The sequence below is a fragment of the Enterococcus sp. 7E2_DIV0204 genome, assembly GCF_002140855.1.
Taxonomy (GTDB): Bacteria; Bacillota; Bacilli; order Lactobacillales; family Enterococcaceae; genus Enterococcus_L; species Enterococcus_L lemimoniae.
Map to the genome: position 1 here is coordinate 1 of NZ_NGKY01000002.1, position 57,671 is coordinate 57,671.

The window sequence follows — 57,671 nt, forward strand, 5'->3', positions numbered from 1 at the left end:
GCTTAGAGCCACAAAGGATTGTTCGAGGTTACAAAAAAAGTTACAAAGTGGTTACACAGAGCAATAAATAACCTCGGATTTGAAAAAATTCCTAAAACTTTTGTAACTGTAACCATGTTTGTAACTTTTCTGTAACCACTCTAAATCTTACTCTCCCAATGGATGTAGCGATTTGGTTACAAAGTTACACCTAGTATATTTAAATACTAATAATATATATAAATAGAAAGATATACCCTTTTTTGTAACTTTTCACAAAGTTTAAAGGGTATATCTGATAAATTACTATTCAAATGTTTAACTAAGTCTACCATGAAAGGAGTGATAAAACAAGTGGGAGAAATAATTTTCGACAAATCGAAAAAGAACTTAAAAAAAATATACAACAGAATCAATTCTACTAGTTTGACAAAATATACGAGAATGGACGAGGTTTTATTTGTGGCCATTGGAGGATACAGCAGAACATTTGAATTGCTCCTTAAAATGGGTTTAGACAAAGAGGACATTGCAACATTTTCTAGTTTGAATTTGTCTCAAAACTTTATTACTGAGACACACAGAAAAAAAGTTGTCTATGTAAAAAAAATAAACTATGTGACCAGTGTCATTAAAGGAAGCACGTATTCCAGTAAAAATCTTGATTTAAATATCGCTGATGCTTTTGAAGAAAGCATGATGATCTATAAAAATGCTGAACGCACTCTTGTTGTTGATAAAAGAAGGGTGGTTTGGGAGAAACCTTCTATAGTAGTCTTGGATGATCAATCACTCAATTTGCAATATGACGGGCACCGTTTTCTTTACCAAAATGAAATTGGGTTTGTGCAAATTAGAAATAGAAATGCTGATCCGGTCGTTATTATTAAAGAATTAGAAAACGTGGAAGAAGCAGATAGAATGATGTTTGCATTGTATCAAAAAGGACTTGTAGCAGAAGAAGAAATTTTAAATGCTCTTACCAAATTACAAGCAACAGTTTTTCGTCAAGTTGATCAAGAGTGGTTCATGAAACCTACAGAATATAAAAGTATTATAGGTTCTCATGAATTGGCGAATGCGATGAAGGATATAAAAGAGTTAGGAATCTATCAATTAACTTCTAATAAAAAAATCGGGCGTGAAAATGCTCGATGGATTGTAATTCCAAATGTCGCATTTGAATTTACTGGTTTTGAATACAAAGACGAGTCTGACCTATTCGAAGAGGAATTACGAACAGAAGAGCAACAAGAAGAGGCTTTGGCTTCTCAACAAGAACAATTACTTCAAAGTATTTTATCAATAGAAATCCCTTTAAATATAAAAAAAGGATTTGTTGGAAGTGAGCTGCAATATAGCCCTTCTGAATCGTTGCAATCTTTCCTCGATGATATCGATAATATCGAAGCTGAAAAAGTCGGAGGAATCGAACTCCTTTCAGGCGCGACTACAGAACAAGAATATAAACATATCAAAAAATACCAACTTGCTTATTTTATCGACGGTACATTCAAAGATAACGAGCGATCAGATAAAAATTACGAAGGTGGTCGTCGTTTAATATCAATTGATATCGATGATGCTGAGTATACCAGGGAAGAAATAGAAAAGAAATTAGAGAGTCAAGGACTGTTCGGTTTAGTTTATCCTACTGCGAAGTACTATTTTGATCGGTCGAATCGTTGGAGAATCATATTGATGTCAGATTGCGAAATGAACAAAGAAGAATATAAAAATGTGGTTACTGGCGTAGCGAAAATGTTGGAGTTGGAAATTGATGAAGCAAGCAAAAAAGTAGCACAACTTATGGGCTATCCACTGGCTTCCTCAGACGTTTCAATGACAATTGGAACAATGGTTAATGTAGATCAGTTCAGACCGTCAGAACGCAAAAAAAGCAGTAAGGTTGTTGATTTTTCAACTAGTACAAAGTCTTTACTAAGTTTTAATCATGCACAAGCAAAATTGTTAACCAAAGTTTTGGATCACGGCATTTCAGAAGGAAGCCGGAACGAAACCTATCGACAAATATACATGTATTTAAAAGACACCTTAGACAATCCTGAAATGGCCAAGTGGCATGAAGAAGCTGCTGAACTGATAGAAAGAACAAAAGCGCAAGCAATCCTGGACGGATTACCTGAAAAAGAAGTGGAAGTGATATATAGATGAGGAACTACTCAAAGGCACTAAAAGCGAATATTGAAAGTACGTACACCTATGCTTTTGTCAAAAATACAAAACAATACAAAGGACGAGCTGATCGCTACAATCCAATTGATTTTTTTGATTATCTTTTGGAAATAGAGAATCCGTTTATGGTTTTTATGGAGCTTGACAGGTACGCGTTCAAAAATGCTAAAAATGCAATTGTGAGATACAACATTAATTTTACAGAAGAACAAGAAAGGGCTGCTAAAGTTTTTGTGGATGTTACTACAAAAATGCAACAAACAAGGAGTGACATCGTAGCCCTTCACATTGATGATCTGAAAGGAACGGGTGTTGTCTTGTATGAAGAGCCATATTATTTAACAACGAAAGACACGTTGTATGTGGCTGAATCGATTCAACGTCTTCCTCGAAATAAATTAACATTTAATCAAGTATATGATCAACATCTGAATTTAAGTAAAGAACAACGAGAAGCATTAGAAATATGTGTAAAACATCAATTTTCATGTATGGTCGGTGGTGCTGGAACTGGAAAAAGTTTTGTAACTGCAGAAATAATCAAACAATTGGAATTGAACGGAAAACATGTAGCTGTATTGGCACCTACTCATAAAGCTAGGGAAGCGTTACAGTCAAAAATAAAAGGTAGTACGGTAAAAGTTCAAACGATCCACAGTTTTGTTTATAACCCTACAAACTGTGATGCAATTGTAATTGATGAGAGCGGGATGTTATCAACACCGTTATTCGCTAAAGTAATGCGAATTTATGACCGGCAACAACTAATCTTCGTTGGTGATAAAAACCAACTTGAGCCGATTGAATATGGACGTCCTTTTGAGAGACTGCAAGAAATTTTTAAAACGGCTGAATTGAAAGAAAATTGGCGGTCTGAATCTGCAGATATCATAGCCTTGGGAAGAGAAATATTAGGGATTCCTCAAAATTCTAATATGCCAATGCCGAACATTGAGGTTGTAAGCAATTCTGATGAAGCATTCAAAAGAGGAGCGGAGGTAGCATTATCCTTTACTAATCATAACGTAAAAGTGATCAATGAACAGCAACGAGTAAAAAATGGTTTTGTTACTGTATCGCCTAACTTCAGTGTTGGTGACATGATCGTTGCGAAGACAAATGAAAAAGACCGGTTCTACAATGGTCAAATTTTTCAAATCATTTCTGCGAACAGCGCCAAAAAGAAAGATAGTGAAGAAATAATTACATTTAAAAATCAAAAAGATTTAGAAAACAATTTCGATTTAGCGTATGGATTAACCATCCATAAATCCCAAGGAAGTGAATGGGATGTAGTTGCTTATCAGCCAAGTGAAAATGATTATCAAAATTTGGCGTATGTTGCTGTTACTCGTGCTAGAAAGACATTGATTATCATCGGTGACGCAATAAAAACGAATTATAAGCCTAATCGAGAATGGAGGCACATTGAATGAATCTTATTGCTTTTGATCAATCAACTACAGCAACAGGATGGTGTGTAATGGAAACGAATAACTCTAAAATTGTAGCTTACGGTGTTATTCGTCCGTTAGGACCAACAAATGAACGTATTCGAGAAATTATAAAAAAATGCATGGTTTTGTGCAAGAAATTTGATGTAGCTTTCGTTTTTATCGAGGGCATACAAGTCCAAAGAAACCCTGTAGTCTATGAAGTTTTGGCAAAACTGAAAGGAACACTCGAGATATGCCTGGAAGAAAAAGGGTATATCGTAAATGTTGTCAAAGCAACAGAATGGAGAAAAAGGGTTGGTATTAAGAATAAGAAGAGAGATCTCGTAAAACAGGAGGCTTTAGATATGGTCAAAGGCATCTATAAAATCGAACCCTCAGAAGATGAGTGTGAGGCAATTCTATTTGCGAGAGCATTTTCAGCAAAGGAGACTGAAGAATGAATAAAGAAGAATTAGTCCGGATTATAAATGAAATGGGTAACAAACTAGAAAAATACAAAAAAAGCTTCGATTGGTTCGAAGACAGCGATCAATTACTAGAGGATTACGAAGAGGCAGTGACGATGGCGCGTCTAATTTTTCTAAGCCTAACACGGGAACAAGAAGGTGAGCCGAATGAATAAGCCAAAGTTTAGAGCGTGGGGGGGCAAAGTAGATGAACGCCAGACAAAAGAAAAAGCAATTGAAGAAATGGGCAATCGCTCATAACCAAGAAGAAATGCTATATTGCGAGTATTGCGGAAAGAAATTAGATATCAAACGCAATAAATACGCATTACGATGGGAAACTTGTGATGAGTATTGCTATCGGGAGCTTTTTAGACTTTATCACTAAATGAGGTGGAGTAGATGAATGATTCTATTGAGTTAGCAAAAGAATTGGTTGATTACACAAAACTAGTAGGCGTTCACAATGAGCATATCCAACAAGTGGCGCAAAAGTTATTAATTAATATTTCTGGGGAAACTAAGGAGGACGCGACACATGGGAAAGATTGAGGAATTGATAGATGAGCTAGAAAATGTAAGTAGTAAATCGATAAATAAAGATTTCGAGGATGGGTATAACGGAGGAATAAGGCATGCTTTAGAGTTAGTCAAAGAGTACAAATCATCACTACCAACCCAACAGGACAAGGTTGTGGTGCCTGAGTTGATTCACAAATGGATTAAACATGTAAAAGGATTAACGTGGGGGCTTGCAGATTTGCTTAACCCAAGTGTTTCTAACAGCTATTTAGCTAGAGATGCTAAGGGGTGGTTAGAAAAAGATAAAATCAATGCTGAAATTTTGGCTCGCGCTTGGTTGGAGGATGATTACACTGTGGAGAAAGAGCAGTTGTATTATATTGAGTTGCCGCTTGAAGGGAGAAAAGTTAGATACTGTGATCGGTTTTTAGACGATCCTAAATCAAGTTTTTTCAGTTCAAGGTATACACCTAAGAAACTTACAGAAAAAGAAATCAAAGCAGTAGACGAGCGTTACTGGTCGTTTGCTGTACCAGTAGAGGAGGAAGAATAAATGAAATTGAAAGAATTACTCTCAGTATTAAATGATGATACAACAGCAGATTTTGAGATAGAAGAAGAAATTTATCCGACAAGAATATTTGTTAAAGATATACCAGAAGTTTACTCACATGCTCTTGATTTTACAGTAACGACAGTTGATCCTGCTGTTAGTTATATACACTATAGTGACGGTGAGCCTGTAATATACATTGTAGCAAAAAAATGGTCAGGAGGACTCGCAATGACAGAGAAAACACTCAAACATGAGCTGTATAAACATGGTAGCTACCTTATAAGCCTGAAAGAATCAGGATCAGAATTTGTCAATATCGATGACGAGATTAAAAAAAATGAAGAACTATTTCAACTGGCATCAAAAAAAGATTTACAACCAGATTTAAGTATTGAAAATAATAACAGTAATCCTACACCTTGGTCACAAATTATGACTGACCACCAACCAGCGTTTTCGGTCGGGGAGTATTACTTTTATAAAAGCATGGAGAATGTGCTACACATCTTAAAAATTACTGCTGTTATGGGTAACATCGTAGAAGCGGGGTTTTTAGATACTGAAACAGGAAAATTAAGCAATGCAAGGATTGAACTTGATAAGAAATATGTACAACCAGCCACCGCCGAACAGATAGCAACGTTTAAACGTGCGAAACACTTTGCCAGTAAAGGGCGTAAGTTGGATGAGTTTCGTGATCGAGACATAGTGAAGTATGAAGAAGAGCTATTTTTCGCAAAGACAACTAGCGAATCGAACTTAATTAGCGTGAGTGGATTTGACGGTTATGGCTGGGATGATATGAACGCTGATGAATTTGACCTCATCCAAACAGCCGAAGAACTGCAGGAGGTAGAAAACAATGAATAAACGACAACAAAAGAAACAATTTAAAAAAGCATTAGATGTTTTAAATGACATCGAACTTTATGAAGCCGACTACGAATCAGAAGGAGTTTTATATATTCTGATTGAAGATAATGAAAACAGCCAATTAATGCTACAAGAATTCTGCGGACTATTAGGGATCAACAAAAATAAATTTATCGCTGCATATGGTGAACATGTGGATGATGGGTATTTAGATTTAGTTAACATTTGGCTTTTTATCACAGAACCTAAAGGCTATACGACATATCATAGCCCGTTAAATGGATTTTCGCTAAATCGTTGCGATGAAAGGAATGAGTAGGGATGGAAGAAGCTTATGGTTATACACAAATGCGAATCAATTATATAAAAGATCATGCTAAGACCATATACGAACAGACTGTGCAGTTGGAAAATACTTGGCATAATCGAAAGAATTTTAGTACAGATGATGAAACCATCAATAAATATTTTGAGAATCAGCGTAAACAGATTGAGGAAAATATCAAGTATTTAAACAGTTATTTGGAGCCGAAAGACTAACTAAACGAAGGGAGTAGGAGATTTCCTGCAGGACTAAAAAGCTTTTTACTCCTTTGTGATTATGATACAAACTTTAGAATTATTCGGTGGTGTTGGATCACCATTTAAAGCGTTAAAAAATTTAGGCATCCCAGCAAAGGCAATTGATTATGTTGAGATAGACCAAAAAGCTGTAGATAGCTATAACGCAATTTTTGCAGAGGACCTGCTCTATAAAACTCAATCAGTTGTCGGATGGAACCTCAAACCAGATATTCTTATCCACGGCTCGCCTTGCCAAGATATTAGTATTGCAGGCCAACGATTAGGTGCAGATGCTAACAGCGGTACACGTTCGAGTCTGATGTGGGAAACGATCAACATTATTAGACAGCTGGGCGAGTGGCGACCAAAGATAGTAATTTGGGAAAACGTCAAAGCTGTATTACACAAGAACATGAGATCCAATTTCAATAAATATTTGGAAGAAATGGAGAAGCTAGGATATTCCAATAGTTTCAAGTGTTTAGATGCTAGGGACTTCGGACTACCGCAAGCAAGGCAAAGAGTATTTACTATTTCGACCTTAAACGCCGAACCATTCAATTTTGATTTACTTAGGAAAAGACCTATGCGAAATATCAATGAGTTTCTGCTAGATAGCTCAACTGTTGATGACGTTTACACAGTTACTCAGCCTAGTATACTTTCAGTCATTGGCAAAAAGGGAATCAAGAGAGCGACGGTTATCGAAGATTTTGCCTACACGATCACAACCAGACAGGATCGTAGCCCGGCGCAAGTAGTTGATTGCGGTAATGATCGTTTCCGATATCTCACTGAGTTGGAGTGCTGGCGACTACAAGGGTATAGTGACGAGGATTATTATCGTGCTGCATCCGCTCATAAACGGAATGGCAGATTTACAATGCCATTGTATAAGCAATCTGGTAACAGCATTCCAGTAACGTTTTTTGAAAGTATATTCGAGGTGATTCTATGAAAAACATTGAATTTTGGGCAACGCCTAGCAATGTAAAACGTGACAAAGGCAAGAGGACGGCTGCTGTTAGATTGGATGGTGATAGCTGTGACTAAAAAAATATTAGATGCTTGTTGCGGTAGTCGAATGTTTTGGTACGACAAACAAAATAAAGATGTCCTCTACATGGATAACCGACAACTAGATGATACTCTCTGTGATGGTCGATCGCTAAAGGTTGAACCTGATGTAGAAGCAGACTTTAGAAATATGCCGTTTCCCGACAATACTTTTTATCATGTGGTGTTTGATCCACCTCATTTGTTAAAAGCAGGTGAAAATAGTTGGTTGGCCAAGAAATACGGAAAGCTAAACGAGAGGACTTGGAAAGCAGATATCAGCCAAGGATTTGACGAATGCATGAGAGTCCTTAAGCCTAACGGCACACTTGTTTTTAAGTGGAATGAGGACCAAATAAAACTAGCTGAGATTTTAAAGGTGATTGATCATGATCCGCTTTACGGCAACAAGAGAGCGAAAACTCATTGGATTGTATTTATGAAAGAGGCGATAGCTGATGATTAAAAAAGGCATGAAAGTAAAATATATCGGAACTGGGGTACGTAAATATACTGGTCAACTACTAGAAGTAAAGTCTGTCGGTAAGAATTGTGTGATCCTGTATTTCCCCAAAGCTGACAGGCATCAAGTGGCGATCGAGCATGGTGGAATTTGGAAAGCAGAAACGCTGCTATGTGGACATAGTGAGGTTGAGGAGGTAGAGAATGTTTAATGTATTTAAGAAGAAACCAGAGGAAGAAACACAACTTACGGATCAAATATCGGTTGATAATTTAAAAGCCTATGTTGTCCAGGGATATGATAAAGAAAAAGAATTACAAAGCAAGTTAGATCGAAAAGAGCAAGAAATTAATGACCTAAAAGTAAAAATTGAAGAATTGGATGCGTTGAAAGTAGTTCTTGAAAATAAAGAGCGGATCATCAGAGAGTTAAACTACAAGTATGAAAAAGTTGGAGCTTTAGAAAAGCAAATAATCGATACAGACAATAAATGGAATGACCAAGTCATAAAGAACAGAGAACTTAGGAATCAGATTTCAAAAATGGAGCAAGAAAGAAGAACGATTGAGCCTATTATTAGAAGTTCTGAAAGAGGAGTGGTTATTTCTCGAATCACAGAACGTATTGAAAACCACAAAGGAAATTTAAGCAAAGCTAAGGCCATTGAGATAATCAAAGCAAAATGAGCAGGCAGCAGGCGTTTGGTGGATTGTTTAAATGATATAGGAGGGAGCAAGTGCTTATGGAGCAAGGTATTTACTTTTTAATGGGATTCATATTGGCTAGTTGGATTACTCTTAACTTAACTAAAAGAATCGAACAAAAAATAGGTTTGCAAATTATCAAGAGCATTCAAGAGTCAGTAAATGATCACATAACTGTACTTGAAGAAGTACAGGATGCTACAGGTAAAACCTGGTATATAGATGGTGGACTTACTACGGCAAAATCAATTGCCAAAATTGTTGATGACTACTTGGAGTTTTACAAAGATAGAGATTGGGAGGGATAGCAGATTGGGCAAATACTACAAAGTGAGCGAAGAAGCCAAGAACTATGCTAGAAAAGTTCTAAGACTTCATAACTACGAAAAGAAGCAGATTAAAAAAATTGAGGAAAGTTTGCGTTATCCTTATCAGGAAACTGATGAAAATATCGGCGGTTCAAGAGTTAGTTCAAATATAGCGCCGCAAGAAGCAGAAGCTGAACGAGTATGGACTAACGAAGAGTTTCTAGCCACCGTTAAGCATGTGAGCGTTGTAGATAATTTCCTTGAAGATATTTCAGATGAAGCAGTTAATCTTATTAGAAACAGATATCTAAGTGATAACGGTAGTAAAGAGCGCAGACCTAAAGAGTTGCCTAACTGGGTCAAAGTATCAAAGCTAGTCCATTTATCAGAAGATGCATGTAAAAAACAAGATTCTTTGCTCGTTAATTCTTTAGCTAAGCGGTTCAATTTGAAGTAATGGCACGAATGGGGGTGTAAATCAGGCACACAACTAGGTAAAAAGACGGCACACAACACCCTTATAATAATGATATATTGATATTATGAAATACTAAGATAAACCATCCAAAGCAAACAATTACACACACAACTCATTTACGATAGTTGCTTAGTTGGTTATCGCCACTCACAGGTAAATACCTAGTTTACAGCCTGTGGGTGGGTACATATAAAAATATTAGGAGTTGATAAAATGAACGATCAAATTGAAAATAACTTTAAATATCATGCACCAAAAGAAGGTCAAACAGAAAAGTACAATGAGTTACGAACGAAAGCGAAGGAACTGGCATATTTGATTGACGAGGTTTGTCCAGACAGTCGTGAAAAATCATTAGCGACAACCAAACTAGAAGAGTCCGTTATGTGGGCTAATGCTAGTGTAGCAAGAAATTAATTTTCGGGTGCTTTGCGCCTGCAGAGCCATTCGCATAAGCGGTGGCTTTTTATACAGAATTGAAGAGGTGTGATTGTAGTGAAGTTGATAAAATTTTTTAAATTAGCTAGCCCTATTTGCTTACATTCGTGGGAAAGTCAACGGTTAGGAATGAATCGAAAATGTAGTAAGTGCAATAAAGAATTATTCGGCAATCTCACGTTACGTCACGGTGACTGGATAATAAATTTAAATAAAGATAAGTAGATCACTCATTGAGTGGTCTTTTTGTTTGGAGGAGAATATGAGTAAAGCTAAAAAATATAGAGACGATGAATACTACACTACAAAAGAAGCCGCTATGAAGTTCTTTGATTTGGTGGTTGTTCCGAGTGGAATTTTAAAACATAAAACCATTGTTATGCCGTTTTCTAGTGAAGAAAGCGAACTGTATATTGTGGCCAAAGAGTATCATCAAAATGTGGTGCCTTTTACAGGTGATACTGATTTATGGCAACAGATAGATAAATATAACGACGTTGCAGTTGTGGATAATCCACCGTTCTCATTATCTGTTTTGATTGAAAAAGAATATATTGAAAGTAACATCCCTTTTATTTTATTCAGAAGTGCAGTAACGTATCCAATATTTCTTTTTCAATCAGAAAATGCTGGAATTATCTATCATAACGGAGAAGATGAAATTCAGTTTGAATGGGGATTTGCTAAATATATTATCGGAGACAAATATATAGCAGAACAGTATCCTAATTTGTTAGACAACCTAAAACATCACGGTATTTTACAAAAGAAAGTACCGGTCGGTTTCTCGTTTTTCAAAACAGATTATGACTTTAAAATAAATACTATCACATTCAACAAACTAAAATATCCTAATAAAAAAGACAAGTACATGTTTATGACTCAAGGCGTTTATGATGATAAAACAAAGCTTGAAATTAAGGATGACGGAAGGGTTCATTGTACGTCGTATTAATAACTAACCGTCATTCGTGGCGGTTGTTTTAGTTTAAGAGAAGGAGGTGAGATTACATGACAAAAAATGACAAATACAAGCCTACAGTGGCAGAGAAAAAGCTCCTTGAAGTATTGATAAACCCTGAACATGTAGGGAAATCCGTCCAAGAGTTGTGTAATCTCGCCGAAGTAAGTAGAAATAAATATTACGATGCAATGAAGAAAGAGTCTTTTGTGGCTTTAGTTAATAATATTACAATGGATTTGATCAAAGGGAAAGCAGCCGATGTATTGAATGCTACTTACAAATATGCTCTGACAGAAAAAGGACATCAAGACCGTAAAATGATTCTAACGATTGCAGGAGTTTATGCTGAAAAGACAGAAACCAAGGTGACTGGCGAGATGAATGTTAAGAGTAATCCATTATCAGAATTAACTACGGATGAGCTTAGAAAGGCGTTGAGTAAGCTTGATGATGGATAAGACGGTGTTAAAGTTCGAGCTTCAGAAAGAACTGGCTCGTCGTGATTTCTTTGAGTATTGCCATTTAATGGCGCCTAAGTTTTATAAGCGTGATCGTAAATATCTAGTTGATTTGTGTAACGACCTTCAAGAGTTCCTTACAAGTGATGATGATGTATTGGTTATCAATGAACCGCCTCGTCATGGCAAATCGAGAACTGGCGGAATGTTTGTTCAGTGGGTATTCGGAAATGATCAGAATAAGAAAATCATGACCGGCTCATATAACGAAACTCTTTCAACAACATTCTCAAAATCAGTAAGGAACACAATTCAAGAGATTAAGGCTAACGATGATATCATCGTTTACAGCGATATTTTCCCCGGTGTTTCAATAAAGGCTGGTGATGGTGCTATGAACTTGTGGAGTTTAAATGGTGGTTTCAACAATTATTTAGCTACCAGCCCGACAGGTACAGCTACTGGATTTGGTGCTGACTTGATATTCGTTGATGACTTAATTAAGAGTGCTGAGGAAGCCAATAACGCTATGGTACTGGAAAAACACTGGACGTGGTTTACCGATACGATGCTTTCAAGGCTGGAAACAGGCGGTAAAATCATTATTATTATGACTCGTTGGCACTCTAACGATCTAGCAGGGAAAGCTTTGAAGGAAATGCCTGCTGCTGGATATAAAGTGAAACATGTCAGTGTTAAGGCGTACGATTCAGAAAAAGACGAAATGCTTTGTGAAGAAGTGCTATCAAAAAAAGAGTATCAACGTAAAACGAAAACAATGGGCGCAGATATAGCGTCTGCCAACTATCAGCAAGAACCTATTGATTTGAAAGGTCGCCTTTATCAGAAGTTTCAAACGTATACCAGCAGATCAGAATACATCAAAATATGGAACTATACCGACACTGCAGATCGTGGTGCCGATTATTTGTGTTCAATTGTGTTTGGAGAGACATCTGATCACAAAGCTGAGGTGCTAGATGTTCTATATACGAAGGCGCCTATGGAAGAAACAGAATCAGCACATGCCAATCAAATGATTGAGAGCAAAGTAAATCATGCTCGTATAGAGGGAAATAACGGTGGTATCGGATTTAAGCGATCAAGCGAGAGGATCACAAAAGAACGAGGGTTCTATAAGACCTATTTTGAAGACTTCCACCAATCGGCAAATAAAAATTCACGTATATTGTCTAATTCATCTTGGATTGAAAACAATGTATTTTTCCCAGATGATTGGAAACTAAAATGGCCTGAGTATCACGAGGCAATGACAACGTACCAACGAGAAGGAAAAAATGCCCATGATGATGCACCAGATGCAACTACAGGAATAGCAGAAACATTATCTGGAGGAAGTACAGTTGAATTTATTGAATATTAGGAGGTGGAACAGTGCTTTATTACAAATTATCATTAAAAAACTATAAAAGAGTACGAACGAAATACGCAACACAATTGGCTGAAGGTCTATTTGATCCTAATGGATTTATGGAAGACATGCAGCCGTTCTTTGATGATAGAGAACGCAAGTATTTAGCCTACACAAGCGAGAAAAATGAAATTGATGATAGACAAAAACCTAATACCAAAATTATCAAGGTTAATAATAAACTACATGCTGGTATGTACAACATCGTTGTAGATCAGGCTGTTAATCATTTTACAGGTATTCCAATCAAATGGGATTATGATGTATCAGAGCAAAAAAGAACAATTATTCAGCGGATGAAAGATCGTTTTTTGGGCAATGATCCAAATCAATCAAAGACACCAGAAGAATTCGATATGCTCTCGGATATGGTCGATAGTATGCGCTTTGCAATGTTGGATTCTGAATCTGCCACCTATCAAGGAGCAACTGGGGTGGCGTACCGATTGCTTGAACCAATAAAAGTTGGTGAGGAATGGGAACTATGGGCATCCAACATTGAACCTTGGTTAGCTGAAAGGTATCAGAACGGCGCTGTTTTTATACGTGAAAAATATGATACGATGCAACGAAAGTTCTATCAAGAAATGAAAGTGGTCACTCAAGAAACGATATTGACTTATGATCGTTATGTAGATAGCAGTCTTACCGGTGTTTCTGGTAAGTTTAAATTGATAGATGAAGTAAAAAATCCACTTGAAAATATTTATTTATCAGAATTCAAAAATAATACAAATCGCTATTGTGATTTTGAGGTAGCAGAAGAAATCTCTGACGCTATTGATCGTAGTTTATCGGATCAACAAAATGAAGTTGAACAATTTAAGTTAGCCTATATGATGGTCACTGGTTCTCGTTTGCAAGAAGATGAAGCAAGACGAATGATGGAGCAACTAGGAATCATAAACATGTCTGATCCTAATTCTAAAGTTGAGTACGTGACGAAAGATATCAATAAGGATTTTAACGAATATCACTTAGACTTGCTTAAACGTCAATTTTACACGATTACAAAGGCGATTGACTTCAATGATGAGGTATTCAAGTCAAATTCTTCTGGCGAGGCTCGAAAGTGGCAGATCATCGCTTTAGAGGCTAAAACGAACACGAAAGAGCAGTTTTTCCGTGAAGGATTGAAAGAGGTTGCGGAAACATTAGCTGCGTTTATCCATGTGAAAGATAAAAAAGAAATCGATTCTAAAAAGATTATTTTTACTTTCTCACGTTCGTTGCCTACAGATATTGGATATCTTGCTGAAGCATTGCCTAAATTAGCGCCATACGTTTCTAGGAGAACAATCATGAATCAGGTACCATTTGTTGAAGACGTTGATTATGAGTTACAGATGATGGACATTGAACAAGGTCGAAGCTATCCTGATGGCGAATACAACAATCTAGGCGGTGATGCTAATGGCAAAGACACCAAAGTTGAGTAAGTCAGCATTAAAATATTGGGAGAAGCGTCGGGAGCTAGAAGATAAAGCTCGTCTTAAATTAGAAAACGAAACGCTAAAGATGATTACAGATATCTTTCCCGAAGCTTTAAAACGGATTCAAGAGAAATTACTGTCTCAATCTGATTTGCATAAGATTAACCAGCAAAAACTTCTTGAAGATGTGAAACAGCTTGATCAGCAGAGGTATAGAAAGTACATTGAGGACAATTACAAGTCTTTGATGAATTCTGACGAGAAATATCAAGCATTTATTGATGAATTCTTTCCAGCTTATGATTACGCTAAGGTAAATCGTTTACTGCAAATTCGTTCTGATATATTCTCTATTTTAGCAGAAGAAATGATCAACAAAGGTGCAGACACAAAATTTAATGATCGATTGGATGATTTCATCAATAGAATTTACAACTCCAATTCCAATGCATTAGGTCATATATTAGGTACAGGGGATTTTTCGCCTCTTCCAAAAAAGGAAATCGAGCGAATGTTGAACTACCCCTGGAGCGGAAAAACATTTTCTTCTCGTCTGTGGGGAAATGTGTCTAAGTTAGAGCAAAACCTAAGTCAGGCAATAGTTAACGCTGTTGCAAGTGGCGGAGGGGTTGTTGATGCGTTGAAAACGATGCGACAAGATCCGTCAATTTCAGACATGTTCAAGCTTGAGAAAGATAAGTTTAATCGGGCCATTGAAAATCTCGTGAGAACTGAATATGCTCATTTTGCTGTAGACGGTATCAATGCATCATTTGAAGAAGCTGGCGTTAGAAGATCAATCAGCTGGTCGGCAAAAGATGAGCGAGTTTGTTCAATCTGTGGTGGGTATCATGGCAAGGAGATAAAGAAAGGCGGCATTGATCCACCATATCATACTCGTTGCCGCTGTACTAAGATACCAGATATTGCAGATTTAGGAGAAGATATCGACACTCTTTATGAGTCAATGTTCGGGGATTTATTGGATGAGTTCGCAAATAATCAATTTAATATAAAATTAGAGAGGTAAAAAACATGGATAAAATCACTTTGAAAGTAAGGCTTAGGCGTAGATTTTATGTATTACTGGCAGTTATCACAGCGGTTTCTGTAGTTAACACTAAGCGAGGAACTAAAATGCTGGATAGACTGTCAACCAAAATGGATAAATATATTAAAGTCACTAAATAGTGGCTTTTTGTTTTGTCCGAAATGACGTAAAACTAACGAATAGTGGGCGGTTATCCGAATGCTGGGCGTAAAAAATAATATCAATGCAATGCGGGGCGCAAGGCGAATCGTGGGGCAGAGGAGGAAGAACAATGAAAAAATTATTGCCAATGAACTTACAATTTTTTGCTGATGGTGGTGAAGATACACCAGAATTTTCTTTTGATGATTTTAAAGCATTTGCTGAATCCAACGAAGATGCGCAGAAGTTTCTTGAATCGCAAAGCCAATCTGTAGCAGACAAACAGTTGGAATCATGGCAAAAGAATAACCTTGATAAAATCAAACAGGATACTATCAAGAGTTATGAAGAATCTAAAAAGAATAAGACACCTGAACAAATTCAACTTGAAAAACTACAAACTGAAATGGCAGCGGAAAAAGCGCTACGTATTACAAGTGAAAACAAAGCTTTTGTGGCTGAACAAATTTCAGGTTTAGAACTTGATGGAGATTTAAAAGAGTCTGTTTCAAAATTTATGTTGAATAATTTAGTCAGCGATAACGCAGATTTTACTAAGAATGCAGTAGAAGCATTTACTGGTGTTTTAGAAACGATTAAGGAACAACATGCTGCATCTATTAAAGAATTAGAAATGAATTCAGCATTTGGCAACAAGCAACAACAGAACAACCCTGGATCACAGAATGAACAATCTGCTGGTGATCCAATGGCAGCGCTAGGAAAAGCGTTAGAACAATTCAAACAATAGGAGGCAACACACATGAAAAAAACATCAACAAATAATTTGGAGTATCTAGATATTTCTCCAATGATCAATATGCTACAAATCCCAAGTACACCTTTCTTATCATGGCTATTGGGAGCTGGTAAAACTGAACCTGCTAAATCTACTGAGATTAAATGGCGTGAATCAGAATTAAACGGTGATGATTCATCCGGTCAATTAGAGGGTGGAGAATACCCAGAAGCTGAATCAGGTCGAGTTTGGTTCAACAACTTTACAGAGATCTTCCGTAAATCAACATCAGTATCAGGCACTTTAGATGCTATTAATGTCAATGGTGTAGGGAATGAATTGACAAACCAAGTATCACAACGTGCATTGGAAATGAAACTTGACTTGAACCGTCAGCTAATAACTGGTGTTAAAGCTGATGAAAACGGCACGAAAGGGCGTCGCACAAATGGAGTTATGAATTTAATCAATCCAGCTAACGTCATTAACACGGCGTCTGCAACTGCTGTTACACGCAAAGATGTAGATAAAATGTTTAAGATTATGTATGACAAAGGCTATATGGGGGAGAAACTTTGCTTGGTTTCATCAGATATGCTTGATTTAATGACTGATGAAGTTGATGGGAAATCAAGTAAATCAGCTAAATTTGGTGATACTGTCCAATTCGGGTTACGCTTAGGCAGTATCACATCAAACTACGGGTCAGGTATTGCGTTATTAGAGCCTGCGTTACCAAACGGAACAATGATTGCCTTAGACACAAATTACGTCAAACTACGTCCGTTACGTGAATGGTCAGCCGAAGAGTTAGCGAAAACGACCGATTCAAAACGTATTGGGATTGTTGGTGAATATACAATTGAATATACTGCATCAAATTCAGGCGCTATTTTGAAATTAGCTGCTGGCTCAGAGGGATAGTGTAAAAACTATCTCTTTTATTTTTAATTAGGAGGAATTTAAATGGCTACAAAAAAAGAAACTGAAAAAATTATTGAAGAAGTAACAACGGAACAAGAAGAAGTGAAAACTGAAAATACAGTGACTTATAAAGTGCTAAAAAATAAAAACTTTGTTGGATTCGTTCATCCTGATACACGTCGATTAGTAACAGCTAACGACAAGGGAGAATTTATCGTTAAAAAATCGGATACCAAAGCAATTGCTATTCTGGATAACGCCGTTGATCTTCAAGAAATTTAGGATGTGCTCATATGACTGATGAAGAAAAGAAAAAAATAATTGATCAGATCAAAAAGCAATTTCCAGCAGCAGAAGAACAGCGGATTGAATCATTGTTAAATCTTATTTTATTAGAAATTGAATCATATAATACTTGTGGCAAGAAAATCGACTGGAAAAAGCTCTCTGATCTTGTTTCTGAGGTTTTGTATCAAGCAATGAAGAATGAATCAGAAAAAACTATCACGGCTGTAAAACGCGGCGACACGTCAATAAGCTATGCTAATACCTCACAAGCTGTACGCCAACTTTTAGATGGCTATGCTGCAATGGTCAAGCGTCTTATAGGTTGCGATAATGGGGTGAGTTTCTTTTGAACGAAGCTGAGATTTTAGCAATGACTTATACAGATACTTGCACAATCGAACGCTATGGCGATCACGAAGATCCTGAAACAGGAGTAACAGAGCAAACTTATCAAGCTGTCAGCGAGAATCTCCCTTGTGCTTTATCTCAGAGTGGGCTAGGTAGTTCAGGCAATTTGGCTGTAGTAGAAAATACAGGAATGGTCAATGTTACCTACGAGGAACAAAAGCTATTTCTTATGCCTACAGTAGATATCCGAAAAGGTGATCGAATTCAAATTACTCAATCCACAGGACAGCAGCACACATCGTTTGCAAAGAAGCCTTTTTCATATCCTAGTCATTTGGAAGTGAACTTGTCAGGAAGTGAAATTGATGGCTAAAAAAGGATACAGCATGCAATCGAATGCTAAAAAGGTGATTGAAAACTTTAAAAAAATGACTCCTTTAGCCGAAGCACAAGGAATTATGTTAGTAAATGATTCTTTAGCAAAAATTTATCAATTGATCGTCCCGATCACACCGATTAAAACAGGTGATTTGCGTAGGGGTTATCGGATTGTTAAAGCTAGAAAGCTTTCGAGCGGTCGCATTGTGGGTGCTTTAATAAACAACGAAAAATACTTTAAATATATAAATGATGGCCATCGTACAAAGAATGGTGGTTTTGTTAAAGGTCGATTCATGCTTCAGAAGGCGCAAAATTTAGCACACATGACGTACATTCCACGCCGATTCAAACAAATGGCCATTGTTATTGCTAAGAAAGGGTAGTTGCTTATGTACAATGAAGTTTTGTCTGCAGTGACAGGAATTCTAAAGCAGATTAAACCTGATGCCACTGTCTATTTAGATTCTGTGATGCAATCTGATAAGCCGTTGTACTTCATTCTGAGTATTGAAGAAGGCGGAACTGAGAATGTGGGTATCACGATTCAAAATGCTTCGTTTTTAGTAGACATTGCGATTGTAGACAACAAAGAAAAAAAAAACTAGTAAAGGACCTCACGGCTCAGTGCGGTTCTTTTTTTAATGTAATTGAAATGGATGGAAATCAACTCTTTCCAGAAAATTATTTACCTTATAAATCTGATGGGGTGCAACACATTAGTTTTACGGTTGCATTTCCACAACAAATTGAATGGAGTGAAACATAAATGAAAAAAAGTAAAGTAGGAATTATTTCGGTTGAAAAGCCTACATGGTTTCCCATGGATGATGAATCGGCTGATTTTCCGACATATAAAGAACCAATAACGATTGGAACGGCAGTTAGTATCAACCCTACACTAAATTACGAAACATCACCTGATTATGGAGATGGAGTAGTTCAGGATCAATTTACCGCTTTCGGTGGCGCAGAGGTAGCGTTAACTACTAACGGGTATATCAACAGTGTATTAGCTGCATTAACGGGAGCTAAGATGGTTGGGGGCGGCGTGTTACGTTCGGCAGACGATATTACACCAGATGGAGCTTTTGCATATCGTCGCAAAAAATCGAATGGCCATTTTAGATATACGATTTTCTACAAAGGGCAGTTTTTGTTGTCATCTGATGAATCAACAACTCAAGAGGGCAGCACCATTTCATACACGCATCCAGAATGGACCGGAAATTTTGTGGATGTTCCTGGTGTCGGGTATATGTGGTCTGTCGATTCTGACGATGAAAAAGTTGATCCTGACGTTATTAAAAATTGGTTTACTAAGGTAACTAAACCTATTGATTTTGCAGCAAGTAAAAATGGTGGAGGAGAAAAATAATGACTAGTAAATTACAAACAACGATCAAATTGAACTTTAAAAAAGCTAAAGGTGGATACGAAAAGAAACAATTCAAATCTGCTGAGATTTTACCTGGTTCAGTTATGGAAGATGCGACCGCTTTACAAGTAGAACTTGAAGAGTCAACTCAAACCAATGACATGGAAGAAATTCGACCAGTCTTGCGAAAATGTTATGACTTTATCGCAGAAGTGATTTTCGAAGGACAATTCACAGGTCAAGAATATTTAGACGGTATGGATGCCAGAGAAATTTTAAAAATGACCGGACAACTTTTAGCTTCAGTATCAGTTGGCTACGATGCCGCTTATGCAGAAACGAAAAAAAAGTAACCGACCTTTTGCAGCATCCTGATTTTTCTCGTACACCACAATATCATGAAATGTCTTTAAAAGTTGAATTGTTTGAGATGGGTTGGACCTTTAACGAAATAGAAAATACTGATTTCAACGAACTAATGAAACTGATTGCTTTTAGAGATGGTGTCAAAGAGTATCAAGATATTAAGTACCTTGATGAAAATACGATGTTCTAGGGGGTGACACTTTTTTGAATAATGAAGATTTAGTATTAAAAATGATCCTAGATGAATCTGGATTTGCATCTGGATTGAACTCAGCAGTAAAAAAACTTGGTGATTTTGATGGTAAAGTGGACAACACAAGTCAAAAAGGCGGTCGCTCTCTAGGCAGTATTTGGACGTCATTTGCTGGCAACTTTTTAGCTAGTGGAGCAACTAAAATCATTTCCAAAGGAATTGGAATGATCACAAGTAATATAGACGGCGCTATTAATCGAGTTGATACCTTAAATAATGCTAACCGTGTATTTGAAAACATGGGTTTTTCTGCTGGGGAAACATCAAGAACAATGGATAGCTTAAAGAAAAGTATTCAAGGTCTACCCACCCCTTTGGATGGTGCGATTAAAGGTGTTCAACTTATTGCTTCGTCTACGAACGATCTAGGCAAGTCAGAGCAAATATTCGCTGCTCTAAATAATGGGATTCTTGGTTTTGGTGGATCTGCTGAAATGGTAGATAACGCCATTGTCCAGTTATCACAATCATTTTCTAATGGTAAGGTCGATGCGCAGACATGGAACAGTATGATCAATAGTGGTCTAGGTCCCGCGCTAAATGCCTTAGCGAAGCAAATGGGACTTACTGCTGGCGAACTTAAAGAAGGTTTATCTAGCGGATCAATTTCTGTATCAGAATTTCAAGATTCTTTGATTAAACTGAACAAAGAAGGCGGTGGAGGTCTTAAATCATTAGAACAAATTGCAAAAGATTCAACAGCAGGTATCAAAACAGGTCTTGCTAACATGAAAACAGCGATTGTTCGTGGTGTAGCTAATGTAGTCACCAAGTTTGATGAAGGACTTAAAAATGCTGGATTTGGTACTATAAGCGAAATTATCGCAAAACAAGGTGAAAAATTTGAAAAGATTCTCACTAATTTTGCTAATGCTTTACCTGGAATAATTAAAACGGTTAAGCAGCTATATGATACTTTAAAACCTTATGAGCCAGTACTTGTAGGATTAGCAGCGAGCATCGGAACGCTTATGGTCATCAATAAAGTTAAAAATGCTATGGACGCATGGAAGGAAGCAACAGAAGCAGTAACTATCGTTCAAGCAATACTAAATTCTACAATGCTTGCCAATCCAATTGTCGCAATTACTGTTTTAATTGCGGGATTAGTTGCAGGTCTTATTTATTTTTGGAAAACGAATGAAGGTTTCCGAAAATTTATGAAAGATACATGGGAAGGTATCAAAGAAGTTGTCAGCAATGCTGCAGATTCTGTCGTAAAAGCTTGGAACAGCACAATGAAGTGGTTCTCTGATATGTGGAAAGCTATGAAGGATGCCGGAAAAAATGCCGCTGAAGGTGTAAAAGGGGCTTGGGATAACACAAAGGAATGGTTTTCTAATCAATTCAAAGAAATCCAAGATCTCGGAAAAAACATATGGAACAGCACTGTAGATGGTGCCAAGTCTGCTGTTGACAGTGTGAAAGAAACGTGGACCGGGGTGAAACAATGGTTTGCTGATCTATGGGATGGCGCAACATCAACAGCAAGCGGGTTAGTAGATGGCATTATGCAATATATTGGGCCACTTGTCTATGGCGTTAGAAATGCATTCATGCATATGGGATTGTTTCTTAGTAACTTATGGGGAAACCTTGTAAATATCGCTAAAAATATTTTTACTATCCTTAAAAATGTCATTATGGCACCAGTGTTGTTTGTCACTTCTTTAATCTCAGATGGCTGGGATGAAGCGAAGAACAACATGATTGCTGTTTGGGATAACATTGCAGAAGCAGCGGGGAATATCTGGGGATCAATCACAGATATTATTTCAAATTTATTCTTAAATACAAAAATGGCTGGGTTAAACGTTTGGCTTGGATTGAAGAATTCGTTTATCAAGATATGGACGGATGTATCAGACGGCGCTGTTGAAATATGGGAAGGCGTAAAAACATATTTTGCTAATTTGTGGACAGGTATTAAAGAGAATGCAGCTCAAATGTGGACAGATACGAAAACCAGTGTTGTGCAAACATGGAATGATATGAAGCAAAGTGCTTCAGATATCTGGGAGTCGGTAAAGTTATTCTTCGCCAACACTTGGCAATCCATTTTAGATGGCGCTGTATCAGCTTGGGACAATACGAAACAAGCAACTGTTGACGCTTGGGAAAGCATTAAACAATTCTTTAAAGATACAGTAGACAATATTGTAGCAACTGCACAAGGAGCATGGGAAGGCTTAAAACAAGGTGTTCGTGATGCGATAGATGCAGTTAAAAATATTTTTAATGAAATGAAAAATATCGATCTATTTGAAATTGGTAAAAATATAATCCAAGGGTTAATAGATGGTGTTAATGAGATGATTGGTAAAGTAGGAAAAGCTGTCAAAGGTGTAGCTGGATCAATCAAAGATACTATCAAGAAAAATTTAGGCATTCACTCACCATCACGTTGGATGCGAGACATGATTGGTAAAAATATCGTGTTAGGTGTTGTTAAAGGTGTAGAGCAAGAACAAAGCACTTTAGATGGCGCTGTAAGAAAGATGACTGATTTACCAGTTGACTTACCAACGGTATCAACTAAATCAGATAGTCCAATGATAAAAAACGAAAAGGCACAACTTCAACAAAATGATCGTTTATCACAAGTAAATGATGGAGATACATTCAATATTAACTTACAAGCTTTCGGAGATCTCTCAGAATCACAAATGATGCAGATTGCTCGTAAATTAGTTAAATCTATTGAAGAAGTTAGGAAAAATGATATAGCGCCACAAGGAGGGATGTTCAATGGAGTATAAAAGAGGTCAATTCAAAATTAATGGTAAACACAGTGAAGAATTTACTGTTTTTATGAGAGATCGCCCAGAACGTCCTTCTGCTGGTCGTGTCATTGAACTAAGAGAAAGACCAGGTAACGATTCGATTGTAATGGATTTTAAATACTATAAAAATGTCGAGCGTGTTATTTCTTGTTATGCAAAAGCAAGTGATTTTGAGAGTGTTCCTTTCTTAGAAAATGACATCTCTAATTGGTTAGATACTGGTTCTTATAGCGATTTTATCGTCTATTATGATCCTCATTACATTTATCAAGCAGTTGTGACTTCTCCACCAAATTTTACAGGACAGCGTAAGAATGGACTACAAATTCCATTTGACTTTACGGTAAGCATGAGGCCATTTAAGCAGTCTCGGACAGGTTCCGTTTGGAGATCAAATGAAAAACTATTAAGCAATACGGAGAATTATCCCTCAAAACCAAAGATTCATATTATTGGTTCGGGGGATATTTCTTTTTGGATTAATGATCACAAATATGATTTGAAAAAAGTTGAAGATGAGATATTTATCGATTCGTTTATTGAAGAATCATATAGATATCTAGGAAATCAATTGCAAATGTTAGACCATAAAACCTTGTTTAAAGACTATCCTATTTTAGATAAAGGCGAAAACAAAATTAAGTGGACTGGCAACGTGAAGGAATTAAGAATACAACCAAGGTGGTGGACAAAGGTATGACGCCAGTTATTTACGAACCAAGAGAGACAGATTTTACGCACAATGGATTAGGTCGGTTATCCGAAGCAATTCGTTGTGATGTAACTGAAGAAGCAAACGGTAAATATGAATTAGAGCTTGAATACCCAGCGATAAGTCGTTTTTCCGAATACTTTGAGAACGGGTATCAAATTAAAGCTAAACCGAACGATTTAGAAGAGTATCACGTATTTGAAATTAAACAAACTTATAAAGACACTTTTTCCAATACAGTAGTTGTTTATGCCCAATCAAGAACCTATAAATTAGGGAACCGTCAAGTGCAATACGTGGAAATAAAGTCCGCTAACGGTAGAGAAGCAATGAAAGCTATTGAAGATGGAATGGATGCCCCGTGTGATGTGAAATTGTATTCAGATATTCCAACAATATCAAGCACTATATTTGAGGTCCGCAACGCTTTAAACTGTATCGCAGGAGAGCAAGGTTCCTTACTGCAATATTGGGGTGGGGAAATGAAACGTGAGCCGTTCAAGTTCTCACTATTGCAGCGTAGAGGAAGAGATAATGTTGGGACTGTACGCTATGGTAAAGATGTAAATGGATTGAAAATTAAATTTGACTGGACAGCTATTGTTACTAAAGTTTTGCCCTATGCTGATTTGCAGGACGGAAACGATGGAAAAACAAAACGAATATACGGGAATCCTGTTATTAGTGAGTATATGAATAACTATCCAGATATTTATGCGAGATACATTCAATTTACTGAAGAACAAGGTGTAACAGATGTGGCTAGTTTGAATAAAGTAGCGAAGAATTATTTTTCTACTCTGAATCCTGGATCAGATAAGCCTAAAGTAAATATTGAACTTGAAATCGAAAAATTATCTGATTCCGAAGAGGCAAAAGAATTCGCTAAGATTAGAAACTATGGACTGTTTGACACATTTAAGTTGTACCACAAACTTTATGACATTGATATTGATACTAAAGTGAACGGGATTGTTTATGATAGTTTACTGGAAAAAAATAAAGGAGTTATAGCAGGTGATATCGCAGTTGCGTTTTACAAACAGCAAAACTACGATTTCCAAGAGACCATTAAAACTTTAACCAAGAAAGGATACATGAGTGAATTTGTGGACTACATCACGGATTTAATCAACGGTGTAAAAGGCGGATCGATTCTCCAATATCCTAAGAATAAGCCAAACTCAATTTACTTTATGGACACAGATTCTACAGACACGGCCAAAGATGTGATCGTTATCAACAATCAAGGTATTGGCTTTTCTCGTACTGGTTGGAAAGGACCATTCAAGAATGCTTGGACTATTGACGGTATATTGAATGCTGACTTTATCCGGACTGGTAAAATCATTTCAGATGTATTTGAATCTTCATTCAACGCTTATGGTGATCAATTACGTTTAGAAGGTGGAGCGCTACAGGCAATCAACAATAAACGTAAAATAATGGAATTGGCCAAACAAGGACTTGAATTCTGGAACGGCAATAGTCATGTTGGAACGATGGGAACGAAAGGGAATCCATTCCCGAATTTGACAGGTATTGATGGACCAGTTATTACTGACGGGAACTCTTTATTATTAGTTGGAGACGATGCTAAAAAGATTGTTGGCCTATCTAATCAAACAAATAAAGGGATTGTGATAAATGGTGGTCAGTTAATGTTTTTAGGTGATTCACTTTCGTTCTCTAGTGGGGAAGTTGGTAAAAAGTCTAAAGCAATCTTTCAAGATGTCGAAATCGTAGGTAAGCTCCTTGTTAACGGTAAAGAAGTTGTGCCTGGACAACAAGGCGGTGGCGATGGTGGAGGAACTGGCACAGGCGGTTATCCACCAGAAGTAACAAGCAAAGCTGATAAATTCGCTTGGGATTTATGGGCTTATCTGTTAGCGAATGGCTACAGCAAAGCTGCTGCGGCTGGAATCTTAGGAAATGTCCAACAAGAAACAGGTCATACTATGGACCCAGATACCCTTCAAGGTGGCGTAGGCCCTGGTTATGGGTTAGTTCAATGGGATGGTTCCGCTTATCCACTGGTAGGAAGTCCGACTTTTGACGGTATCCAATACGTAAAAAACTTAATGAAAGCAGCCAACATCAATGATGGACATTCTTCTATTCTCGGACAATCAAAACTTATTGATTGGTGTATGTATAACGGTCAGTGGTTGGGGATTGTAGCACCGACTAATGTTGATGGGTTTAAGCAGATGAGCGATCCGAAAGCTGCAGCGAATACATTTGAACGAAACTTTGAACGTCCCGCAGCAGCTCATCCAGAGAGACAAGGATACGCTCAAGAATGGTACAACAAATTTAAAGATTTGAAACCATCAACTGAAACAGGAAAAGAAGGACTCAGACATTTAGATTCTTTAGTTGGTAAATGGCTTGGTAATGGTCAATGTTATGCTGTTCCGGCTGAATATTCAGGTGTTTTAGGTGGTTGCGGATTGGGAGCTGGTACAAAATATGCTCTTAGTCATGTTATAGGCGATACTTCGGGTGCGGCTGACATAGGTAGCTCTTATGATTGGTCGGCGGTTGGATGGAAAGTTATTTATCAACCATCATATAAACAGTTAGTTTCAGGATCCATAATAAATTGGAAGCGCGGAGGTAATATTGGTGGTTTTACTGTAGACGGAACATATGGACATACTGGAGTTATACGTGGCTTGAAAGATGGTGGATTCTTAACATATGAACAAAACATTGGAAAAGGACAAATAGTAGAGAAATATGAGCGTCCATGGGTGGGATCAAGTGAAATTAGTTCCATTGTTATTCCACCAAAATAATAAAGAAAGAGAGGTGATCATATGGCTAAATGGGCAGGTACATTAAGTACCACGGAACCTTATAACCATTTAGGGCTTTTGAAAGTACGGCAAGGAAACAAAAATAGTGAAGTATTTGAATTTAAAATAGTCCAAAATGGAGTACCTTACGACCTTTCAGGTTATAGGGTATTCTTTTGTACACATTTTGAACCATATATCTCCGTAGAAAAAAATGCTGAAATTCTTGATGCCAAGAAAGGTCTTATCCGTTTTACTATGGATGATTACTGTATGCAAAAAGTCGGCAGGCAAGAAGGGTACTTCGAAATCTACAAAGAAGATACTTTTTTAGATGCGACTCAATATTTCACGTACACGGTACAAACATCCATTATTAAACAATTGATGGATGGAGAATCTTATATCCAACGATTAGAAGAATTACTTAAGAAACTGCAAGAAGCAATGGATAAATCGCAAGAAGAAGTTGAGAAATGGTTAGAAGAGAATCGTCAAAAAATAGACGATCTCATGAAAGAAATGGATCAATTCTTTGCTGATAAAAAAAATGAGTTTAACGTATGGTTTGAATCTGTACGTGAAATCTTAGAATCGATTGACCCTGGTGGCGTATTACTTAGTGAAATTATAAGAGCTAGATCCAGCGACCGTTACGGAACGTTTAAGAATGTAGATGAACGGCTTGAATATGCCGAAGCTGTATTTTCAGCAGATACCAACCTAATGACGATTAATCATAATTTTAGAGGTTATCCAAGATTAAGAGTTTTGTATTGGGATTATGGTATGGCAACAAGACCATTAGCTATGGAGCCAACAGGTATCGGTGGCGGCAATGTAAGGACTGTTGAATCGAATGTGGAATACTTGGACCCGTACAGCTTGATTGTTAAAGTGCCAATCAATTATCAATTTATAGATCCCGAATTTGTGTTTATCGATAGTAAAAAATTTCGTTTAATTTCCGACTATAGGGTTATTCAGGTGGAACTATTGGAGGATAGTATCAGCGGATTTGTGGAACAAACTTGTACAATCGATTTTAAAAATAAAATAGTGGGTAGTGTTAAAGAAAATCCGCATATCATACGAAGAACTGCTGACACTGTCTTAATAGATCCGAGTGTAAAAAGAGAGGAACCAACGCAATCCGAAATCGATCGTATAAAAGATTTAGATGGTGCCTTGTATGTAATAACCAATAAAACGAAAGACAATCTAGTGCAAGCAATCGCAAGCTTTGACTTGATAACCGACATTGATCGCCGCTTTACTGGATTATTCGAGTTACACAAAGCAGTCACTCAAGCGCAGAAAACGGAAGTTGTTAAAAGGATAGTTACCGATATAACTTACAATGTACATGGTTTTGCAGCTGGACCATCAAGCAATGCTTTATCAACTGCACCGTCAAGCAATAAAGGATGGGGCGGCATAAAGGTCACTAAATCCGATGTAATCCACAATAATAGTCGGAGTTTTAGCGGCAATCAAATCAATGCGATTGTGCAAGATGACGGTTGTTTCTATGTGACTATTTTTGCGCCAGCCAGTGATGGCACAACCCCGAGCGTGCTCAATTTAGATTACGTGAGTTTAGAATACAAAATAAAAGTAGGAGGTATCTAAATGTATAAATTTAAAAAAGGTGATTCGGATTATCATGATTCATTAAATGCTAACTTTGATGAAACCATGAAAAATACAGGTAATGAAACTATTGCAGGTATTAAAAACTTTAAAGATGGGCTGTTGTTTAATGGTCAACAAGTTCAAGCTGGATTGTTTAAAAGAGCAGTTACAGACTCTGATCGAGCAGACCCGACGAATATTGCAAAAGTTAACGGAACATTTACTAGAATTGGTAACCTCGTACATGTGGCATTTAACTTTACTTGTGATGTTTGGGCAAGTGGAATTGAAACTCGCTGGGTTTTAAAAGTACCGGATGGCTACAAACGTGATTCAAGTGATCCGGAATATATAGCTTTAGCAACCAGTCGAAATGCTAATCAACCAGCAGATGCACGAGCCTTCATCAATAAGTCAAATATAATTGAGGTAAAATCTGGTAATGGTAGCTCGTATGTGAGTGGCACTTGGATCACTAATGACCCGTTTCCAAAATAATATGAGGAGGAATTAGAATGAAAAAAATTTACGAAAGTTTATACCCAGTAGGATATAAAGATACCCTGGTTTCGGATGATTTTAAAACAATGGTCCCGTATACAGAAATCGAGCCATTAGAGTTGGATAATCCTCAATCTCAATATTTTGATTATGAGGAAAATCAGTGGAAGGAAGCTCTTACTCTGGATGTGAGCGCAAAATTGAACCTTTTAGAAAAGTTGAATCAAGCAGCGAATAATGAAATTGAGAAGCTCGTCGATAAAGTTGAAAAACAGACAGAAGAAACATTGAACACACAATTGGCAATTGCGGAAATTTACGAGACAATCAGCGGAGGCGAAAAATAATGATTAAATTATACGCGGATTTGATTGAGAAAAATGTTAAATCTATTGAAGATGTACCAAAGGATTTGCAGAAAAAAGTAAAAGCAGAATTAAAAAAACGAGGGTAGCAATTGCTACTCTCGATCTGCATAAAAAGAAAAGGTGGTAATTATGAAAATGTTTACGTATTTGGATAGTCTCTTGAGTGACGCGGACCATAAAGCGATTTATGTTTTAGCGTTAATTTGTGGTGCAATGATCATTGATTTTTTAAGCGGTACAATCGCAGCAAAGATCAATCCTAGTATCGAGTTTAAAAGTAAAGTAGGAATCAACGGTATTTTAAGAAAGGTAGCAAGCATGGTGTTGTTAATGTTCTTCATTCCAATTGCACCATTAATCCCTGGTGGTGCTGGGGTAGGATTGATTTATGTTTTATATATCGGTTACTTCTTGATGGAATTGAAATCGATTCTTGAGAATTATAAAAAAATGGGTGTAGCTACAGAGTTATTTGAAAATTTTATTAAGAGCATAAAAAGCGGAAAGGATGATGAAAATGAGTAATATTAGCGCAATGATTGGATGGATGTCAGATCGACTTGGAAAAGTAACCTACAGCATGACCAACCGATTGGGTCCTAATAGCTACGATTGTTCTAGTGCCGTTTATAATGCTTTGATTGCCGGCGGATTTTTAAAAGCGGGGTCGATGGGCAACACCGAGACTTTATTTAACGACTTAGAGCGCAATGGCTGGCAACAGGTCCAACCAGATGCAAACGGAAACTATCCAGCAAAAAAAGGAGATATCTTTATCTGGGGTACTCGTGGCCAAACGTTAGGTGCTGCAGGTCACACAGGTATTTTTATTGACGACAGCGATCAAATTATCCATTGTAATTATGGGTTTAATGGTATCACAGTCAATGATCACGATTATATCTGGAATCTTAATGGTCAACCAGCGATTACAATTTATCGCTTCAAAGGTGAACAGACCGAGAAGCCAGCAACTGAACAAAATAAACCAGACTCAAGTAATGGAGGGAATAATATGTATACTTATATTAAAAGATTACCAAATGGTCGCGATGAAATATGGTTTGTAAATGGAACAACTCGTATGTACTTGCCAACAGGCAAACACGTTGAAGAAGCAAACGCGTTGATTAAACGGTACGGTGGAACAACTGATCAAGTGAGATACAATTACGATAATTATGGATTGAAAATGATCGAATCAAGTACGAAAGAAATCAAGTTTTAAAGCATAATTACTAAATTATAAAAAAAGCACCCCATATTAGATTTATGATCTAACTTTTGGGGTGCTTTTTTTATTTGATTCTTAGTGATTGACCGGGTACAATTCCATAATTTTCTTCAAAACCATTTAGTTGCATTAGACTATCTAATGATACTCCATTCCTTTCAGCAAATTGTCGCGGACCTTCTCCATTTAAAACCTCAGCATAAACAGGATCATTGTTTTCTACAGGTTGTTCTCCGCTACTAGGAACAGCTTCTTCAACGGCAACTTCACTTTCAGGTTGCTGAGTTTCTTGAAGAGTTGCAACGCTTTGGCTTGTTTCAGAACTACTTTCCACAATTGAGCTACTTGTGGATGTAGATGATTCTTTCGTGCTTAAGCTAGTTGACTGTTCAACTTTACTACTAGAAGATGTTTCTTTTTTATCATTTCCACACGCTGTAAGTCCAAATACAGCTATTAATATAACTCCATAAACTACTTTTTTCATGTTAATCCTCCTAAGATAATTTTCTAAATAAGTATATCAAACAAAACGTTAAGATTAAACAGATAACTCATAACTATAATAATTTTCCACAAATTTTTCCACAAACCGTGGTGAATATAATGGTATTTTAAGTTTGTTGAAAGCGAAAATGCTGATTTTACGGTATTCTATGCCGATTAAATAACCGATTAAATAACTACCAAGAGTAAATAACAACCTTCATTTCCACCACAGACGACGGTCGTGGTGGTTTTTTTATTTTATTGCACAAAATAAGCGTGAAACAATAATCAGAAAAAATGATTATTGTTTCACGCTTATTTATTTACGAGGCTCACAAGGCTTCAATAAATCGATTTGTCCGAAACAGTCGTGCTTCCAAGTTCGTCCCCAGTTCAATTGCTGCATGCTGTCCTTTACCACCAAATTTATACCGAATAGCATCCGCATTGGTTTTAGCTGCAATATAAGAAACACCAAAATTAGCTTGCATCGTATGAATCAAACGAACATACAGTGCACTTTCAGATATACCAAATTGAGTTGAAAGTTGAGCTAAATTCCAGCCTTCTTTTAAAAAACGAAAGAAAACAACATCTGGTATTAGAATTGCTGAAGCACCAATATTTGCCTGGAATTCATGTAAGACTTCATTGTAAGAATATTGCAGACTACGATCTGTATCAGTAAAAATCGTGTCATTTTCCGTCATGTGAAATAAATAATGAGTAATTTCATGACTGATAGTGAAATTTTTTCTTTTTTCACTCATATTTTGGTTATAGCCAATCGTAGTCTCCAAAGAGTCTTTAACGATCATACCAGAAATCCGATCTCTTGCGACGCCATCAAATGGAAAACTGCGCATTGAAACGCCCTTAGATTTTACGAAATCCCAAAGATAGGAACAGTCATAATTTTCATAACCGATATTATTTGCAACCATCAAGGCCGAGATATAATCGTTTATTTTATCTGAAAAACTAAGATATTCATCAATTTGCTCTGTCATCCATTAATCACGCCTTGTCGTCTTGTTTTAATTCTCGCTCACGTTCGATTTCAGATCTTCTAAAACGAAGAAAACGATCTACTTCATCTTTTAATTCATCCACTTCATTTTCAGATAAACCATCTGTGTTCATCCGAAACATAATCTGGGATGATAAATTCTCTTCCTGAGCAGCCTCTTTAATAGAAGGAATTTGCGATCTTCCTAATAAGTAGTCCGTGGAAACGTTAAAGTAATCTGCTACTTTTTGGATATTTTCTATTTTAGGAGAAGAAGTATCCCAACGGCGAATTTGTCCATTTGAAATACCTGTATTTCGTTCGATTTCAGCAAAAGTCACTTTTTTCTTGTCAGCCAGCTCTTTAATTCTGTAAGTTAAACTCATGTTTTTCAACCTTTCATAAGCTTAATGAAAAAAACATTAGCTTTTAAGCTATTTTTAGTTGACAATTAGCTTTTAAGCTATTAAAATGTTCTTATAAGCTAATTTATCAGTAAATAGTTAGTCAAGCCATTCTAGTCATCATTTTCGATAAAAAGGAAACGACAGCAGTAGAATAGAGCTTATTTAACTATACTTATATAATAGCGTAAATGCTATTTTTAGTCAACGATTTTATTATATATTAGCTAATTCACTAAACAAAAGGGTAAAGGAAGAAGTTGTATTAGCGTAGGACGAAAGAAAATAGACAATAGAAAACAAAGGAGAGGATAAACAATGCTATTATTTCCCGAAATTGATCGAAAAAAAACAAAAAGAAAGGTTCATGATTTATTAAATGCCTATCGTGCCTTGGTTCGAATTGCTGGCGAAAAACATGCCCCAAAATTAACAGCCTCCTATACGTTTGAACTGAATAATGTTGAAACAGAATTTACTCGCAAGACCGAACAATTAGTTGACCGGAAACAGCTTGCCGAAATGGAACTGATCAAGATAGTAAATGCTATGAATCAACTGGATGCTTACGATCGGCAATTATTATACGATAAATACATGGATCGCAACTTTACAACAAATATTGCAATCTACATGAAGCATCATATGAGCGAAAGCAAATTTTACCGGGAGCTGGACAAAGCAATGATTCGCTTTGCAGAATCATATGAGAGTGGGCAATTATTGATAGAAAAGTGACAATTTCTTGGGAGAGTTTTAGTAGGTTGCTTGCTTTAAAATAGACTAAACTATCATTGTACCGCTAGTTAAAAAGTGTTCAATTATTAAAGAGAAAAGACATGTAATTTGAACTAACGGGTACAGTAATTAAAAACAAATAATTAAAGAAAAAAGGTGGTAATTATGAAGATGTTTGCTTATTTAGATCGTTTTTTAGTAGACGCTGATCATAAAGCAATTTATGTTTTAACGTTGATTTGCATAGCAATGATCATCGATTTTTTAAGTGGCAGCTTAGCTGCAAAAATCAATCCAAATATTGATTTTTTAAGTAAAGTAGGAATCAATGGAATTTTAAGAAAAGTGGCGAGTATGGTTTTGTTGATGTTTTTTATTCCCTTAGCACCATTGATTCCAGGTGGAGCAGGTGTGGGACTGATTTATGTTTTATATGTCGGTTATCTGCTGATGGAATTGAAATCGATTCTTGAGAACTATAAAAAGATGGGGATCGGAACAGAACTTTTTGAAGAATTTATCAAAAATATCAAAAGTGGCAAAGAAGATGAATAAGTAGACGTGACCTCTTTGATTCACAACAAAAAATGAAACTGATGGCAGAGGTCCCTGCTGCAGTTTCATTTTTTAGTTTGTTTATTTTTTTCTTGCCTTCAGTGAACGGAATAAAGTTAACCCTAAAGCAGTTAAACATAAGATAAAAGAACCCAAGAAAGTAATTCTCATTCCAAAAATAAAAATATCAGGTCGTTCACTAATGAAGGTGGTTACACGTTGACCATAAACGGCACTCATTGCATTATATAGAATCGTGGTAGCTAAGGCGATCCCTAAGACCATTCCTAGATTACGAGCAAAAGAGTTCATACTTCCAGCCACACCTAGATCCTCTTTTGCAACACTACTCATGACAGTTGTATTGTTAGGTGATTGGAATAACGCATTTCCTAATCCCATAATCCCAGTTGCTAAAATATAGTACCAAACTGGTGTTCCTTGATTCAAAAACATGTACATCAAAGAAGTTACCGACAATAAAAATAAGCCAGAAAAAGTCAAAAGCTTCGTCCCGATTTTATCTGTTAAAAAGCCGCTGATTGGTGAACCTACAACCATCAGCAAAGGAAAGACCATCATCAATAAGCCGGCTTTACTTGCTGGTAATCCTCGAGCATTTTGTAAATAAAACGGAATCACGACATTGACGAAAAAGTTTGATGAAAAAATTAAAACAGCAGTGATCAAACTCATCGTAAAGACTTTGTTTTTAAAGATTGAAAATGTAATCAACGGTTGACTAACTCGTTTTTCGACTCTAATAAAAATAATCAATGATAATAGTGCGAAAATAAATAACACCATAGATAAAAGCGCATTGAAGCCAATTTCTTGACCGATAAAGATTGCGCCAAAAAAAGTCATGATAAATACAGCGAATAAACTAAAACCGACCATATCCACTTTTTTACCACTTTTAATAATATCTCTCGGTAAAAATTTCTCCCCAATCAAAATCGTAATGATCCCAACAGGAACATTGATCCAAAAAATATAAGGCCATGAAAATTGTGAAAGAATCAACCCACCGATTCCTGGTCCCGCAATAGATCCAAGGGAAACGAAGGCGCCAATCGAGCCTAATGCTCGACCACGTTCTTTAAAAGGAAAAACTTCTGTAATAATTCCTGAGTTGGTCGCCATAGTCATGCTGGAGCCGATTCCTTGAACGATTCGGGCAAAAAGCAGAAAGCCCAGTGACTGATTGAATCCGCATAATAATGAACCAATCGTAAAAATGATCGTTCCGATTCGGTATACTTTGATCTTACCAAAACTGTCTCCAATTTTGCCAAAAAGTAGCAAGCAAGCACAAACAATCATTAAATAGATTGAAACGATCCATTCTGACTGATTCATAGGTACGTTCATATCTTTTGAAATCGTCGGCAACGCTATATTGACGATGCTGGCATCTAGCGTGGACATAAAAGTAAACATAGCCACAGAAACTAAAATCCACCAGCGGTTTTTTTGTACAATAGGATTTTCTTGAAAACTATTCACTGATTCCATATCTTCATCTCCTTAAAAAATGTAAACAGTCCGCTATTATCATACTCCTTTTTTTGAAAAAATGTCAGTGCCAAAAATAGTTTTAACTAATTTTTTCAAGATGAATGTTCATTGATTTGTTTAATCAAGGCTAAATACAAGCAAAACTTGCCCTGTTTATTTTTAACTTCTGTTACAATAAATTAAGAATAACTGTACTAAAATGTGTGATTTTTTGTTATACTTTTTAAGTGAAGTCAATCAATGGAAAAGTTAAATCTGTCTTAGTATTGATTTTCAGTGAATTAAAACAGTTTATCGATTCAATCAAAGAATGAACTACTTTTTTGTAATGAGTGTTATAAAGGGTCAAATAGAAGAAGTATGGATATTTAGGAACATAGATTTCTAGTCGGCTGCACAAATCAATCTTTTCAAAATAAGATCAACTAAAGTTAGCTGTTCTTTTATCTTATTTTTCAAAGAATCAATTGTTTTGTTACGCTTTTAAATCAAGGAGGATATTATGGCTACGAAACATGATCAAATATTAAAGTACATCGAAGGCTTGCCGATCGGTGATCGGATTTCAGTTCGAAGCATCGCCAAAAATCTTGGTGTTAGTGAAGGAACGGCCTATCGCGCAATTAAAGATGCAGAAAATATCGGTTTGGTTTCAACGATCCAACGTGTGGGGACGATCCGGATTGAACGAAAGTTAAAAAAGCATATTGAGAAACTAACATTTGGCGAAGTGGTTCGTATCATCGAAGGAGATGTGTTAGGCGGCTCAGCAGGATTAGACAAAGTGTTGAATAAGTTTGTGATCGGTGCGATGACAGAAAATGCGATGACGCGCTACATAACACCTGGTTCATTGATGATCGTGGGAAATCGTCAAGGCGTGCAAAAATTAGCTTTAGAAAATGGTGCGGCAGTGTTGATCACTGGTGGCTTTGATACCGAAAGTGAAATTGCAGAACTAGCAGATGAACTGGAAATGCCAGTACTTAGAACAACTTATGATACGTTTACAGTTGCAACAATGATCAACCGAGCATTGAGTGATCAATTAATCAAAAAAGATATTATGTTGGTCAGCGATATTTACACGACATTAGAGAAAACAAATTATCTGTTTTCTACAAATACGATTGCTGATTATCAAAAGCTATCTGAAAAAACACATCATTCTCGTTTTCCTGTAGTTAATAAAAGTTTGCGCTTAGTCGGAATAGTCACTGCAAAAGATGTTTTGGGTAAAACGGAAACTTTGACGATGGATAAAGTGATGACTAAAGATCCGATCGTTGTCAAAAAAATGATGAGTGTTGCTAGTGTCAGTCACCAAATGATTTGGGATGGTTTAGAAGTAATGCCGGTTGTGGAAGATGATTTATCTTTAGTCGGTTTTGTCTCTAGACAAGATGTGATGAAGGCGATGCAACTAGTACAAAGACAGCCACAGATCGCTGATACGATTTCAGATCAAATATCTGGAGAAGTAATGCCAGTAGAAGAAGGCGGTAAAGCAACAGATTCTCAATTTAAATTCACGGTTGCACCTCAAATGGTCAATAGTGTGGGGACGATTTCATTTGGTGTACTTAGTGAAATCATTGCTAATGTAACGCAGCGTACGATGATCACCAATCAAAGAAGAAATGTGTTGATTGAACAGATGAGCTTGCATTATTTGCGTTTGATCCAATTAGAAAGTGAATTAGATATTCGCCCAAGAGTCTTAGAAATCGGGCGACGCTCAGCTAAGTTAGACATTGAAATTTATTTAGAGAATGCACTTGTAGCGAAAGCAATTGTAGTTTGTCAAGTAATGGAGCGAACCTAGGAGGAAGTTACAATGGAAGTTGTCAAAGAAATTTTAGCAAAAATTAAAACCTATCAAACAATCCTGATTCATCGTCACCAAAGACCTGATCCAGATGCGATTGGTTCACAAGTTGGTTTAGCAGAAATATTGAGAGCTAGTTTTCCAGATAAAATGATTTACCAAGTTGGTGGACCAGTTGAAGGATTAGAATTTTTAGCCGAAATGGATGAAGTATCTGATGAGACGTATCATAACGCCTTGGTTATTGTGACGGATACAGCTAATTCACCAAGAATTAGTGATGAACGTTATCATTTAGGGGCAGAATTGATCAAGATCGATCATCACCCAAATGATGAACCCTATGGCGATGTAGTCTGGGTCAATACTAAAGCTAGTAGTTGTAGTGAAATCATTGCTGATTTTTATACGCTCAATCAAGAGGAACTGACCATGAGCGATGAGGCAGCTCGTTTGTTGTATGCTGGAATTATTGGCGATACCGGTCGTTTTTTATATCCCGCAACAACCCCTCATACCTTAGAAGTAGCAGCCAACCTGATGACGTATGATTTTAATGCAGCCGAATTAAATCGGGAATTAGAACAAATTCCGATGAGTGTAGCCAAATTAGCTGGATATGTTTATCAAAATATTGTAGTAGATGAGTTTGGAGCAGCCAGTGTTAAACTGCCGCAAACATTGCTTAAAGAATATGGGATCGTTGATTCAGAAACGGCTGCAATCGTTTCATTACCTGGTGTAATCGATGAAGTCTTAGCCTGGGGAATCTTTGTCGAACAGCCGGAAGGGTATTACCGTGTACGTTTGCGTTCAAAAGGACCTGTCATTAATGAGCTAGCTAAGAAGCATCATGGCGGTGGTCATCCGTTGGCTAGTGGTGCAAATGCTAAAGACTTGGATGAAGTAGCTGAAATTTATCAAGAAATTCAACAATTGTGTAAAGCCTATAAAAAATAACGTTTGAAAGCATTTACATTTTCTGCAACGTCCGTTATACTAAAGCTAGTTAAATAGCGGATAGTGATTGTTTATAACAAGCTAAACCTGATTGTACCAAATAACTTTATTTGGTGTAGTTGGGTTTTTTTCTTTTTTAGCTGATAAAACGCTTACTAGCTGTTTAATTAAAAATAAGGAATAGTACGGAGGAGAAAGTGTTATGAAATTGAAAAAAATGGTTGTTGGTATGGCGTTATTTTCAATGGTCTTAGTCGGGTGCAGCAATGGGACTGCAAAAGAAGAAAAGAAAGCTGACACAAAAGAAAAAGATAATTCGGAAGTCGTAATTTACCTTGCTCGACATGGTAAAACAATGTTAAACACTGTGGATCGTTCCCAAGGTTGGATCGATGCACCATTGACACCGGCTGGCGTTGAAGTGGCGGAGCAGTTAGGTAAAGGGCTGTCTGATGTTACTTTTGATAAAGTCGTGACAAGTGATAGTGGACGAGCAATCGAAACGGCTGAGTTAGTCTTGCAAAATAATGGTCAAGAAAAAATGATGAAGGAAATGACGAAAGACAAACGTTTAAGAGAATATAATTTTGGGACGTATGAAGGCTTGATGAACGAAGAAATGCTGACAGCAGTGGCAAAAGAACAAGGAAAAACATATGAAGAATACAATGAGTGGATGAAAGAAGTCGGTTTTTATAAAGGCATCATCGAATTTGCCGATGTGTTATCTGATTTAGATAAGAAAAATGTGGAAGAAGGCTTGAATTGGCCAGCAGAAGATAGTAAAACAATCGTCACTCGTTTAAAAGCTGGATTAGATGATATTGTGAAGGATGCTGAAAAAGAAGGAGCGAACAATGTTTTAGTCGTTTCTCATGGCATGAGCATTATTACGTTATTAGGTGAATTAGATGCCAATGCTGACTTGCCTGATGGCGGATTGAAAAATGCGAGTGTGTCAAAGGTAACCTATAAAGACGGAAAATACATGATCGATAGTGTCAATGATCTTTCTTACGTAGAAAAAGGCAAAGAAAGCAAATAAATTCAATTAAATTTACTATTTGTAAATATAATAGTTCTTTTATTTCGTTTAGAAGTACGCTAAAATGAAGTGATAACACTTTAAAAGAGAACGATAATGAAGGAGAATTTAAATGGAAAATTTACCAAGTTGCCCTGAATGTGGCTCAACATATACTTATGAGGATCGTGGCATGATGATTTGTCCAGAATGCGCACATGAATGGTCGGCAACAGATGCTACAGAAGAGACAGCAGCTGTTATTAAGGATTCAAATGGCAATGTGTTAGCAGATGGTGATAACGTCACAGTTATTAAAGATCTAAAAGTCAAAGGGGCAAGTGGTGCAATCAAACAAGGAACGAAAGTGAAAGGCATTCGTTTAGTGATTGATGCGGCAGATGGTCATAATATCGATTGTAAAGTTGATGGGTTTGGTCCGATGAAATTGAAATCTGAGTTTGTAAAAAAAATATAATTATCACTATTTTCAAAGAAAACGTAGAAAGATCATTTAGATTTTTTTACGTTTTTTTTTTCGAGGCTTGACTTTATTCTGAACAACTGATATATTTTTTTGGATAAAATCGTACTCATTACGTTTTATGATTGTTTAATCGAAAGGAAAAAGAGTATGAAAGTATAAAAATAGTTCAATATAAAGACAGAGCTTTGTTGTTTATATAAAATAGGTACATCATAAAATTATATCTTGAAAGTAAATTTGTGTTATGTAATAATTGATAATGAGAATCGTTCTCAATTAAAGGAGGAGTTTTTATGGAAACATATGAAAATTGGTGGCAAGAAGGAAGTCACGGAGATCAAGAAATGGAAAATAGTCACTATGAAGGTTGGCAAAACGTAATTGATTTAATTGACAAAAAGGATATACAGAATAGAACTATTTTAGATTTTGGATGTAATCAAGGTGGTTTTTTGCGACATTTACATGATCGAATTCCATTTAGTAATGCTTATGGAGTGGACTTGGCAAAAAAAGCAATTGAAGTAGCAAAAAGTCGAGTGTCAGACTACCCAATCCATTATATCAACACAGACGATGTCACAACTTTAGACACAAAGTTTGATACTGTAATTAGTACATCTGTTTTATACTTAATCGAAGATTTAGATTCACATTTCGAGAAAATATCAGCTGTTTTAAAAGACGAAGGCGTTTACTACGCTTCATTTTCTGACCAATCCAAAAATCCTAGTATGGAATATATGAAGGAAAAAATAGATAAATATGGCGCAACCAAAATGCAGAATAAGACGTTGACAGAAGTTGTAGACAGTCTTGTAAAGCAAGGCTTTTCAGTAGAATTGATAAAAGAATATAGAGAACCAATCTATCAAGTTACACATTACAGAGAATTTTACCTATCAGTGGATGATTATATTTTGTCTTGTGAGAATTCTTACTTGATTAAAGCTACAAAAAAAGGAGAAAAGCAATGAAGAAAAGAGTTAAAATGATAGGTCTATTGGTAGGGTTAGTCTGTCTAGTTGGTTGTACGGCTACAACTGATAAAAATAACGACAATCAAGCACTAAAAACGGTTAATATTGCTATATCCAATGAAGGGAAAGCAGATTTATTAGATGCCACATCTTATGATGCAGCTATGGCATTATATGGAGCAGTGTATGAGCCACTGATTGAGTATGCAGGGAAAGGTGAATTCAAAGCTGGATTGTCCGAATCGTGGGATATTTCTGAGGATGGGAAAAAATATACGTTTCATTTAAAAAAGAATAGCAAGTTCTCTGATGGAAGTAAAGTAGACGCTGAAGCAGTGAAATTTACGATTGAGCGCGCGAAATATAATAATGAAACAACCTCATTACAAACTTTAACAAATCTTGAAAAAATCACGGTAATTGATGAAAATACAGTCGAGATGCTATTTACGAAAGTATCGAATCAAGTTCTCTCAGAGTTGTGTCAAACACGACCACTAAGAATTATGAGCCCAAATGCGGTAGAGAATCAGAAAATTGATGGAGAGTTTAAAAAAGCAATTGGTTCTGGACCCTTTGTCGTGGAAGAAAGCTCAGACGAGCAGACGGTAATGAAAGCCAATCCATATTTTAACCATGAAACCCCAGTCAACTATAATGTAACATTTCAGACAATTGAAGATGGTAGCTCTCGCTCATTAGCGCTTAAAAGTGGTGAAATAGATATTGCTGGAGGGACATTAGGGGATATTACTGATAGTGACATTTCCTCTTTAAAAAAGGATAAAAAATACAATGTTCATGAATTTACTGGAACGATGTCACATTTTTTAGCCTTTAATCCAGATAATTCTCAGCTAAGTGCCACCATTCGTAATGGGATAGAAGCAGCGATCAACAAATCTGAGCTATCTGATAAAAAGTTAGCCGGATTATTTCGCGAGAATGTACAATATGTAACGGAAGAAAATCAGCACAAGACTTCGTATGATTTAGATAAAGCAAAAGAAATTTTTGAAAGCCAAGGTTATAAGCTCAATCAAAATAACTATTATGAGAAAGGAAATGAGACTCTACAATTTACCTTAGTCATACAAACAACTGAATTTCCCGAATGGAAAGAAAAGGCAGAAGTTATTGAAAGCGAACTTAAAAATGCTGGTGTTAAGTTAAATATTCAGATTTTAGATAAAGAAAGCTATTATGATGTTTTATGGAAAACTAAAAAATATGATTTGATTTTTTATCGAACGTATACAGATGCGCTGCTTCCATATAACTTTTTGAACTCATTATTTCAAAACCAAGCAGGAACGCACGGTGTTTTGGCAAATGATGAAAAACTGACTAATTTATTAAATGATTACGCAACAACCAACGATAAAGAAAAACAACAAGACATTTTTAATAACATTTTTGCTCGTCTATCTGAAGAAACTCTAGCAATACCAATTGAATACAAGGATGAAAACTTTGTAACATCTGAAAAAATTTCTACATTTGAGTATTCAGGTTTATCGGATGCGCCGATTGATTTCAAGAGATTAGCGGTGAACTAAATGTCTACGCACATTTTTTTGAAGAAAACCCTACGGTTACTTATAAGTATGTTGCTCTTTACCTTTATACTTTATGGATTACTTTATTTGTCAACAGGTGACCCGGCATTAAGTGTGCTAAGAAAACTTGGCGTTCAAACCTTATCACCCGAAGTAATTATAGAAACGCGAACAAGACTTGGGATAGAGGGTAATTTTTTTGATCAATACGTCCACTGGTTGCTAAATACTCTAAGAGGTGATTTAGGTCATTCATTTATGAATAATCTTCCTGTGAAAACATTACTTCTAGAAAAATTCTTCGTTACTTTTAGATTAATGAGTAGTTCTTTTATTCTTTGTATTGTTCTTTCGCTTTTAATTGGTGGAGTTATTGGGAATAGTTCGTCATATCAGTGGACGAAACAGATATTTTCGATTTTGTTATCTTTTCCAATTTATTGGTTAGCAATTTTAGCTATCTTTATTTTTGGTGTTCAGCTGAATTGGTTTCCCTTTGTTGGCAGTCGCTCTATTCGTCATTTTATTCTACCTGTTTTAGTTATTAGTTTTGCTGAAGGGAGTTATTTAACAAAAATGGTCAGCGATTTAGTTGCGACTGTGGCTAAGAGTGAACGGCAAGTTTTGGCCAAATTTAGAGGGATCAAGTGGTACTACCGGTATTATTACCAGTTGAATGAGCTATTTGTAGCATTAATATCTCTGTATGGAACAAGTTTGGTTCACTTGTTTGGTAGCTGTGTGATGATAGAAATTATTTTTAGTATTTCTGGATTTGGAAAGCTACTGATGGATGCTATTTCAACTCGGGATTATCCGGTCATTCAAGGAATCACTTTAGTTGTTGCCTGTGGAACATTTATACTAAATTACTTGATTGATCTTGCTATTCAAAAAGTAGATAGCAGAGTCGTTATAGATCAAGGAGGGAAAGAATGAAAAGGATTGTTCAATTAATCTGTTTTATCAGTGTTAGTCTAGTTGTCTTTTTGAATTTAAAAAATCCTTACCTGATTGATAAAGAGTGTCGCTTACAAGGAATCAGTTGGCAACATTGGTTTGGAACAGATTATTTAGGTAGAGATTTGTTTAGTCGCGTTATTTATGGGTGTTTTTATTCATTGAGTATCGCTCTTCTGGTTCTAATTGGCATTGTTCTAATCAGTCTCCTCTTAGGTGGTAGTGCAGGCTTGATTGGTGGGTTTATTGATTCGTTTATTACAATAGTTGCGGACATGATGATAAGTATTCCCTCGATGATTCTTGCTCTCGTTTTTGCAGGTCTTTTTTCTAATTCGATTTTCACTGTAATGGCAGCTTTAATTATCAGTGGCTCAGGAAAATATATTCGCTACATTCGAAATTTAGTGTTGAATATAAAAACGGAAGAGTTTGTTCTTCTAGCACCATTAAGAGGTTCATTTACATTTCATACGTTGTTTTATCATATTTTACCTAATTTAGTGGTAGAATTAATGTCTTTGTTTACGACGGATTTAGGTAAAATACTGATAAGTATTTCTGGTTTGTCCTTTCTAGGTATCGGCATACAGCCACCAACACCTGAACTTGGTACAATTCTTTTTGATGGGAAAGCTTACTTTTTCGTTGCACCTTGGGTTTTTATTTTTCCTGGTATTTTGTTAAGCGGCATTGTTATACTAACGCAGAGAATCAGCAAAAAGATCAATCAAAAATGGGGTGTAGTTTATGATTGAATTAATCGACTGTTCTGCTTTTTTGAAAAATCAAGAAATAGTAAAAGGAATTTCTTTAAAAATTCCCAAAGGAGCATTTTTTACAATTATTGGAGAAAGTGGTGGGGGGAAAACCCTTTTGAGTCGGATGATCTTGAATTTACTGCCTGCTAATTTTCACGTAACGGGTAAAATTAAGGCAAATAGAGAAAAAATGGATTTGGTTTTACAGGATCCAATAGGCAGTATGCAAAGGAATATACCGATACGAACCCAGCTGCATCAACTATTAAAATCAAAAGGAGTAGAAAATAAAACAGTTAGGCAAGTGCGAATTGAGCAACTTTTAAAGTGGGTTGGTTTTGATTCGGTTGATTCTATTTTAGATAAACGCACATTTGAGTTGAGTGGTGGTATGTGTCAAAGAGTTGCTATTGCCAGTGCGTTACTTACCGAACCCGAGATTTTGATAGTAGATGAACCAACAAGCGCGCTAGATGAAGTAAGTCAGAAAATGATTTTGGCTCTTTTGTGGAAGATTTACCAAGAAAAAAACTTAACAATTATTTTTATTACGCATGATCTGACCATCGTCAAAGAATTTAGCACACATGTAGGTATTATGAAAGATGGGCAGCTTATCGAGGTTGGAGAGACCCAGCAAGTTATTAGCAATCCTAGTGCAAAGTACACGAAGGAGTTGATTCAGATATTTGAATAAGAATTCTAGTTTATTAAAGATTGATAAATTAAGCAAAACCTATAAAGAACAAATTATTTTTCAAAATCTTGACCTTGTCATAAATCAGGGTGAGTGGGTAGGTGTCATAGGAAAAAATGGTTCGGGGAAATCCACATTGACTAAAATTATTTTAGGATTGGAAACATATTCTGAAGGGGAAATTTATTTAAACGGACAAAAGCAAGAGCAATATGAGTTGCGTCAATGGATGCAAAATATCCAATTGGTCGCTCAATATACGCGAAATGCACTTGATCCTACCAAAAAAATCGAAAAAATCCTTCAGGAACCATTGCGAAAATTTAGATTAGTAGATAAATCAAATGAAAATTTACGTATTAAGCAAGTTTTAGATGACTGTCATTTGCCAAAATCATTATTAACAAAGCGCCCTAGAGAACTTAGCGGTGGTCAATATCAGCGAGTTTGTATTGCATTGTCGTTATTAGTAAAACCTAAGTTACTGATTTGTGATGAGGCAACAGCAAGTTTGGATAAAATCAATGAATTGAGAATTATTCATTTACTAAAAAAACAGCAGGAAATGAGTGTACTTTTTATTTCTCATAATAAAAAGTTAGTAAATGAATGTTGTGATAATACATTTTTGTTAGAACATTAGTGCAAAACTAATGAGTGGTTTTATCGATTGATAATACTAAAAAAATTAAGAAAAAAATCTAGAAAAGTGGTAACTGTTAGTGGAGTAATAACTACATTTTAATTTCATTTAATACGGTAGTATCATTGAATAGTATCTGTGTGATAGTCTTAATTGTAGCAAGGAGCTACTGTAAAAGATAATGAAGAATTATAATAAAAAATAAGTGCAAGACAAAAGTAAAAACTACTTTTGTCTTGCACTTAAAAATCGAATAAATGCTTTTATTCCTTCCTCAAGACCCTCTATATTAGTTCTTTAATTAGATTCTTCCCGAAAAGACTTGACTCTCTTTACACCTCTCCATAGATTGAGGATTGCCAACACAGCACCTAAAATAAGTGGAATCCACAGTATTTCTGGTGCATAACCTAATTTTCCTAGTTGTGCAGTAGCATGACTCTCTTCTAAAGTCCACAAACCTTGTAATACTTGGAAACTAAACGCCATCATAAATGTTGCAATCAATAAAAGGACAAAACCAATATAGTGAACAGTACTCTTTTTTCTAATGAAGGCAAATACGATATATAAAAAGAGTAGAAAAATGGGAACGCCAAAAGCAAAGTATGGATTTAACATAATAAAACCTCCGTATTTAAAAGTTGCTGCCAGATTATTGGGGAATTTGATTGTTGAAGCCTATAATTCAATCATACTGCAATTTTTCTGATTTGCAAAATATATTTTTTGCTAAAGGAGTGACTATTTTAAATGACAAAGTGTCTATTTTTTACTAAACTAAAGTAGAAGGGGGAGTGTTTTATGTCAGCCTATGCTGCACCAATCAAAACAGCCTTGATCGTATTTCCATTTTTAGCTTTTGCCATTTCATTTATTCTTGTTATTCGTGAATATCGGAAATACGGTACTTTTTTATTTAGGCGAGCGCTTATTTTGTATTCATTTGTTTTCTATTTACTCTGTGCATATTTTTTGGTCATTTTACCATTGCCGCCTCGAGCTGAGGTAGCGCAATATACGAGCCAAATGTTAGAATTGCGGCCGTTTTATTTTGTTAACCGTTTTATGCAAGAGACGGTCTTGAATATTCATGATCCAAGTACCTTTATCCCAGCGTTAAGGCAAGGCGTCGTGTTGGAGCCGGTTTTCAACGTTCTGTTGCTCGTTCCTTTTGGGGTATATTTACGTTATTATTACAAACTTTCATTCAAAAAAGTAGTTCTCGCTAGTTTTCTCTTGTCGCTGTTTTTTGAGTTAACGCAGTTGAGCGGATTGTATTTTATTTATCCTAGACCTTATCGGTTAGCGGACGTGAATGATTTGATCAATAATACGTTTGGTGGAATTGTCGGTTATACGATTACACCGATGTTGACCTTTTTATTTCCAACAAGAGACGAGTTGGATGAAGCCGCCTATGAAAAAGGGCAATCCGTTAGTTTATTTCGGCGTTTTGTGGCTTTTTTGATCGATTGGTTTGTGATTTCGATCGTGCAAGCATTTGGAATGTTTATGCTCAATTTAATCCCAGAATACAAACAATGGTTTGTAGGATATCCTGCATTAGAAGGAAGAATCTGGTTTTTCGCTATGGTATTTGTAGTGTTTATGTTGCTACCTAAACTGACGAATGGGGAAACAATCGGCAAGAAAGTCGTGCGTATTCAAGTTGTAGAAGAAGGGCATGAAAAAATTCGTTTTCGCGCTTTATTTATTCGGTATGGTTATTTGTATGTTGTTTATGGTTTGATCAGTTCTTACATGACGAGTTCAGCTGATTTGCTCAATTCTAGTAATCGAATGTTGCAGTTAGTGAGTTTTATGTTGTTTCTATTTTGCTCGTTCCTGTTATTACTATTTTTCATTAATGTTCTGTATGTATTGATTAGAAAGAAGCGTCGATTATTTTATGAAAAAGCGAGCCATACCTATACGATCAGCACGATAAAAAGAGAGAAAAATGTAGAAAATCAATAAGGAATCGCAGTTTTTGTGGTATAATGCATGAGGACTTACACAACAAGTTTGAAAGAGGTGAGGTAAATGAGTTCATTTAAACAATTTCAGTTCAACGATTTTATCATGGAAGCACTAGCGGATAAAGGGTTTGAACGACCAACAGAAGTACAAGAAAAATTGATCCCAGTGATTAAAAAAGGCAAAAGTGTCATCGGTCAATCCCAAACAGGAAGCGGCAAGACCCATACATTTTTATTACCATTGATGAATAAAGTTAACCCTCAATTAGATGAGGTACAAATCTTGATCACGGCACCAAGTCGTGAGTTAGCAAATCAAATTTATCAAGAAGCGATTCAAATCGCAAAATTCAGTCAACCTGAAATGCGTGTGACAAATTTTGTTGGCGGTACAGATAAACAACGTCAAATCGCAAAATTAAAGAACCAACAACCTCATGTGGTGATTGGAACGCCAGGTCGTATTTTAGATTTGATGAATGAACAAGCATTAAAAGCCCATACTGCTTTTGCGTTTGTCGTTGATGAAGCGGATATGACATTGGATATGGGTTTTTTAGAAGAAGTCGATCAGATTGCTGGACGTTTGCCAGATAAGCTGCAAATGTTGGTTTTCTCTGCGACAATTCCTGAAAAATTAAAACCATTTTTGAAGAAGTATATGGAAAACCCTATTATTGAACATATCAAACCTAAAAATATCATCTCAGAAACGATTGATAACTGGTTGATTTCAACAAAAGGGAAAGATAAAAATCGTCTGATTTACCAATTATTGACGATTGGACATCCATATCTTGTGATTGTCTTTGCCAACACCAAACAACGGGTGGACGAAATTACGGATTACTTGAAAGATCAAGGGTTAAAAGTGGCTAAGATCCATGGTGATATTTCACCTAGAGAACGTAAACGTGTGATGCGTCAAGTGCAAGACTTAGAATTTCAATATGTTGTGGCGACAGATTTAGCGGCACGCGGTATTGATATCGAAGGGGTGTCGCATGTTATCAATGCGGAAGTACCAAGTGACTTGGATTTCTTTATTCACCGTGTTGGTAGAACTGGCCGAAATGGCTTAGATGGAACAGCAATCACTCTTTATTCACCAGCAGATGAAGAAGCAATTTCTGAAGTGGAAGATCTAGGAATCAAATTCCAACCGAAAGAAATCAAAAATGGTGAATTAGTTGACACGTATGATCGTAATCGTCGTACGAAACGTGAAAAATCAAAAGATGCATTAGAAGACCCTACCTTGATTGGTTTAGTGAAAAAGAAAAAGAAAAAAATCAAACCTGGTTACAAGAAGAAAATCGAGTGGGCGATTTCAGCAAGTAATAAACAAAAACGTAAAGTTGAACGCCGTCAACAGACACGGACAGCTAAAAAATCTAAGAAAAATAGTTATAAATAAAAATAAGGGTGCGGGACAAAAGTAAAAAGTACTTTTGTTTCACACCCTAAATACGAATAAACGGTGGGAGCAGAAGCAACCCCTTCTTATTTCTCGGGGTTAAACACTCCTGTCCCAACCTCTTATTTTTTTGATCATTTCAACACATAATAGGCCATCTTCTAAATATTCCTCAGAATTTACAGAATAATTCAACGCTTCATAAAAAGTCAATGCCGTCTTTTCTGCGGAGAGCGTACTGAATAGATAACCCTCTTTTACAGCCGTTTCTTCTAATAATAAAAGTAACTGTTTTCCAATTCCTTGTCCTCGATACTCTTTTCTTACACAAAAGCGATCAGGTTGAATGGTCTGTTCGTCTTTTTTCTGATAACGAATCGTAGCGATGGCGAGTGAGTTTTCATACACAACAAAATAATTGCGATCATTTGTGTCAAGCTCGTCAAATTCATCTTGTAAGGCAATTCCTTGTTCTAAAACAAAAACTTCATATCGTAAAATAAATGCTGCTGCTTGGTGCCAAACTTCATTGCCAAAATGAGTATGCATAGCAACCCTCCAGATAATTTTCTTAGTGAAAGATCCATTCAGTGGTATACTTAATCATAGCAGATAGTTTAAAGGTCATCTAGCGTTAGTGGCTGGCTCGGCGTTTAAAATACGAGGAGGGTTTGATTTGGACCTATTTGAACAAAGTGAATGGGCAAATTGGAAGAATTTAAATGATAATGAAAAAATCGTTTTATTACAGCAATTATTGATGTATTTTGTACCACCAACAATTGAAGTCAGTACGATTGAATTAGTCAATTTTGAATTATATGGCATCAAATGTCGGACCTTTGAATTAGAGTTGGATGGTGAACTGTTTGTCTTTATTCCAGGAAATAGTGAGGCAATCCTTGGCTGGGATTTAGGGGCAGAAGGGTTACGTGCCCATGAATTACTGGGATTTGATGTGGAAAATCTAGAGAAAAACACGTTTAAAACAACACTGACAAACGAAGTGATCGATTCTGCTACTGAGTGGATTGAAGCAGAAACATCCTATGATTTAACATCTTTAGAAGGAATTTCTGAATATATAAACCAACAGACAACAGATTTGAGGAAAGTCAAAATACCGGCGATGTTTGTTCAAAAATATGCACTACCTGCCTGCACTGAATTTCTAGGCATTTTTGATACTGTTACAGGGACATTTGAAGGTGAGATCGAACAATTTGTTGCGTTTGAAAATCAGATTTGTGAAAAGCTGTTTCCTACATTGTCGGCTGCTGAAAGTCTGAGCTGGACATTTCCACAATCCCTTTTAGAAAAAAATAAATTCTATCTAGAGTTTTTGCCTGAATCTGATTACTATTTTGTATATAGCCACTCTGACTATACTCATGATGAATTGACGTTAGTACTAAAAAGAACGGGTTTCGGTTTATTATCAGAAGATCAATGGGAGTTTGCTGTTGGTGCAGGAACTCGTCGCTTATTTCGTTGGGGGAATGAGTTATTGATTCAGGAAAATGAATCTGGCCGTCAAATCAAAAGTAAGATGGACGGGGGAAATATGTTTGGTCTAGTCGTTGACACACAAAAAAATCGCTATGAGTTAACAACTGATCCAACTGCATTAAAATTAGCTAAACAAATTTTGCCACGAAATACATTGATTGAAGAAATGTTACCGTTATCGACTTATTTTAGTCCAAATCATGCGGTCTTACCTGAACAAAAGCTAAGTCCTACTGATTATTTATATCGAAAAGTTATCCGGATTGAAAATTAAATAGAAAACATTGACATTTTTTTGAAGATTCCTTATACTTTATAAGGAAACTAAAGGATATGATTCATTTTTTCGTGTTTACAGAAAGTTCTTTATTGCTGAAAGAAGGATAACACAATAATGGAATTGCTCCCTTTAAGTCATTTTGGTAGAAATATCAACGCCACTCAGCGTTAGCGAGTTTAAGAGGTAATGAATGTTTCAAGCGACTTCATTGCAAACAAGGTGGTACCGCGATTTTTCGTCCTTGTATTGCAGTGAAGGCCGCTTTTTTTGTTGCACAAGATCAACTAATTAGTGAAGAAAGTAGGAATAAAACCATGAAACAACTATCAAGTAGCCAAGTTCGTCAAATGTACTTAGACTTTTTCAAATCAAAAGGACACTCGATTGAGCCAAGTGCATCTTTAGTACCTGTCAATGATCCAACGTTATTATGGATCAACTCGGGTGTTGCCACATTGAAAAAATATTTTGATGGATCTGTGGTTCCAGAAAACCTAAGAATCACCAATGCTCAAAAATCAATCCGTACCAACGATATCGAAAATGTTGGAAAAACGGCTCGTCACCATACCATGTTTGAAATGTTAGGAAATTTTTCGATCGGAGATTATTTTAAAACGGAAGCAATCCACTGGGCTTGGGAATTTTTGACTTCACCTGACTGGATGGCTTTTGACCCTGAAAAATTATATGTAACAGTTTATCCAAAAGATACAGAAGCAAAACGAATCTGGCATGAAGAAATTGGGCTAACGATGGATCATATCATTGATATTGAAGACAACTTCTGGGATCTTGGTGCTGGTCCATGTGGTCCAGATTCAGAGATTTTCTATGATCGTGGGGAGTCTTTCAATGATGTTGCTGAAGACGATCCAGAAAACTATCCTGGTGGCGAAAATGAGCGTTATTTAGAAATTTGGAACTTAGTGTTTTCTGAATTTAACCACCAAGCAGATGATAGTTATGAACCATTACCACATAAAAACATTGATACGGGAATGGGCTTAGAGCGGATGGTGTCGATCGTTCAAAATGCACCAACGAACTTTGAAACAGATTTATTTATGCCAATTATCCATGCTGTTGAAAAATTAAGTGGACAAGTTACTTATGGTCAATCACCACAAACAGATATTTCATTTAAAGTGATCGCTGATCATATTCGTGCCTTATCATTTGCAATCGGGGATGGTGCGTTACCTTCAAACGAAGGTCGTGGCTACGTTTTACGTCGTTTATTGCGCCGTGCTGTTATGCATGGGAAAAAATTAGGGATCAATGAAGCCTTTTTATATAAATTAGTGCCAGTTGTAGGAGAAGTAATGGTAAGTTACTATCCAGAAGTTTTACAACAAAAGGAATTTATTGAAAAAGTCGTTCGTACAGAAGAAGAACGTTTCCATGAAACAATCAATGAAGGATTAGATATTTTAAATGAATTGATCGTCAAAGTAAAAGCAGATAATCAAGACACTTTAAACGGGAAAGACATCTTCAAACTATACGATACCTATGGTTTCCCAGTCGAATTGACGGAAGAAGTAGCAGAAGATTCAGACTTGAAAGTCGATCATGCTGGCTTTGAAAAAGAAATGGAAGCCCAAAGAGAACGTGCTCGTTCAGCTCGTAGCAAAGCCACTTCAATGGGCGTTCAATCTGCCGTTTTAACAGATATCAAAGTTGAAAGTAAATTTGTTGGTTATAGTCAATTGGACGCAACTAGCAAATTATTGATTATTTTAAAAGATGATGAAATTCTAAGTGAACTTTCAGAGGGGACTGCACAATTGATTTTTTCTGAAACACCTTTCTATGCTGAAATGGGTGGTCAAGTAGCGGATCACGGAACAATCAAGGATCAAGATGGAACGATTGTCGCTCATGTAGAAAATGTGTTAAAAGCACCAAATGGTCAATTTTTACACACTGTTCAAGTGATTGGCACATTAACAGAAGGGGCTGTCTATGAATTGCATGTGGATGAAAAAATGCGCAATCGCATTTTGAAAAACCATACAGCAACTCATTTATTGCACCGTGCCTTAAAAGATATTTTAGGAGATCATGCCAATCAAGCAGGTTCATTAGTAGCTCCTGGACATTTACGTTTTGACTTCACTCACTTTGGACAAGTAACAGCAGAAGAATTAGTCCAAATGGAAGCAATCGTCAATGAAAAAATTTGGGAAGCCATTCCTGTTGAGACGGTGGAAACAGATATCGATACCGCGAAGAACATGGGTGCCATGGCGTTGTTTGGTGAGAAATATGGGAAAGAAGTTCGGGTTGTGAATATCGGTGGTTATTCAATCGAGCTTTGTGGTGGAACCCATGTGAAAAATACTGAAGATATTGGTATTTTCAAAATAGTGTCTGAATCTGGAATCGGTGCAGGTATCCGTCGGATCGAAGCTGTGACAAGCAAAGAAGCGTATGAGTTAATGAACGAAGAAGAACAACAACTAAAAACAATTGCAGGAATCGTTAAATCACCTCAACTGAAAGAAGTTGTTTCAAAAACAGAACAATTGCAACAACAATTACGCGATTTACAAAAAGAAAATGAACAACTTGCTGGGAAATTAGCTAATCAACAAGCAGGAGACATTTTCAAAGAAATCAAAGAAATCAATGGCACAACTTACATTGCTGCACAAGTCAATGTAAAAGATATGAATCAATTACGTCAATTAGCGGATCAATGGAAACAAAAAGAACTTTCTGATGTGTTGGTTTTAGCAACAGCGCAAGAGGAAAAAGTTAGCTTGTTAGCAGCAATGTCAAAAGCAGCTAATGAGAAAGGCTTAAAAGCAGGCGATTTGATCAAAACAATTGCACCAAAAGTTGGCGGCGGCGGCGGTGGTCGTCCCGATATGGCACAAGCTGGGGGTAAAAATCCTGCTGGAATCGATGATGCTTTAACGGAAGTTGCCAATTGGTTAGCAAAATAGAAGACAAAAAGAACCTTAATTTACAGAAACGTATATAAAAATAGAGACCAAGATGAAACGAATGTCCCGTTTTATTTTGGTCTCTATTTTTGTGTGTTGAAGTGCTAATTCTTTCTTTTTTTTCATTTTATTGTTAGATTTAAATTAGTAACACTCAGAAATATTTAATGAAACGAGTATAACTTTAGAAATTTATTTGGCTTTCTTTTGAAAAAAATAGTGTGATTAGGACATATCTAAGAACTAAAGCTCAAAAAATTAAAGGATTTGGAAATAAGAGCTGACTAGAGACTAATGTCCTACCCTCTTTTTACTTCCCATAAAATTGAATTCTTCGCTTTAAGAGAGGAGAGAATTGGATGGCTAAACCTAAAAGTCCGATAGAGCTTTTTGAAACAGGTGAAAATTTCTATAGCCAACATTATTTTGGCGTTCATCAAATGCAGCAAGGAGAACAAACTGGTTTTATTTTTAGAGTTTGGGCACCAAATGCTCAAGCAGTTTGGCTAGTTGGAGACTTTAATGAGTGGGAGCATTCATTACCACTACTAAAGGATGCACATTTTGGTGCCTGGGAAATTTTTACACCATTACCAAAAGTAGGTGATTTTTATAAATTTTTGGTCAAACAAGCAGATGGCAGAGAGGTCTACAAAATCGATCCTTTTGCGACTGCATTTGAAAAGCGTCCAAATAATGCAGCTGTGATCCAAATGATGCCTGAAAGAAAATGGCGTGATAAAGTATGGCAAAACAGTGCCAAACAATCCGGCAAGCTTAACCAACCGTTAACAATTTATGAAGTTCATACCAGTTCATGGGCCTGTGAAGAAGATGGTACGCATATTCCTTTAAACAACTTCAAGAAACCTTGATTCCTTATGTGAAAGAGCTAGGTTTCACACATATCGAATTTATGCCGTTGATGGAGCATCCTCTGGCTGAGTCTTGGGGCTACCAGTTGACTGGCTATTTTGCTCTTTGCTCAGCGTATGGAACACTTGATGAGTTTCAACAGTTCGTGGAGACCTGTCATTTAAATGGTATCGGTGTTTTAGTTGATTGGGTGCCAGGGCATTTTTGTATTAATGATGATGGACTTGCCAAATATGATGGATCGCCACAATTTGAATATCAAGATCCTGTTAAAGCAAAAAATATTCGTTGGGGTTCGCTAAATTTTGATCTAAGTAAACCTCAAGTTCAAAGTTTTTTGATTTCAAGTGCCTTATATTGGATCGAAATAGCTCATATTGATGGGATTCGGGTTGATGCAGTTTCGAATATGTTGTATCTAGATTATGATGAAGGGCCGTTTTCATTAAATGCTGACGGTAGTAATCGTAATTGGCCTGGTTTTTACTTTTTAGAAAAACTGAATGCGGTAATCAAACAAGCACATTCGAATGTGATCATGATTGCGGAAGAAAGTTCCTCTGAGACGAAAATCACAGGCACTATTGAAAGTGGTGCGTTAGGATTTGACTATAAATGGGACTTGGGTTGGATGAATGATACCCTGTGTTTTTATGAAATGGATGAAGCCTTTCGCAAGTACCATTTTCGTTTAATTACTTTTTCTTTTATGTATATGCGAAAGGAAAATTATATTCTACCTTTATCGCACGATGAGGTTGTTCATGGTAAACGAAGCTTATTGCATAAAATGTGGGGCGATCGCTATAAGCAATTTGCTCAACTACGAAATATTTATGTTTACATGATGACTCATCCAGGGAAAAAATTACTATTTATGGGTAGTGAGTGGGGTCAATTTCTGGAATGGAAATCCACTGAAAGCCTAGAATGGATTGATCTAGATGATCAAATGAACCGCAGCATGCAGGCCTTTACAAAGGCACTTAATTTATTTTATCAGAAAGAAAAAGCGCTTTGGGAGCTAGAACATACACCTGAAACAATCGAAATCATCGATGCTGATAATAACGAAGAAACCGTATTGAGTTTTATCCGTAAAGGCAAAAACCAAAGCGATTTTTTAATCGTTGTTTTAAATTTTTCACCAATCGAAAGACAAAATTTTTCAATAGGTGTCCCATTTTCTGGTATATATGAAGAGGTCTTCAACACTGAGATAAAAGAATATGGTGGTACTTGGACTGCGTTGAATCAAGCCTGCCAAGCAAGCTCAGAACCGTTTAAACATTTTCCTTATCTTATTCAAACGATTGTTCCAGCACTGGGAGCAATTATTTTAAAACCAAAAGAATTTGATCTAAAAAGAAAATAAGCTGATCGAATAACACATAGTTTTGAAAGGAGGCTGGGTGGCATGTCACCCGTTTCAGATGAGTTCAGAAATGCTTGTAATGATTTTGGCTGGAGGACAAGGAACACGTCTAGGAAAGCTGACTCAAAATATTGCCAAACCAGCTGTGCCCTTTGGCGGCAGATATCGAATTATTGATTTTACCTTAAGTAACTGTATCAATTCAGGAATTAAAAATGTCGGAGTGGTCACCCAATATCAGCCGCTAGCGTTGAATAGCCATATCGGCAACGGCTCAAGCTGGGGTTAGATGGGATTGATTCTGGTGTGACGATTTTACAACCTTATTCTAGTTCTGATGGGGAAAAATGGTTTGAAGGAACAGCCCATGCAATTTACCAAAATATTGCTTTTATTGATCAAATGAATCCACAATATGTTTTGATTTTATCTGGAGATCATATTTATAAGATGAATTATGAGGCGATGCTAGATGAACATATTGCTAATAATGCTTCTTTGACGGTTGCTGTCATTGAAGTCCTTTTAAAAGAAGCATCGCGCTTTGGCATCATGAATACGGACGAAAATGATCGAATTATTGAGTTTGATGAAAAACCATCAGAACCTAAAAGCAATTTAGCCTCGATGGGAATCTACATTTTTAACTGGGGACGTTTACGGAATGTGTTGCTGAACAGTTATTCAAAAGATGGACAGATGCTAGATTTTGGGAAGCATGTAATTCCTACGTACCTAGAAGCAGGAGAAAATGTTTACGCCTATCATTTTAATGGGTATTGGAAAGATGTGGGAACGATCGATTCGTTATGGGAAGCAAGTATGGAGTTTATTGGGTTAGAAAATGAGCTGAATTTGCGAGATAAAAGCTGGCGGATGTTTTCTAAAAATAACATCTCACCGCCGCATTATATTACAGAAACAGCTTCTGTTAGTAACTCATTGATCGTAGATGGTTGCTATGTTGCGGGAACGGTTAGGGACAGTATCCTTTCCACAGATGTTCAAGTCAAGGTGGGGGCAACGATCGAAAATAGCGTGATCATGCCTGGCGCTACAATCGGAAAAAATGTCACAATCAAAAATGCCATAATCGGAGAGAATGCGATCATCGGGGACTAAGCTATAATTTATACTGAAAATGAGATCGAAGTCATCGGCTATTCCGAAGTGATTGAGGTGCAAAGTGATGAAGACTAAAAAAATATGTGCCATTTTAGGGAATGTGTCAACATTTCAAGGATTATTGCCACTGACTGAAAATCGTCCCTTAGACACTTTGCCTTTTGATTGTAAGTATCGGTTGATTGATTTTCCTCTTTAAAGCATTGCGAATGCGAATATCAATTCGATTTTTATGATCTTTAATGAAGGTGAAACACGCTCTGTATTTGATCATATCGGTGGCGGTAAAGAATGGAATTTAGATTCGTTGCAAAATCGCTATTTTGTTTATTTTTATCAAGATATTCTAAAACAAAAAGAACAAGGGCAACATTATTATGAATCAGTGATCGACTATCTTAAAAAATCAGAATCTGAATATACCGTGTTTATAGGCAGTAATATGCTATGTACTATTGATTTACGAGCTGTTTTAAAGAGTCATCAAAAACAAAACAATCGCATGACGGTTGTTTATAAACGGGTAAATTCATCAACTATTTCATTAGAGGAAAGAATCATTCAGATAAGTGATGAAGGGAATGCGCTGAGTCTTCACCCGTTTAGACCGAGAAAACAGACTGAGCAGCTGAATCTGTGTATGGACATCTATATTGTTCAAACAAAATGGCTGATTGAACAACTAGAGCTTGGGCAAACAAGAGAGGCATCACCAAATATTTATCTATTTCTTCAAAGTAAACTAGGTGAGGAACAAACTACAGCCTATGAGTATACGGGTTATTTAAGCAATATTCATGACGTAGCCTCTTATTATCAAGCAAATCTAGATATGCTAAATCCATCTATTTTTAACTCATTGCTTTACTCAAAACAAAAAATTTATACAAGATTAAAAAATGAAGTACCGACATACTATTCCAAAGAGTCACAGGTGAAAAATAGTCAGTGTGCTACCGGCTGTATTATTGAGGGCGAGCTGGGAAATAGTTTGATTTCAAGAAGAGCGGTGATCAAAAAAGGAGCACGAGTTAACCACTCAATTGTGATGTCTAATGCGAAAATTGCCGAAAATGCAGTAATCGAATATGCAATATTAGACAAGTATGTCACAGTAGCAGCAGGAATCAAGATTATTGGAACGGCTGAACAACCTGTTGTAATTAAAAAAATCAGGACGTGTCAACAGATGTCATTGGAGGGCTGAAATCATGAAGGTCTTATTTGCATCTGCCGAATGCGCTCCATTTTTTAAAACCGGTGGGTTAGGGGATGTTGCTGGAGCGCTGCCAAAAGAACTAGCTAAAAAGG

Annotated in this window: 61 protein-coding genes and 5 pseudogenes (1 of these 66 running past the window's edge); 60 read left to right on the plus strand and 6 right to left on the minus strand. The window is 36.4% G+C overall.

Annotated features, from left to right (window positions below):
• The first annotated feature begins 333 nt into the window (after window positions 1–333).
• From A5819_RS15400 to A5819_RS19935, 40 genes and pseudogenes are all read left to right on the plus strand, one after another.
• Window positions 334–2,154 (plus strand): hypothetical protein, encoded by a 1,821-nt coding sequence (locus A5819_RS15400; protein ID WP_139843309.1) that lies wholly within the window; start codon window positions 334–336, stop codon window positions 2,152–2,154.
• Window positions 2,151–3,611, plus strand: coding sequence for an ATP-dependent RecD-like DNA helicase (locus tag A5819_RS15405; RefSeq protein ID WP_086279645.1), 1,461 nt, complete (start codon window positions 2,151–2,153; stop codon window positions 3,609–3,611). Before A5819_RS15400 ends, A5819_RS15405 begins: the two co-directional genes overlap by 4 nt.
• On the plus strand, window positions 3,608–4,072 hold the full coding sequence (locus tag A5819_RS15410) for a crossover junction endodeoxyribonuclease RuvC (RefSeq protein ID WP_086279644.1): 465 nt from the start codon (window positions 3,608–3,610) through the stop codon (window positions 4,070–4,072). Before A5819_RS15405 ends, A5819_RS15410 begins: the two co-directional genes overlap by 4 nt.
• On the plus strand, window positions 4,069–4,254 hold the full coding sequence (locus tag A5819_RS15415) for a hypothetical protein (protein ID WP_086279643.1): 186 nt from the start codon (window positions 4,069–4,071) through the stop codon (window positions 4,252–4,254). The genes A5819_RS15410 and A5819_RS15415 overlap by 4 nt, the downstream gene beginning before the upstream one ends.
• 226 nt (window positions 4,255–4,480) lie before the next feature.
• Window positions 4,481–4,630, plus strand: coding sequence for a hypothetical protein (locus tag A5819_RS19335; protein WP_176271475.1), 150 nt, complete (start codon window positions 4,481–4,483; stop codon window positions 4,628–4,630).
• The gene (locus A5819_RS15420) at window positions 4,617–5,153 is read left to right on the plus strand and encodes a DUF1642 domain-containing protein (RefSeq protein WP_086279642.1); all 537 of its coding nucleotides are present in this window, start codon (window positions 4,617–4,619) and stop codon (window positions 5,151–5,153) included. The genes A5819_RS19335 and A5819_RS15420 overlap by 14 nt, the downstream gene beginning before the upstream one ends.
• Window positions 5,154–6,026, plus strand: coding sequence for a hypothetical protein (locus A5819_RS15425; RefSeq protein ID WP_086279641.1), 873 nt, complete (start codon window positions 5,154–5,156; stop codon window positions 6,024–6,026).
• Window positions 6,019–6,348 carry a hypothetical protein gene (locus A5819_RS15430; protein WP_086279640.1) on the plus strand — a complete coding sequence of 110 codons (330 nt, stop codon included), beginning with the start codon at window positions 6,019–6,021 and terminating at the stop codon, window positions 6,346–6,348. The genes A5819_RS15425 and A5819_RS15430 overlap by 8 nt, the downstream gene beginning before the upstream one ends.
• 2 nt (window positions 6,349–6,350) lie before the next feature.
• Entirely contained in the window at window positions 6,351–6,569 is a 219-nt protein-coding gene (locus A5819_RS15435; RefSeq protein ID WP_086279639.1) for a hypothetical protein, read from the plus strand.
• A 61-nt stretch (window positions 6,570–6,630) separates the two neighbouring features.
• Window positions 6,631–7,551 carry a DNA (cytosine-5-)-methyltransferase gene (dcm, locus tag A5819_RS15440; protein ID WP_086279742.1) on the plus strand — a complete coding sequence of 307 codons (921 nt, stop codon included), beginning with the start codon at window positions 6,631–6,633 and terminating at the stop codon, window positions 7,549–7,551.
• A gap of 126 nt (window positions 7,552–7,677) precedes the next feature.
• Complete coding sequence (locus tag A5819_RS15450) at window positions 7,678–8,115, plus strand: methyltransferase domain-containing protein (RefSeq protein ID WP_217808598.1); 438 nt, start codon at window positions 7,678–7,680, stop codon at window positions 8,113–8,115.
• Window positions 8,108–8,323 (plus strand): hypothetical protein, encoded by a 216-nt coding sequence (locus A5819_RS15455; RefSeq protein ID WP_086279637.1) that lies wholly within the window; start codon window positions 8,108–8,110, stop codon window positions 8,321–8,323. The genes A5819_RS15450 and A5819_RS15455 overlap by 8 nt, the downstream gene beginning before the upstream one ends.
• On the plus strand, window positions 8,316–8,798 hold the full coding sequence (locus tag A5819_RS15460; RefSeq protein WP_086279636.1) for a hypothetical protein: 483 nt from the start codon (window positions 8,316–8,318) through the stop codon (window positions 8,796–8,798). The genes A5819_RS15455 and A5819_RS15460 overlap by 8 nt, the downstream gene beginning before the upstream one ends.
• Before the next feature lie 56 nt (window positions 8,799–8,854).
• Window positions 8,855–9,124 (plus strand): hypothetical protein, encoded by a 270-nt coding sequence (locus A5819_RS19015; RefSeq protein WP_139843557.1) that lies wholly within the window; start codon window positions 8,855–8,857, stop codon window positions 9,122–9,124.
• Window positions 9,125–9,128: 4 nt separating this feature from the next.
• A complete protein-coding gene (locus A5819_RS15465) occupies window positions 9,129–9,581 on the plus strand; it encodes a hypothetical protein (protein WP_176271476.1) in 453 nt (150 codons plus the stop codon).
• 234 nt (window positions 9,582–9,815) lie between these two features.
• Window positions 9,816–10,019, plus strand: coding sequence for a hypothetical protein (locus tag A5819_RS15470; RefSeq protein ID WP_086279634.1), 204 nt, complete (start codon window positions 9,816–9,818; stop codon window positions 10,017–10,019).
• A 283-nt stretch (window positions 10,020–10,302) separates the two neighbouring features.
• Entirely contained in the window at window positions 10,303–10,995 is a 693-nt protein-coding gene (locus A5819_RS15475) for a hypothetical protein (RefSeq protein WP_086279633.1), read from the plus strand.
• A 56-nt stretch (window positions 10,996–11,051) separates the two neighbouring features.
• Complete coding sequence (locus A5819_RS15480) at window positions 11,052–11,462, plus strand: phBC6A51 family helix-turn-helix protein (RefSeq protein WP_086281723.1); 411 nt, start codon at window positions 11,052–11,054, stop codon at window positions 11,460–11,462.
• The gene (gene terL, locus A5819_RS15485) at window positions 11,452–12,846 is read left to right on the plus strand and encodes a phage terminase large subunit (protein ID WP_086281722.1); all 1,395 of its coding nucleotides are present in this window, start codon (window positions 11,452–11,454) and stop codon (window positions 12,844–12,846) included. Before A5819_RS15480 ends, terL begins: the two co-directional genes overlap by 11 nt.
• Before the next feature lie 11 nt (window positions 12,847–12,857).
• Window positions 12,858–14,333: a phage portal protein gene (locus tag A5819_RS15490; RefSeq protein WP_254907321.1), complete on the plus strand. Its 1,476-nt coding sequence runs from the start codon at window positions 12,858–12,860 to the stop codon at window positions 14,331–14,333.
• Window positions 14,308–15,357: a phage head morphogenesis protein gene (locus tag A5819_RS15495; RefSeq protein ID WP_254907322.1), complete on the plus strand. Its 1,050-nt coding sequence runs from the start codon at window positions 14,308–14,310 to the stop codon at window positions 15,355–15,357. Before A5819_RS15490 ends, A5819_RS15495 begins: the two co-directional genes overlap by 26 nt.
• A gap of 292 nt (window positions 15,358–15,649) precedes the next feature.
• Window positions 15,650–16,270 carry a DUF4355 domain-containing protein gene (locus A5819_RS15500; protein ID WP_086281720.1) on the plus strand — a complete coding sequence of 207 codons (621 nt, stop codon included), beginning with the start codon at window positions 15,650–15,652 and terminating at the stop codon, window positions 16,268–16,270.
• 12 nt (window positions 16,271–16,282) lie between these two features.
• Window positions 16,283–17,182 (plus strand): DUF5309 family protein, encoded by a 900-nt coding sequence (locus tag A5819_RS15505; protein ID WP_086281719.1) that lies wholly within the window; start codon window positions 16,283–16,285, stop codon window positions 17,180–17,182.
• A gap of 42 nt (window positions 17,183–17,224) precedes the next feature.
• Complete coding sequence (locus A5819_RS15510; RefSeq protein WP_086281718.1) at window positions 17,225–17,464, plus strand: hypothetical protein; 240 nt, start codon at window positions 17,225–17,227, stop codon at window positions 17,462–17,464.
• 11 nt (window positions 17,465–17,475) lie between these two features.
• On the plus strand, window positions 17,476–17,820 hold the full coding sequence (locus A5819_RS15515; protein WP_086281717.1) for a hypothetical protein: 345 nt from the start codon (window positions 17,476–17,478) through the stop codon (window positions 17,818–17,820).
• A complete protein-coding gene (locus A5819_RS15520) occupies window positions 17,817–18,191 on the plus strand; it encodes a DUF6093 family protein (RefSeq protein WP_086281716.1) in 375 nt (124 codons plus the stop codon). The genes A5819_RS15515 and A5819_RS15520 overlap by 4 nt, the downstream gene beginning before the upstream one ends.
• Window positions 18,184–18,582, plus strand: coding sequence for an HK97 gp10 family phage protein (locus tag A5819_RS15525; protein ID WP_086281715.1), 399 nt, complete (start codon window positions 18,184–18,186; stop codon window positions 18,580–18,582). Before A5819_RS15520 ends, A5819_RS15525 begins: the two co-directional genes overlap by 8 nt.
• A 6-nt stretch (window positions 18,583–18,588) precedes the next feature.
• Complete coding sequence (locus A5819_RS19925) at window positions 18,589–18,804, plus strand: hypothetical protein (protein ID WP_254907323.1); 216 nt, start codon at window positions 18,589–18,591, stop codon at window positions 18,802–18,804.
• 161 nt (window positions 18,805–18,965) lie between these two features.
• Window positions 18,966–19,523 (plus strand): annotated as a pseudogene (locus A5819_RS15535) (major tail protein); the annotation flags it as partial.
• Between the two features lie 50 nt (window positions 19,524–19,573).
• Window positions 19,574–19,927 carry a phage tail assembly chaperone G gene (gene gpG / locus A5819_RS15540; RefSeq protein WP_086281713.1) on the plus strand — a complete coding sequence of 118 codons (354 nt, stop codon included), beginning with the start codon at window positions 19,574–19,576 and terminating at the stop codon, window positions 19,925–19,927.
• Window positions 19,928–19,935: 8 nt separating this feature from the next.
• Window positions 19,936–20,130: a hypothetical protein gene (locus tag A5819_RS15545; RefSeq protein ID WP_086281712.1), complete on the plus strand. Its 195-nt coding sequence runs from the start codon at window positions 19,936–19,938 to the stop codon at window positions 20,128–20,130.
• 41 nt (window positions 20,131–20,171) lie between these two features.
• A complete protein-coding gene (locus tag A5819_RS15550; RefSeq protein ID WP_086281732.1) occupies window positions 20,172–22,952 on the plus strand; it encodes a tape measure protein in 2,781 nt (926 codons plus the stop codon).
• The gene (locus tag A5819_RS15555; RefSeq protein WP_086281711.1) at window positions 22,942–23,676 is read left to right on the plus strand and encodes a phage tail family protein; all 735 of its coding nucleotides are present in this window, start codon (window positions 22,942–22,944) and stop codon (window positions 23,674–23,676) included. The genes A5819_RS15550 and A5819_RS15555 overlap by 11 nt, the downstream gene beginning before the upstream one ends.
• A complete protein-coding gene (locus tag A5819_RS15560) occupies window positions 23,673–26,489 on the plus strand; it encodes a phage tail spike protein (RefSeq protein ID WP_086281710.1) in 2,817 nt (938 codons plus the stop codon). The genes A5819_RS15555 and A5819_RS15560 overlap by 4 nt, the downstream gene beginning before the upstream one ends.
• Before the next feature lie 21 nt (window positions 26,490–26,510).
• On the plus strand, window positions 26,511–28,121 hold the full coding sequence (locus A5819_RS15565) for a BppU family phage baseplate upper protein (RefSeq protein ID WP_086281709.1): 1,611 nt from the start codon (window positions 26,511–26,513) through the stop codon (window positions 28,119–28,121).
• The gene (locus A5819_RS19020) at window positions 28,122–28,622 is read left to right on the plus strand and encodes a hypothetical protein (protein WP_139843328.1); all 501 of its coding nucleotides are present in this window, start codon (window positions 28,122–28,124) and stop codon (window positions 28,620–28,622) included.
• Window positions 28,623–28,639: 17 nt separating this feature from the next.
• Window positions 28,640–28,972, plus strand: coding sequence for a hypothetical protein (locus A5819_RS15575; RefSeq protein ID WP_086281708.1), 333 nt, complete (start codon window positions 28,640–28,642; stop codon window positions 28,970–28,972).
• A complete protein-coding gene (locus A5819_RS19930; protein WP_254907324.1) occupies window positions 28,972–29,079 on the plus strand; it encodes a CD1375 family protein in 108 nt (35 codons plus the stop codon). Before A5819_RS15575 ends, A5819_RS19930 begins: the two co-directional genes overlap by 1 nt.
• Window positions 29,080–29,122: 43 nt before the next feature.
• Entirely contained in the window at window positions 29,123–29,518 is a 396-nt protein-coding gene (locus A5819_RS15580; protein WP_086281707.1) for a phage holin family protein, read from the plus strand.
• A complete protein-coding gene (locus A5819_RS19935) occupies window positions 29,511–30,221 on the plus strand; it encodes a peptidoglycan amidohydrolase family protein (RefSeq protein WP_254907325.1) in 711 nt (236 codons plus the stop codon). The genes A5819_RS15580 and A5819_RS19935 overlap by 8 nt, the downstream gene beginning before the upstream one ends.
• A 70-nt stretch (window positions 30,222–30,291) precedes the next feature.
• On the opposite strand, the gene A5819_RS15590 is transcribed toward A5819_RS19935, so the two are convergent.
• The 3 genes from A5819_RS15590 to A5819_RS15600 all read right to left on the minus strand — a co-directional run bounded on the left by A5819_RS15590 (window position 30,292) and on the right by A5819_RS15600 (window position 32,111).
• The gene (locus A5819_RS15590; protein ID WP_086281706.1) at window positions 30,292–30,714 is read right to left on the minus strand and encodes a LysM peptidoglycan-binding domain-containing protein; all 423 of its coding nucleotides are present in this window, start codon (window positions 30,712–30,714) and stop codon (window positions 30,292–30,294) included.
• A 334-nt stretch (window positions 30,715–31,048) separates the two neighbouring features.
• A complete protein-coding gene (locus tag A5819_RS15595) occupies window positions 31,049–31,726 on the minus strand; it encodes an ImmA/IrrE family metallo-endopeptidase (RefSeq protein WP_086281705.1) in 678 nt (225 codons plus the stop codon).
• 7 nt (window positions 31,727–31,733) lie between these two features.
• Window positions 31,734–32,111, minus strand: coding sequence for a helix-turn-helix domain-containing protein (locus A5819_RS15600; protein ID WP_086281704.1), 378 nt, complete (start codon window positions 32,109–32,111; stop codon window positions 31,734–31,736).
• Window positions 32,112–32,447: 336 nt separating this feature from the next.
• Between A5819_RS15600 and A5819_RS15605 the strand changes: the two genes are divergently transcribed.
• Together A5819_RS15605 and A5819_RS15610 are read left to right on the plus strand one after the other, a co-directional pair.
• Complete coding sequence (locus A5819_RS15605; protein WP_086281703.1) at window positions 32,448–32,867, plus strand: ArpU family phage packaging/lysis transcriptional regulator; 420 nt, start codon at window positions 32,448–32,450, stop codon at window positions 32,865–32,867.
• Between the two features lie 165 nt (window positions 32,868–33,032).
• The gene (locus tag A5819_RS15610) at window positions 33,033–33,422 is read left to right on the plus strand and encodes a phage holin family protein (RefSeq protein ID WP_176271477.1); all 390 of its coding nucleotides are present in this window, start codon (window positions 33,033–33,035) and stop codon (window positions 33,420–33,422) included.
• Between the two features lie 81 nt (window positions 33,423–33,503).
• On the opposite strand, the gene A5819_RS15615 is transcribed toward A5819_RS15610, so the two are convergent.
• Entirely contained in the window at window positions 33,504–34,940 is a 1,437-nt protein-coding gene (locus A5819_RS15615; protein WP_086281702.1) for an MFS transporter, read from the minus strand.
• A gap of 505 nt (window positions 34,941–35,445) precedes the next feature.
• Between A5819_RS15615 and A5819_RS15620 the strand changes: the two genes are divergently transcribed.
• The 10 genes from A5819_RS15620 to A5819_RS15665 all read left to right on the plus strand — a co-directional run bounded on the left by A5819_RS15620 (window position 35,446) and on the right by A5819_RS15665 (window position 44,842).
• On the plus strand, window positions 35,446–36,768 hold the full coding sequence (locus tag A5819_RS15620) for a DRTGG domain-containing protein (protein WP_086281701.1): 1,323 nt from the start codon (window positions 35,446–35,448) through the stop codon (window positions 36,766–36,768).
• 12 nt (window positions 36,769–36,780) lie between these two features.
• Complete coding sequence (locus tag A5819_RS15625) at window positions 36,781–37,731, plus strand: bifunctional oligoribonuclease/PAP phosphatase NrnA (RefSeq protein WP_086281700.1); 951 nt, start codon at window positions 36,781–36,783, stop codon at window positions 37,729–37,731.
• Between the two features lie 202 nt (window positions 37,732–37,933).
• On the plus strand, window positions 37,934–38,776 hold the full coding sequence (locus tag A5819_RS15630; RefSeq protein ID WP_086281699.1) for a histidine phosphatase family protein: 843 nt from the start codon (window positions 37,934–37,936) through the stop codon (window positions 38,774–38,776).
• Between the two features lie 112 nt (window positions 38,777–38,888).
• The gene (locus tag A5819_RS15635) at window positions 38,889–39,233 is read left to right on the plus strand and encodes a zinc ribbon domain-containing protein YjdM (protein ID WP_086281698.1); all 345 of its coding nucleotides are present in this window, start codon (window positions 38,889–38,891) and stop codon (window positions 39,231–39,233) included.
• A 302-nt stretch (window positions 39,234–39,535) separates the two neighbouring features.
• Window positions 39,536–40,219, plus strand: a complete 684-nt coding sequence (locus A5819_RS15640) for a bifunctional 2-polyprenyl-6-hydroxyphenol methylase/3-demethylubiquinol 3-O-methyltransferase UbiG (RefSeq protein WP_086281697.1) — start codon at window positions 39,536–39,538, stop codon at window positions 40,217–40,219.
• Complete coding sequence (locus A5819_RS15645; protein WP_086281696.1) at window positions 40,216–41,781, plus strand: ABC transporter substrate-binding protein; 1,566 nt, start codon at window positions 40,216–40,218, stop codon at window positions 41,779–41,781. Before A5819_RS15640 ends, A5819_RS15645 begins: the two co-directional genes overlap by 4 nt.
• Window positions 41,782–42,720 (plus strand): ABC transporter permease, encoded by a 939-nt coding sequence (locus A5819_RS15650; protein ID WP_086281695.1) that lies wholly within the window; start codon window positions 41,782–41,784, stop codon window positions 42,718–42,720.
• Window positions 42,717–43,499 (plus strand): ABC transporter permease, encoded by a 783-nt coding sequence (locus A5819_RS15655; RefSeq protein WP_086281694.1) that lies wholly within the window; start codon window positions 42,717–42,719, stop codon window positions 43,497–43,499. The genes A5819_RS15650 and A5819_RS15655 overlap by 4 nt, the downstream gene beginning before the upstream one ends.
• Window positions 43,492–44,199 (plus strand): ATP-binding cassette domain-containing protein, encoded by a 708-nt coding sequence (locus A5819_RS15660; protein ID WP_086281693.1) that lies wholly within the window; start codon window positions 43,492–43,494, stop codon window positions 44,197–44,199. The genes A5819_RS15655 and A5819_RS15660 overlap by 8 nt, the downstream gene beginning before the upstream one ends.
• On the plus strand, window positions 44,192–44,842 hold the full coding sequence (locus tag A5819_RS15665; protein ID WP_086281692.1) for an ABC transporter ATP-binding protein: 651 nt from the start codon (window positions 44,192–44,194) through the stop codon (window positions 44,840–44,842). Before A5819_RS15660 ends, A5819_RS15665 begins: the two co-directional genes overlap by 8 nt.
• Before the next feature lie 297 nt (window positions 44,843–45,139).
• Here the strand turns inward: A5819_RS15665 and A5819_RS15670 are convergent, their stop codons facing one another.
• Window positions 45,140–45,463 carry a hypothetical protein gene (locus tag A5819_RS15670; protein WP_086281691.1) on the minus strand — a complete coding sequence of 108 codons (324 nt, stop codon included), beginning with the start codon at window positions 45,461–45,463 and terminating at the stop codon, window positions 45,140–45,142.
• A 183-nt stretch (window positions 45,464–45,646) separates the two neighbouring features.
• On the opposite strand from A5819_RS15670, the gene A5819_RS15675 reads away from it, so the two are divergent.
• Together A5819_RS15675 and A5819_RS15680 are read left to right on the plus strand one after the other, a co-directional pair.
• On the plus strand, window positions 45,647–46,822 hold the full coding sequence (locus A5819_RS15675) for a VanZ family protein (protein ID WP_086281690.1): 1,176 nt from the start codon (window positions 45,647–45,649) through the stop codon (window positions 46,820–46,822).
• Window positions 46,823–46,888: 66 nt separating this feature from the next.
• On the plus strand, window positions 46,889–48,241 hold the full coding sequence (locus A5819_RS15680) for a DEAD/DEAH box helicase (RefSeq protein WP_086281689.1): 1,353 nt from the start codon (window positions 46,889–46,891) through the stop codon (window positions 48,239–48,241).
• Between the two features lie 99 nt (window positions 48,242–48,340).
• Here A5819_RS15680 and A5819_RS15685 read toward each other — a convergent pair whose 3' ends face one another.
• A complete protein-coding gene (locus A5819_RS15685; RefSeq protein ID WP_086281688.1) occupies window positions 48,341–48,790 on the minus strand; it encodes a GNAT family N-acetyltransferase in 450 nt (149 codons plus the stop codon).
• A 127-nt stretch (window positions 48,791–48,917) separates the two neighbouring features.
• Here A5819_RS15685 and A5819_RS15690 point away from each other — a divergent pair, with 127 nt between their 5' ends.
• From A5819_RS15690 to glgA, 6 genes and pseudogenes are all read left to right on the plus strand, one after another.
• The gene (locus A5819_RS15690; RefSeq protein WP_086281687.1) at window positions 48,918–50,024 is read left to right on the plus strand and encodes a hypothetical protein; all 1,107 of its coding nucleotides are present in this window, start codon (window positions 48,918–48,920) and stop codon (window positions 50,022–50,024) included.
• Window positions 50,025–50,344: 320 nt separating this feature from the next.
• Window positions 50,345–52,984, plus strand: coding sequence for an alanine--tRNA ligase (alaS, locus tag A5819_RS15695; RefSeq protein WP_086281729.1), 2,640 nt, complete (start codon window positions 50,345–50,347; stop codon window positions 52,982–52,984).
• A gap of 359 nt (window positions 52,985–53,343) precedes the next feature.
• Window positions 53,344–55,235, plus strand: a pseudogene (gene glgB, locus A5819_RS15700) (1,4-alpha-glucan branching protein GlgB).
• 58 nt (window positions 55,236–55,293) lie between these two features.
• Window positions 55,294–56,435: pseudogene (locus A5819_RS15705) on the plus strand (glucose-1-phosphate adenylyltransferase).
• Window positions 56,425–57,575: pseudogene (gene glgD / locus A5819_RS15710) on the plus strand (glucose-1-phosphate adenylyltransferase subunit GlgD). The pseudogenes A5819_RS15705 and glgD overlap by 11 nt, the downstream one beginning before the upstream one ends.
• Window positions 57,572–57,671: pseudogene (gene glgA, locus A5819_RS15715) on the plus strand (glycogen synthase GlgA); it runs 1,342 nt beyond the window's last position. Before glgD ends, glgA begins: the two co-directional pseudogenes overlap by 4 nt.

What these genes read in the sequence shown, in the direction of transcription:
- A5819_RS19015 (WP_139843557.1), top strand. Translation starts at nt 8,855, where the DNA reads ATGGAGCAAGGTATTTACTTTTTAATGGGATTCATATTGGCTAGTTGG.
- A5819_RS15645 (WP_086281696.1), top strand. Translation starts at nt 40,216, where the DNA reads ATGAAGAAAAGAGTTAAAATGATAGGTCTATTGGTAGGGTTAGTCTGT.
- A5819_RS15595 (WP_086281705.1), bottom strand. Translation starts at nt 31,726, where the DNA reads ATGACAGAGCAAATTGATGAATATCTTAGTTTTTCAGATAAAATAAAC.
- A5819_RS15630 (WP_086281699.1), top strand. Translation starts at nt 37,934, where the DNA reads ATGAAATTGAAAAAAATGGTTGTTGGTATGGCGTTATTTTCAATGGTC.
- A5819_RS15560 (WP_086281710.1), top strand. Translation starts at nt 23,673, where the DNA reads ATGACGCCAGTTATTTACGAACCAAGAGAGACAGATTTTACGCACAAT.
- A5819_RS15425 (WP_086279641.1), top strand. Translation starts at nt 5,154, where the DNA reads ATGAAATTGAAAGAATTACTCTCAGTATTAAATGATGATACAACAGCA.
- terL (WP_086281722.1), top strand. Translation starts at nt 11,452, where the DNA reads ATGATGGATAAGACGGTGTTAAAGTTCGAGCTTCAGAAAGAACTGGCT.
- A5819_RS15510 (WP_086281718.1), top strand. Translation starts at nt 17,225, where the DNA reads ATGGCTACAAAAAAAGAAACTGAAAAAATTATTGAAGAAGTAACAACG.
- A5819_RS15670 (WP_086281691.1), bottom strand. Translation starts at nt 45,463, where the DNA reads ATGTTAAATCCATACTTTGCTTTTGGCGTTCCCATTTTTCTACTCTTT.
- A5819_RS15660 (WP_086281693.1), top strand. Translation starts at nt 43,492, where the DNA reads ATGATTGAATTAATCGACTGTTCTGCTTTTTTGAAAAATCAAGAAATA.
- A5819_RS19020 (WP_139843328.1), top strand. Translation starts at nt 28,122, where the DNA reads ATGTATAAATTTAAAAAAGGTGATTCGGATTATCATGATTCATTAAAT.
- A5819_RS15470 (WP_086279634.1), top strand. Translation starts at nt 9,816, where the DNA reads ATGAACGATCAAATTGAAAATAACTTTAAATATCATGCACCAAAAGAA.
- A5819_RS15575 (WP_086281708.1), top strand. Translation starts at nt 28,640, where the DNA reads ATGAAAAAAATTTACGAAAGTTTATACCCAGTAGGATATAAAGATACC.
- alaS (WP_086281729.1), top strand. Translation starts at nt 50,345, where the DNA reads ATGAAACAACTATCAAGTAGCCAAGTTCGTCAAATGTACTTAGACTTT.
- A5819_RS15500 (WP_086281720.1), top strand. Translation starts at nt 15,650, where the DNA reads ATGAAAAAATTATTGCCAATGAACTTACAATTTTTTGCTGATGGTGGT.
- A5819_RS19335 (WP_176271475.1), top strand. Translation starts at nt 4,481, where the DNA reads ATGAATGATTCTATTGAGTTAGCAAAAGAATTGGTTGATTACACAAAA.
- A5819_RS15680 (WP_086281689.1), top strand. Translation starts at nt 46,889, where the DNA reads ATGAGTTCATTTAAACAATTTCAGTTCAACGATTTTATCATGGAAGCA.
- A5819_RS15625 (WP_086281700.1), top strand. Translation starts at nt 36,781, where the DNA reads ATGGAAGTTGTCAAAGAAATTTTAGCAAAAATTAAAACCTATCAAACA.
- A5819_RS15435 (WP_086279639.1), top strand. Translation starts at nt 6,351, where the DNA reads ATGGAAGAAGCTTATGGTTATACACAAATGCGAATCAATTATATAAAA.
- A5819_RS15675 (WP_086281690.1), top strand. Translation starts at nt 45,647, where the DNA reads ATGTCAGCCTATGCTGCACCAATCAAAACAGCCTTGATCGTATTTCCA.
- A5819_RS15430 (WP_086279640.1), top strand. Translation starts at nt 6,019, where the DNA reads ATGAATAAACGACAACAAAAGAAACAATTTAAAAAAGCATTAGATGTT.
- A5819_RS15550 (WP_086281732.1), top strand. Translation starts at nt 20,172, where the DNA reads ATGATCCTAGATGAATCTGGATTTGCATCTGGATTGAACTCAGCAGTA.
- A5819_RS19925 (WP_254907323.1), top strand. Translation starts at nt 18,589, where the DNA reads ATGTACAATGAAGTTTTGTCTGCAGTGACAGGAATTCTAAAGCAGATT.
- A5819_RS15460 (WP_086279636.1), top strand. Translation starts at nt 8,316, where the DNA reads ATGTTTAATGTATTTAAGAAGAAACCAGAGGAAGAAACACAACTTACG.
- A5819_RS15405 (WP_086279645.1), top strand. Translation starts at nt 2,151, where the DNA reads ATGAGGAACTACTCAAAGGCACTAAAAGCGAATATTGAAAGTACGTAC.
- A5819_RS15620 (WP_086281701.1), top strand. Translation starts at nt 35,446, where the DNA reads ATGGCTACGAAACATGATCAAATATTAAAGTACATCGAAGGCTTGCCG.
- A5819_RS15555 (WP_086281711.1), top strand. Translation starts at nt 22,942, where the DNA reads ATGGAGTATAAAAGAGGTCAATTCAAAATTAATGGTAAACACAGTGAA.
- A5819_RS15655 (WP_086281694.1), top strand. Translation starts at nt 42,717, where the DNA reads ATGAAAAGGATTGTTCAATTAATCTGTTTTATCAGTGTTAGTCTAGTT.
- A5819_RS15450 (WP_217808598.1), top strand. Translation starts at nt 7,678, where the DNA reads ATGTTTTGGTACGACAAACAAAATAAAGATGTCCTCTACATGGATAAC.
- A5819_RS15610 (WP_176271477.1), top strand. Translation starts at nt 33,033, where the DNA reads ATGAAGATGTTTGCTTATTTAGATCGTTTTTTAGTAGACGCTGATCAT.
- A5819_RS15420 (WP_086279642.1), top strand. Translation starts at nt 4,617, where the DNA reads ATGGGAAAGATTGAGGAATTGATAGATGAGCTAGAAAATGTAAGTAGT.
- A5819_RS15685 (WP_086281688.1), bottom strand. Translation starts at nt 48,790, where the DNA reads ATGCATACTCATTTTGGCAATGAAGTTTGGCACCAAGCAGCAGCATTT.
- A5819_RS15605 (WP_086281703.1), top strand. Translation starts at nt 32,448, where the DNA reads ATGCTATTATTTCCCGAAATTGATCGAAAAAAAACAAAAAGAAAGGTT.
- A5819_RS15410 (WP_086279644.1), top strand. Translation starts at nt 3,608, where the DNA reads ATGAATCTTATTGCTTTTGATCAATCAACTACAGCAACAGGATGGTGT.
- A5819_RS15640 (WP_086281697.1), top strand. Translation starts at nt 39,536, where the DNA reads ATGGAAACATATGAAAATTGGTGGCAAGAAGGAAGTCACGGAGATCAA.
- A5819_RS15495 (WP_254907322.1), top strand. Translation starts at nt 14,308, where the DNA reads ATGGCAAAGACACCAAAGTTGAGTAAGTCAGCATTAAAATATTGGGAG.
- A5819_RS15415 (WP_086279643.1), top strand. Translation starts at nt 4,069, where the DNA reads ATGAATAAAGAAGAATTAGTCCGGATTATAAATGAAATGGGTAACAAA.
- A5819_RS15635 (WP_086281698.1), top strand. Translation starts at nt 38,889, where the DNA reads ATGGAAAATTTACCAAGTTGCCCTGAATGTGGCTCAACATATACTTAT.
- A5819_RS15600 (WP_086281704.1), bottom strand. Translation starts at nt 32,111, where the DNA reads ATGAGTTTAACTTACAGAATTAAAGAGCTGGCTGACAAGAAAAAAGTG.
- A5819_RS15650 (WP_086281695.1), top strand. Translation starts at nt 41,782, where the DNA reads ATGTCTACGCACATTTTTTTGAAGAAAACCCTACGGTTACTTATAAGT.
- gpG (WP_086281713.1), top strand. Translation starts at nt 19,574, where the DNA reads ATGACTAGTAAATTACAAACAACGATCAAATTGAACTTTAAAAAAGCT.
- A5819_RS19935 (WP_254907325.1), top strand. Translation starts at nt 29,511, where the DNA reads ATGAGTAATATTAGCGCAATGATTGGATGGATGTCAGATCGACTTGGA.
- A5819_RS19930 (WP_254907324.1), top strand. Translation starts at nt 28,972, where the DNA reads ATGATTAAATTATACGCGGATTTGATTGAGAAAAATGTTAAATCTATT.
- A5819_RS15565 (WP_086281709.1), top strand. Translation starts at nt 26,511, where the DNA reads ATGGCTAAATGGGCAGGTACATTAAGTACCACGGAACCTTATAACCAT.
- A5819_RS15505 (WP_086281719.1), top strand. Translation starts at nt 16,283, where the DNA reads ATGAAAAAAACATCAACAAATAATTTGGAGTATCTAGATATTTCTCCA.
- A5819_RS15515 (WP_086281717.1), top strand. Translation starts at nt 17,476, where the DNA reads ATGACTGATGAAGAAAAGAAAAAAATAATTGATCAGATCAAAAAGCAA.
- A5819_RS15615 (WP_086281702.1), bottom strand. Translation starts at nt 34,940, where the DNA reads ATGGAATCAGTGAATAGTTTTCAAGAAAATCCTATTGTACAAAAAAAC.
- A5819_RS15455 (WP_086279637.1), top strand. Translation starts at nt 8,108, where the DNA reads ATGATTAAAAAAGGCATGAAAGTAAAATATATCGGAACTGGGGTACGT.
- A5819_RS15525 (WP_086281715.1), top strand. Translation starts at nt 18,184, where the DNA reads ATGGCTAAAAAAGGATACAGCATGCAATCGAATGCTAAAAAGGTGATT.
- A5819_RS15480 (WP_086281723.1), top strand. Translation starts at nt 11,052, where the DNA reads ATGACAAAAAATGACAAATACAAGCCTACAGTGGCAGAGAAAAAGCTC.
- dcm (WP_086279742.1), top strand. Translation starts at nt 6,631, where the DNA reads ATGATACAAACTTTAGAATTATTCGGTGGTGTTGGATCACCATTTAAA.
- A5819_RS15475 (WP_086279633.1), top strand. Translation starts at nt 10,303, where the DNA reads ATGAGTAAAGCTAAAAAATATAGAGACGATGAATACTACACTACAAAA.
- A5819_RS15580 (WP_086281707.1), top strand. Translation starts at nt 29,123, where the DNA reads ATGAAAATGTTTACGTATTTGGATAGTCTCTTGAGTGACGCGGACCAT.
- A5819_RS15590 (WP_086281706.1), bottom strand. Translation starts at nt 30,714, where the DNA reads ATGAAAAAAGTAGTTTATGGAGTTATATTAATAGCTGTATTTGGACTT.